This window comes from Pseudomonas sp. 51_B (genome assembly GCF_017491595.1).
GTDB lineage: Bacteria > Pseudomonadota > Gammaproteobacteria > Pseudomonadales > Pseudomonadaceae > Aquipseudomonas > Aquipseudomonas promysalinigenes.
The window spans coordinates 171490-215941 of record NZ_JAFGYW010000007.1 but is presented as its reverse complement, the minus strand read 5'-3'; the positions used below and the strand labels follow the sequence as shown (position 1 = coordinate 215941).

The following is a 44452-nucleotide window of genomic DNA, read 5'->3' as shown; positions in this document are numbered from 1 at the left end:
GGTGCATTGCGCGGGGGCGGTGGGCAACTGGGGGCGCTACCAGGACTTCTACCAGGGCAACGTGACAGTCACGGAAAACATCGTCGAAGGCTGCCTCAAGGAACATGTTCGACGGCTGGTGCACTTGTCATCGCCATCGATCTACTTCAATGGCAAGGCGCGCCAGGGTATCCGCGAGGACCAGGTACCGCGCCGGTTCCATGATCACTATGCGCAGACCAAGCACATCGCCGAGCAGAAAGTATTCGGTGCCCAGGAGTTCGGCCTGGAAGTGCTGGCGCTGCGTCCACGGTTCGTCACCGGCGCAGGTGATGCGAGCATTTTCCCGCGGTTGATGCAGATGCAGCGCAAGGGCCGGCTGGCAATCATCGGCAATGGCCTGAACAAAGTCGACTTTACCAGCGTGCACAACCTCAACGAGGCGTTGCTCAGTGCGCTATTCGCCCAAGACCGTGCCCTGGGCCAGGCGTACAACATCAGCAACGGGCAGCCGCTGCCTTTGTGGGACGTGGTCAACTATGTGATGCGCCAGATGCAGTTGCCGCAGGTGACGCGCTATCGCGCCTACGGGCTGGCCTATAGCCTGGCGGCTTTGAACGAGGCGGCTTGCCTGCTCTGGCCAGGGCGCCCGCAGCCGACGTTGACGCGCCTGGGCATGCAGGTGATGAGCCGCGATTTCACCCTGGATATCAGCCGCGCCCGGCAGTATCTGGATTATCAACCCAACGTCAGCCTGTGGACGGCGCTGGATGAATTCTGCGCCTGGTGGAAGCATCAACCCTTGGGGCAATGAACCGGATCGGTAGATGATGGTCATCAGAGCGCCGCTTGAGCGGTTTATACTTATGTCTCTTTGCTACTACCGCGGTTGAAGCCACCTATGCGTAACGATGCCCACGACGATTTCGATGACGTACCCACTTTGCGTGCCGGTACCCCCGATGACGACGAACTGCTGCCTGCGCATGTTTCGCGCAGCCGTCAGAAGGCAGCCCGGCCAGCCAGCAGCGGAGCGCTGTGGGCGTTGCTGATCGCAGCGTTCATCGCCCTCGCCGGGCTGGGCTGGTGGAGCTTTCAGCAAATCTCGCTGATGGAGCAGCAGTTGGTGGCCACCCAGGAGAGCTTTGCGCGTATCAGCGAAGAGGCCGCCGGGCGCTTGCAGGCAATCAGCGGCAAGGTCGCTGCCAGCGAATCTTCAAGTACCAGCGGTAGTGAGGCCTTGAAGCTGCAGATCCGTCAGTTGCAGGCCAGCCTGGCCGAGCAGGGCAAGCAACAGCAAGGTGTGGCCGGGCAGGCAGGAGACCTGGGCAAGCGTCTGGAACAGGTTCTGGCCGATACTCGCGAGCAGCAAAAGGCGGTGACTGAGCTTCAGAACCAATTGCAAGCTCAACTGAAGGCGGTGAATGCCGAGTTGGCGGCGTTGAAGTCGGGGCAGGTGGACGGCGGCAAGCTTGATGGCCAGTTGAAGAGTCTGAGTGACGAAGTGGCGGCGCTGAAGAAACAGGGCAACCAGAAAGCTGCAGTGGAAAGCCTGGAGCAAGATGTTTTGGTGCTCAAGACCCAGATGGAAAGCCGCTCAGCGTCTTCAAATGGGGCGACCGTGCAGGAATTCGATGCATTCCGCGGGCAGACCACGCGCAACCTCAATACCCTGCAGAGTCAGATTCAAAACCTGCAGCAGCAGATCAACGCTCGGCGTTGAAGTTTATTGCAGCGGGCTTACCCTGAAATGGGCCGCCAAGCGGCCCATGTCCGGGTCACAGGCGTGGGTAATCGATGTACCCCACCGGCCCCTTTGCATAGAACGTCTCAGGATGCGCCTCGTTCAACGGCGCATCCGCTGCCAGCCGCGCCGGCAGGTCCGGGTTGGCGATAAATGGCACACCGAACGCTACCGCATCGGCTTTGCCCCCCGCCAGGGCGGCATTGGCGCTGGCCTTGTCGAAGCGCTCGTTGACGATATACGGGCCACCGAAGGCTTCCTTGATCAGCGGGCCAATGCTGTCGTCGGCTTCCTTCTCCCGCGAGCAGATGAAAGCGATGCCGCGCTTGCCCAGTTCACGTGCCACATAGGTGAAGGTCTCGGCGCGGTTGGCATCACCCATGTCATGGGCGTCGGCGCGTGGCGACAGGTGCACGCCCACGCGGCCAGCCCCCCACACGCCGATGGCTGCGTCGGTGACTTCCAGCAACAACCTCGCGCGGTTTTCCAAGGAGCCACCGTAACGGTCGGTGCGCTGGTTGGTGCTGGTTTGCAGGAACTGGTCAAGCAGGTAGCCGTTGGCGCCATGGATTTCCACACCGTCGAAGCCGGCGGCCTTGGCATTCTCGGCCGCGCTGCGGTAGGCCTCGACGATATCGGCGATTTCTTCGGTTTCCAGGGCGCGCGGGGTGGGGTAGTCGCTAAGTGGGCGCACCAGGCTTACGTGGCCCTTGGCCTGGATCGCGCTGGGTGCTACTGGCAGTTCGCCGTTGAGGTAGCTGGGGTGAGAGATACGGCCGACGTGCCACAGTTGCAGGAATATCCGCCCCCCTGCGCCATGGACGGCCGAGGTGACATTGTTCCAACCACGGACCTGCTCATCGTTCCAGATGCCAGGCGTGTCTGGATAACCTACGCCCATGGGTGTGACCGAGGTCGCTTCGCTGAGAATCAGCCCGGCGCTGGCGCGTTGAACATAGTATTCGGCCATCAAGGCGTTGGGAACGCGGCCGTCATCGGCCCGGCATCGAGTCAATGGCGCCATGATGATGCGGTTGGGCAACTGCACATCGCCCAGTTGGATCGGATCGAAAAGCGTTGTCATAACGGTTACCTGCCTTGTCAAAGCGCTTGGCGCAGTTGTTCGAGAAATGCCTCGATGGTGGCTTCGTTGCGTTTGAAAAAGTGCCATTGACCGACCTTCTGGCTGGTGATCAGACCCGCCCGTTGCAAGGTGGCCAAGTGGGCTGACACGGTGGACTGCGAGAGCCCGCAGCGTTGGTCGATCTGCCCGGCGCAAACACCGTTTTCGGTGCTGTGGTACTGGTCGGGAAATTGAGCAGCCGGGTCTTTCAGCCAGCTTAGGATTTCTCGCCTGACCGGATGGGCCAGCGCTTTTATGATTTCGTCGAGATCAAGTGGCATGGGGTGAGGCTCGTGCTGTAGCGGTATATCGCGATACAACGAAACGTACATCGGTATTTAGCGATATACAAATACGAAGAGGTTCTGAGCTGAGTGCAAATCGCTATATCGCGTTATAACGATATGCGAGATCAGGGTGCTAAACTGCCGGCATGAATTACTTGGCACATCTGCACCTTGGCGGCTCTGCTCCGCAGCAAATGCTCGGCAGCCTGTATGGCGACTTCGTCAAAGGCTCGCTCGAAGGGCGTTTTCCGCCTGCGCTAGAGGCAGCGATCAGGCTGCACCGGCGCATTGACAGCTTCACCGACCAGCACCCATTGGTATTGGCTGCGCTGGCGCGTTTTCCTTCATCGCGACGGCGCTTTGCCGGCATCGTGCTGGATGTGTTCTTCGACCATTGCCTGGCCCGACACTGGGGGGATTACGCTGAACAGCCGCTGGCGCAGTTCACTGGAGCGTTTTATCGAGTGTTGCTGGCTGAGCCTGAGTTGCCAGGGCGGCTGGCGCGGATCGCGCCCTCCATGGCGGCAGATGATTGGCTGGATGCCTATGGCGACTTTGCCACGCTGGAGCAGGTGTTCAAGGGTATTTCCCGGCGCCTGTCGCGGCCTGAAGGGATGGCTGGGGTGATGCATGAGCTGGAACGCCTGTACGAGCCGCTGCTGGCGGATTTTCGTGCGTTCTACCCTCAGCTGCAGGCGTTCGCTGCGACCGGTCGGCAGCCCGGCAGTTGAGCTTGTGTTGTCTTCGCCGGCCTTTTCGCAGGTCAAGCGCCCACAAAGCCAGTGCGGAATCTGAGGGCACCACTGCATGAATCAGGCAGCACGTGCCTGACGCCGAGGCACCGCCGGCATGTGTTCGACGCCGAACAACGCCATGTGAATCGCCTGTTGCGCCTGAAACGCCAGCGCCGCCCGTTCCTTCTGGGCACTGTCGATCGGCGTCAACAGGTGAATGCACACTTGCCCCCGAGGCTGGGCGAATAAGCGCATCAGGTGCGAAACCAGGTCGTCGTCACCAATGAAGGGTGCTATCAGGTCTGCCTTGCCGTCGCGCAGGTATTGAATGGCCACTGGCTGCACCGCCACGCCCTGGTCGATGGCACCGGCCAGCAGCCGGCCGTGGAAAGTGCGCAGCTGGCACCCATCGGTGGTAGTGCCCTCTGGGAAAATCAGCAGTGGCCGGGCCTGGCGCAATTGTTCGCTGATCTGTTCGCGCAGGCGCTGACTGTCGCCGCCACCGCGGCGAATGAACAGCGTGCCGGCTTTTTCTGCCAGCCAGCCGGCTACCGGCCACTGGCGGACTTCGGCCTTGGACAGAAACGAAAGTGGTAGCAGCATGCCTAGCAGTGGAATGTCGGTCCAGGACACATGATTGCTGACCCAGAGCATCGGCCGTTTTGGCCGCTCACCGGTTACCCGCACCTGGAACGGCAAAGCGCTGACCAGACGCTTCATGAACCAGCAGGACAAACGCTGGCGCAGCCCGAGAGACACCTTGAGCCCTGACCGGTCCCCCAGCGCGACGACAGTGGCCATGAGCAGGCCGAGCAACAATACCAGCAGCAGGCGGGACAGGCGGAGCAGTACCCGCACCCCACCCATCAGACGGCTGCCTTGAAGTGTCTGGCGTAGCGCGGGCACAGCTCGTCGCGCTTGAGCAGAATGAAGACGTCCGCCACCTGGAAGTCCTGGTCCCAGCAAGGCTCCCCACAGATCTTGGCCCCCAGGCGCATGTAGGCTTTGAGCAACGGGGGCATTTCGGCAATGACGTTGCTCGGCAACGCCAGGCTGGGCAGAGGTTTTTTTGGCTCGGCGCGCAGGTGCTCGTTGCACAGATAACGCTCGCGCAGCCGTTGCATGACCGCATGGGCTTGGACACCCCCGTCTTGCATGGGGATGCTGGCGCAGCCCATCAGGTAGCTGTAGCGGCCTTCGTTGAGCACCTCGGCCAATTCGCCCCAGAGCACGGCTATGGTGCCGCCGTTGCGGTAGTCCGGGGCGACGCAGGTGCGACCCAGTTCGAGGATCGGGCCCTGCAATTGACGCAGACCGTGCAAGCTGAATTCTTCTTCACTGTAGAAGCGCCCCAGGCTGCTGGCCGCCTGGTGATCGAGCAAGCGGGTGGTGGCCACCAGCTGGCCGGTGCTCAGGTCGCGTACGCCGATGTGCCGGCAGTGTTCATCGTAGTCATCCATGTCCAGACCCTGGTCAGCGCCTTTGAGCCTGGCCTTGAACTCTGCGCTGAACACCCTGAAACGCAGGGCTTGAGCCTCCTGAAGGGCTGCAGGCCCGACCAGGCGTTCGGCTTGCAGACGGCGTTCGGTGCTGTTGCCACCACGGTGAGCGATCCGAGTCATTGCGAGTCTCCATAAGCCAGCCATGAAGGGTTGCGGCCGGTCGGCTTTGTTGTGCACAGTCAGCCTAGGTAGGCGCGGTGTCACCCCGGTGAAGCTTTGGTGATGCTTGCATGACAGCCCCGTCAGCCTCTTGAAGGAGCGCCCTATGGCCTGGTTGCAACGACTCAACGACCCTTACCGCCAGCCATTGGCCGGCACCCTTGGCGAGGCCTATGCCGCGCAACTCGAGCGCCTTGGCGCGGTTGCCCCGTTCGAACTGGCGGTGCTGGGTGGGCGTGCCATGGCCACCCCGGGCCTGGCCTTTCTGATCGGTTACCAGGCCGCGCTGAGGGTGCTTTGGCCCAGTGCGCCGGCCAGCCTTGGTGCGTTGTGCGCCACCGAACAGCGCAGCGTGCGCCCGGCGGACATGCATACCCGGCTGGTCGGGTTGCGCCTGGACGGCACCAAGGACTTTGTTACCGCGGGCCTTGATGCAGAGTGGCTGTTGGTGGCTGCGCGCAGCGAAGCGTTGGGCGACGCGCCGCAGCTGAAGTTAGCGGTGGTGTATCCGGGTGAGGCCGGGGTGACGTTGGAAGCATTGCCCACCCTGCCGCTGATGCCAGAGGTAGGGCATGGACGCCTGCACTTGCAGGGTGCGTCCTGCGAATTATTGGCAGGGGACGGTTGGGACGCCTACGTCAAACCGTTCCGCTCGTTGGAAGACCTGTACGTGCTGACGGCTTTGACGGCTTGGTTATATGGGGTTGGACATGAGTGCGACTGGCCCCGGGACTTGCGTCTGCGCCTCCTTGGACTGTTGGCTGGGTGCGCCGAGGGCAGCCGGCAATGCGCTGACAGCGTTGCTTGCCACCTCTTGCTGGGGGGCTTGTTCTCGCAGTTCCAGGCGCTGCGCGCAGCGGTCGATGAGGCGCTGCTGGCGGGGCCGCAGCAATGGGCTCAGCTGTGGCAGCGTGATCAAGGGGTGCTGGGACTGGCCACGGCGGCGCGGGAACAGCGCCTGGCCAAAGCCTGGTCGGGCGCAGGGCTGTCATGAAAAGCGGGATCCTGTAGTTCTCTCAGCTCCTGGGCCGCTGATGCGCTTTTCCGACCATGAAAGCCTCCTGAGAATACCGTCGGCTTATTCCGCCAAAAAAGCACCCCTCCGGTCGCTTTGTAATGGGCTTGGCTCAAGCGTATTGCCCGGACTACGTGAAACCATGGCTGCCCTTGAGCGGCCTGGAAGAAGACCGCCGGCAGCGGCGGGAAAGCGCCCAGGGGCCAGGCCTGCGCAGCCCGGCTGCCTGGCAGGGTGCACAAGCAGGCTGGCGCTTGCTGCCATGAAAGCAGGCGGTTAAGGTTGGCGGTCAAGTTCTACGAGACCTGTCATGTTCAACTTCAGTCGCCTTCTGCCTGCTCTGCTGCTGGCCCTGTGCTTGCCCGCCCATGCCAATTGGCACCTTGATGGCGAGTCATCGCGCCTGTCATTCGTCACCGGCAAAAATGGTGATACCGCCGAGGTGCATCGCTTTTTAGTGTTGCACGGCAGTGTCGACCGAAAGGGCGCGGCTGCGCTGCGCATCGAGATGGACTCGGTCAGCAGCGGGGTGCCGCTGCGTGACGAGCAGATGCGCGACCATCTTTTCGAAGTGCAGCGCTTTGCCGAGGCCAGCGTGAAGGCGCAGATCGACCTGCGGCCGATCAACGACCTGGCCGATGGCGCGCAAATCGAGTTGCGCCTGCCGTTGACCGTCACCCTGCATGGGCAGTCCCACAGCTACAACGCGCTGCTGCTGGCCACCCGCCTGGATGAGCGGCGCTTCCAGGTAGTGACCCTCGAACCGTTGGTGCTGCGCGCTTCTGACTTCGGCCTGTTGCCCGGGCTGGAGAGCCTGCGCAAGTTTGCCAAGTTGAAATCCATCAACCCATTGGTACCGGTCAACGCGGTACTGATTTTCAACGCCCGCTGACATGCCAGGGCCCGTATTCCCCTGGCGCGATGGCAATCAATTCGAACTGCTGATCGACGGCCCTGCGTTCTTTCCCAGGATGCTTCAGGCGATTGCCGGTGCGCAGGCACAGGTGGACCTGGAGTTGTATCTGGTCGAGGCCGGTGCCTGCGCCGAGGCTGTGGTCCAGGCGCTGGAACAGGCGGCAGTACGCGGCGTGCGGGTGCGCTGCCTGTTCGATGACTATGGCTCTTTGGCCTTCACTGCAGCGTTGCGCCAGCGCCTGCTGGATGCCGGCGTCTATCTGCGCTGGTACAACCGCCTGCGCTGGAAGCGTGGTTTGCGCAACCTCTACCGTGACCATCGCAAACTGTTGCTGGTCGATGAGCGTTGGGCCGTGGTGGGTGGCACCGGGGTTACCGACGAATTCTGGGTGCCCGGTGAGTCAAGCAGCGCCTGGCATGAGGTGATGGTGCAAATGCATGGCCCTGTGGTGAGCGACTGGCAACAGCTGTTCGACCGCCAGTGGCAAGCTAACGAACGTCGTACCGCCTGGCGCCCGGCCGAAGGCTTTGGCCTGCCTCGCCTGCCCAAGTTGCCGGCGCAAGGGCAGGGCATGGGCCGAGTGGCCTATGCCGACGCCCGCCAGCATCAGGACATCCTGCATTCGCTGGTGCGGGCAATCAACAGTGGCAAGCAGCGAGTGTGGCTGGCCACGCCGTATTTCTTGCCGACTTGGAGCGTGCGCCGGTCCCTGCGCCGGGCTGCAGGGAAAGGGGTCGACGTGCGCTTGCTGCTGACTGGCCCGCGCACCGACCACCCTTCGGTACGCTATGCCGGGCACCGCTATTACCCGCGCTTGCTGCGAGCGGGTGTGCGTATCTACGAATACCAGCCCTGTTTCCTGCATTTGAAAATGGTGCTGATCGACGACTGGGTCAGCATTGGCTCATGCAACTTCGATCACTGGAACCTGCGCTTTAACTTGGAGGCCAACATCGAGGCGCTCGATCCGCCTTTGACGGCCGCTGTACACGCCAGCTTCGAGCGTGACTTCGCCTTGAGCCAGGCTGTCGACCTGGACCACTGGCATGCCCGGCCGCTGTGGCGCCGGGTGAAACAGCGCATATGGGGTTGGCTGGACAGGCTGGTGGTCAACCTGCTCGACCGACGGGACTGAGAGCAGCTATCGTGCACTGACGGTTTCCAGGCAATCGAAGGAGTGGGTGTGATGACGGCGAAGAAGATTCTCATGCTGGTTGGCGACTATGTGGAAGATTACGAGGCGATGGTGCCTTTCCAGGCGCTGAGCATGGTCGGCCACACCGTTCACGCGGTGTGCCCGGAGAAGGTCGCTGGGCAGACGGTGCGCACAGCGATTCATGACTTCGAAGGCGAACAGACCTACAGCGAAAAGCCGGGGCATAATTTTGCACTGAACTACGACTTCGTGCGGGCTCGGGCCGAGGGTTACGACGCGCTGCTGATTCCTGGCGGCCGCGCCCCGGAGTATCTGCGCCTGGATGAGCGGGTTCTGGAGCTGGTGCGGGCCTTCGACCAGGCCGGCAAGCCGATTGCAGCGGTGTGCCATGGTGCGCAGTTGTTGGCAGCCGCAGGTGTGCTGCAAGGGCGCGAGTGCAGTGCGTATCCGGCGTGTGCGCCGGAAGTGCGGCTGGCCGGCGGCACCTTCATCGATATCGCGGTGGACCAGGCACATGTGGATGGCAACCTGGTCACTGCGCCAGCCTGGCCCGCCCACCCGGCCTGGCTGGCGGCGTTCCTCAAAGTGCTTGGCACCCATATCGCCTGATCGGGCCGCTCGGCAGGTTCACTCTACCTGCTCGACCCAATCGTTGAGGTTGTAGTAATTGGTGATCCGGGCAATCTTGCCGCAGTGAATGTAGAAGAATGCCCCCGCTGGCAGCACGTAAGTCTGGCCCGTGGCCGCCGGCAAGCCTTCGTCGTCGGCCAGGTATTGGCCGTGGACGGTGAACTCGGCTGCTGCGCGGCTGCCGTCGGCGTTCTGCATGACCACGATGTCGGCCAGGCGCTCGCGGTAGCAGCGGTTCATCTTGTCCATGAACGCGGCGAACTTCGCTTTGCCCATTTGCCGCTCGCCCTGGTTGATGTCGTGAATCACATCTTCGCTGAGCAGTGCCAAGAACGTTGGCATGTCACCGGCGTTGAAGGCGGCATAGTAAGCGTGGACCAGTTCGGTAGCGGTCATGGAACAGTTCCTGTCGTGTAGGGAAAAGGCGATGTGCTGGCTTGGATGATAGGGTTTCCCCTCAAGCCCGGCTTAGCCGAGCGCGTCATCCACATCGACAAAACGACCGCCAAGCATGCAAATACGCCTGTTGCACGGCGCCGCTATCGCGCCTTACATCGATGACCTCGCTCGCCTGCGCCTGACCGTGTTTCGCGAGTTTCCCTATCTTTATGACGGCACTGCCCAGGACGAGGCCGACTACCTGGCCAGCTACACCCGTTCCGGGCGCAGCCTTATGGTGCTGGCCCTGGACGAAGGCAAGGTGGTAGGTGTTTCGACCGGCCTGCCGCTGGTGGATGTAGCCCCTGAGTTCCAAGAGCCGTTTCTGGCGTTGGGGCGCGACCCGGCAAGCGTCTACTACTTCGGTGAGTCGTTGGTGCTGCCGGAGTACCGTGGCCGTGGCCTGGGAGTGCGCTTTTTCATTGAGCGCGAATCCTATGCCCATAAACTGGCCGAATTCGACTTTTGCGCGTTTTGCGCCGTGGAGCGTCCAGGAACGCACCCGCGCCGGCCGGCGGACTATAAGCCGCTGAACGGGTTCTGGCGCAATCGCGGCTTCCTCCATGACCCAGCGCTGCGGACCCACTACGCCTGGCGCGACCTGGACGAAACCCACAGTTCGGAAAAAATCATGTCCTTCTGGACCAAGGAGCTACCGGCTTGATCCGCCTCGCGGCGTGCCAGTACGCCATCGAACTGCATGAAACCTGGGATGCGTATGCCGAGCACCTGCAAGGGCTGTGCGCCGAGGTCGTGGAGGCCGGCGCCCAACTGCTGCTATTGCCTGAATATGCCGGGTTGGTGCTTAGCGGGCAGTTGCCGGTTGAGCAGCGGGGCGACCTGAAGGCCTCGATCGCCGGCATTCAGCCGCTGGTCGAGCCCTGGCTGGCTTTGTGCGAGGGCATTGCGCGGCGTTGGGGCATCTACCTACAACCAGGCAGCCTGCCGGTGCTCGACCTTGATGGGCAGTACCGTAACCGAGCCTGGCTGTTCGGCCCCAAGGGAGTGCTGGGCTATCAGGACAAACTCATCATGACCCGCTTTGAGCGAGAGCAGTGGGGCATTGCTGCCGGTGATGGGCTGCAGGTGTTCGACACCGCGCTTGGCCGTTTGGGCATCCTGATTTGCTATGACAATGAGTTCCCAATGTTGGCGCGCTACTTGGCTGAGGGCGGCGCTGACCTGATCCTGGCGCCGAGCTGCACCGATACCGAAGCGGGCTATCACAGAGTGCGCATAGGCGCGCAGGCTCGGGCGCTGGAAAACCAGATAGCGGTGTTACAAAGCCCGACCGTGGGCCTGGCACCGTGGTCGCCAGCACTGGATGAGAATATCGGCCGGGCTGGGCTGTTCGTTCCGCCAGATTACGGGATGCCGCAGGACGGGGTGATTGCGCTGAGTGAGGCGTTGAGCCCGGTGGGCAGCCAGTGGCTGATGTGTGAAGTGAGCCTTGAGCACGTGCGGCGGGTGCGGCAGCAAGGGCAGGTATTTACCCGCAGGGACTGGCCGGAGCAGTTCGAACGTCTGCTCTGAAACAGCAGCGGCCCCGGTTTGGGGCCGCCACCGTGATATCGGGCTTACTTCACTTCAACTGCCAGGCTCTGGGCAATCTTGCTCTGCCACAGGGCAGGGCCAGTGATGTGTACCGATTCGCCGTTGCTGTCGACGGCTACGGTCACCGGCATGTCCTTGACCTCGAACTCATAGATCGCTTCCATGCCCAGCTCGGCGAAGGCCAGAACCTTCGACTTGCGAATGGCCTGAGCCACCAGGTAAGCAGCGCCACCCACGGCCATCAGGTATACGGCCTTGTTGTCCTTGATCGCCTCGATTGCGGTCGGGCCACGCTCGGACTTGCCGATCATGCCCAGCAGGCCGGTCTGCTCGAGGATCTGGCGGGTGAACTTGTCCATGCGCGTGGCAGTGGTCGGGCCGGCAGGGCCCACCACTTCGTCACCCACTGGGTCGACCGGGCCGACGTAGTAGATGAAGCGGCCTTTGAGGTCGACTGGCAGTTCTTCACCGCGGTTGAGCATCTCGACCATGCGCTTGTGGGCAGCGTCGCGGCCAGTGAGCATCTTGCCGTTGAGCAGGATGGTCTCGCCTGGTTTCCAGCTGGCGACTTCTTCGGGGGTGATGTCGTCGAGGTTGACGCGACGGGCACTTGGGCCGGCTTCCCAGACGATTTCCGGGTAAGCGTCCAGCGACGGCGCTTCAAGCTCGGCCGGGCCGTTGCCGTCGAGCACGAAGTGGGCGTGACGAGTGGCGGCGCAGTTGGGGATCATGCACACCGGCAGCGAGGCGGCGTGAGTCGGATAGTCCATGATCTTGACGTCGAGCACGGTGGTCAGGCCACCGAGGCCCTGTGCGCCGATACCCAACTGGTTGACCTTGTCGAACAGCTCCAGACGGATCTCTTCAAGGCGGTTCTGCGGGCCACGGGCTTTGAGTTCGTGGATGTCGATGGACTCCATCAACACTTCCTTGGCCATGACCGCGGCCTTCTCGGCGGTACCGCCGATGCCGATGCCCAGCATGCCTGGCGGGCACCAGCCAGCGCCCATGGTCGGCACGGTCTTGAGCACCCAGTCGACGATCGAGTCGGACGGGTTGAGCATGGCCATCTTCGACTTGTTCTCCGAGCCGCCGCCTTTGGCGGCAACGTCCACTTCGACCTTGTCGCCTGGAACGATCGAGTAGTGGATGACGGCTGGAGTGTTGTCCTTGGTGTTCTTGCGCGCACCGGCCGGGTCGGCCAGGATCGAGGCGCGAAGCACGTTTTCAGGCAGATTGTAGGCGCGACGCACACCTTCGTTGATCATGTCGTCGACGCTCATGGTGGCGCCGTCCCAGCGCACATCCATGCCCACACGGATGAACACGGTGACGATACCGGTGTCCTGGCAGATCGGGCGGTGGCCAGTGGCGCACATGCGCGAGTTGATCAGGATCTGGGCGATCGAGTCCCGTGCGGCGGGGGATTCTTCACGCAGGTAGGCTTCGTGCATCGCCTGGATGAAATCGACGGGGTGGTAGTACGAGATGAATTGCAGGGCGTCGGCGACGCTCTGAATCAGGTCGTCTTGCTTGATCACGGTCATGCAGCGCGCTCCTCTTAAAGACGGGAACATTCAAAAAGACGTTCGACGGTGCCGACCAGCGTGTCGAAGCGCCTTGCAAGGCGCGCCGGCAGGCTGGCCGACGCAAAAGGGCGCGGCAGTATAGCGCGCCTCACTGCGCGAAACACCTGCGTGTGGTCTGGACCTTGGTCGGCTACTAGCGGGCATCGTTTTTGCTGCCACCTTGCGCTTGGCTTACAGTGACCCGGTGACCGTTGGAGAATGACTTACCATGCCTGAACTTAGCGTGGGCGCAAAGAGCTGGGCGGTGCCCACTGGCAGCAACCTGCTCGATGCCCTCAACGACGCGGGGCTGAACGTGCCCTACAGCTGCCGAGCCGGCAGTTGCCATGCGTGCCTGGTGCAGTGCCTGGCCGGGCAACCGCAGGATGCGTCGCCCCAGGCCCTGGCAGCGGACAAACATGCCCAGGGTTGGCGCCTGGCATGCCAGTGCCGGGTTGTCGAGAACTTGCACGTTGCGCTGTTCGACCCCCAGCAGGACGGGGTGCCAGCGCGGGTGTGCGGGCTGGACTGGTTCGGCGATGTGCTGCGTGTGCGCCTGATCCCTGAACGGGGGTTGCGGTATCAGGCTGGGCAGCATGTGGTGGTGTGGAACGGCCCTGTTGCAAGGCCTTACTCGTTGGCCAGCCTGCCGGGTGAGGACGGTTATCTGGAGTTTCATATCGACTGTCAGCGGCCAGGTGCCTTCTGCGACAAAGCCCGTGGGCTGCAACTAGGCGATAGCTTGCGCCTTGGCGAGGTTCGCGGTGGAGCACTGCACTATGACCCGGACTGGCAGGCGCGGCCGCTCTGGCTATTGGCAGCGGGCACTGGGCTGGCGCCGCTGTGGGGCATCTTGCGCGAGGCATTGCGCCAGGGGCATCAAGGTGAGATTCGGCTGCTGCACATAGCCCGCGATGGTGCCGCGCATTATCTGGCGCAGCCGCTGTTGCAATTGGAAGGTGTGAAGGTCGAGCTGGTGCTGGCACAGCAGATGGATGAGGCGTTGGCACGCCTGAGCCTGTCGTCGCGGCAAACTATAGCGCTGGTGTGTGGAGGGGCGGGGAGTGTCGAGCGGTTCGCCCGGCGGCTGTTCATTGCCGGGGTGCCGCGCGGGCAGGTGTTTGCCGATGTGTTCGTTGAGCATGCCTGAGGCAGTTGTGTGGCGAGTGCCGGCCTCATCGCGACCTGCGGTCGCTCCTACGGGGGAACGCAATTTTCCGTAGGAGCGAGCGAAGGTCGCGATAAGGCCGCAAAGGCTATCAGCCGACCAGCGGATCACCCACGTGCAGGATCTTCATGCCGTTGGTGCCGCCGATGGTGTGGTAGCTGTCACCTTTGGTCAGGATCACCCAGTCACCTTGTGCCACCAGGCCGCGCTTGAGCAGCTCGTCCACGGCCGCCTGGCTGACTTTGTCGGCCGGCAGCGATGCCGGGTCGAAGGCGATCGGGTAGACACCACGGAACATGTTGGCCCGAGCCTGAGTGGCGCGGTGCGGCGACAGCGCAAAGATCGGCACGTGCGAACGCAGGCGCGACATGATCAGTGGGGTGTAGCCGCTTTCGGTCAGCGCGATGATCGCCTTCACACCCGGGAAGTGGTTGGCGGTGTAAATGGCCGCCAGGGCGATGCTTTCGTCACAGCGCTCAAAGGTGGTGTGCAGGCGGTGGCTGGACTTCTGGCTAGTCGGATGCTTCTCGGCACCCAGGCAGATACGGGCCATGGCCTGTACGGCTTCGATCGGGTAGGCACCGGCGGCGCTCTCGGCCGACAGCATCACCGCATCGGTGTTGTCCAGCACGGCGTTGGCCACGTCCGATACTTCGGCACGAGTCGGCATCGGGTTCTGGATCATCGACTCCATCATCTGGGTCGCAACGATCACCGCCTTGTTGTTGCGGCGAGCGTGCTGGATGATCTTCTTCTGGATGGCGATCAGCTCGGCGTCGCCGATTTCCACACCCAGGTCGCCACGGGCAACCATGACCGCGTCAGAGGCTGCGATCAGCTTGTCCAGGGTTTCATCGTCGGCAACGGCTTCGGCGCGTTCGATCTTGGCGACCAGCCAGGCGCTGCCACCGGATTCGTCACGCAGCTTACGGGCGTACTCCATGTCGCTGGCGTCACGGGGGAAGGAAACCGCCAGGTAGTCCAGGTCCATTTCTGCGGCGAGCTTGATGTCGGCCTTGTCTTTTTCGGTCAGAGCCGGTGCGGTCAGGCCGCCACCTTTGCGGTTGATGCCTTTGTGGTCCGACAGCGGGCCGCCGATGATCACCACGCAGTGCAGGGCGTCCGCGGTGGCGGTTTCGACGCGCATGACCACACGCCCGTCGTCGAGCAGCAGTTCGTCACCAACGCCGCAGTCTTTGACCAGGTCGGGATAGTCGATACCGACGATGTCCTGGTTGCCTTCGGTCAGCGGGTGGGCGGTGGAGAAGGTGAATTTGTCACCGATCTTCAATTCGATGCGCTTGTTGGCGAATTTAGCGATGCGGATCTTCGGACCTTGCAGGTCACCCAGCAGCGCGACATGGCGGCCGTTCTTGGCGGCGATGTCACGGATCAGGCGCGCACGCGCCTTGTGCTCGTCCGGCGTGCCATGGGAGAAGTTCAGGCGTGCCACGTCCAGGCCGGCGAGGATCAGCTGTTCGATCACTTCCGGCGAGTTGCTGGCGGGGCCAAGGGTGGCGACGATTTTGGTACGGCGGATGCTCATGCACAGACTCCTATAGTGAAGCGCAGCGAAAGGCTACTCCTCAATTACGCTGTAGTCATTGTTCCGTTGCACTACCTGCCAGCGATGCAGGGTGGCATTTGAACGGCAGGCGTATGCTTGCAAAAGGCTGTGAAGATTTGCCGGCCATGGTCGATAAACTGGCATCAAAGGAGATACCCCATGCGCGCCCTGATCTTGATTGCCCTGGCTGCCAGCACCGTCGGCTGCACCCGCTGGTCCATGGACCACCATCTGAACAATGCCTACCGCGCCTATGACCGCGGCGATTGTCAGCGAGTCATGCTGGAACTGTCGCAGGTCGACCGCACCAGCCGTGCGCGGCCGTTCATCCACCCGGAAGCCACGCTGTTGCGGGGCCAGTGCCTTGAGCGCGACAAGCTTTACCTGGACGCGGCGCAAACCTATGAGTATCTGATTCAGCAATACCCAGGCAACGAATATGCGTTTCGGGCCAAGGCGCGCCTGCAAACCCTGGAAAAGCTCGGGCACTATCGCGGGCCAGAGGCTGCGGTGAGTCATCCCGTCGGCACCCCCACTTGGCGTTAATACCAAGGTGTGGTTTATTTCACAGGCTAGGCTTGGCGCACTGCGCTAATCTGTAACTCAGTTGTTACAACAACCGCCAGTACCTTGCATCCCTGGCACCTTTACGGGACTGCACTCGCGAACATGTTCAACAAGCGCCATATCGAACGCCATCAGTTGACCGGTGTGCTGACGGTCTACAACCGCCACACCGATCAACCCATCGGCCAGCTGGGCAATGCCTCGGAAGACGGCATCATGCTGATCAGCTCGCTGCCGGTTCTGGTCGGCCCGGATTTCGAACTGCAGTTGCGCCTGCCACTGCCCAACGGTGGGTTTCAGTTCATCAACTTGACTGCCAGTTGCCTGTGGTGCCGTGAAGACCAGACGCCAGGCCACTACGATTCGGGTTTCATGCTGCTGCAGGCGCCGCGCGAATACGAAGAATTCGTCCACTCACTGCGCGAGTATTTCAGTTTCCACCCTGCCAACGCTTCCGCCTGACCCTGGCTCCGTTAAAATCGGGTCGACCGCGAAACAGGACGACCCCGTGACAACCAGCATTTTCTGGCACGACTACGAAACCACTGGCATCAACCCGCGCTGCGATCGCCCGTTACAGGTGGCCGGCGTGCGTACCGATCTTGAGCTCAACGAGATCGACCAACCGATCAACCTCTACTGCCGCCCTTCGGACGATATCCTCCCGCACCCGGCCGCTTGCCTGGTCACTGGCATCACCCCCGAGCAACTTGCCAACCAGGGCTTGTGCGAAGCCGAGTTCATGACTCGGGTTCACCAGCAACTGATGCGTCCCGGCACCTGCAGTGCGGGTTACAACACACTTCGCTTCGACGACGAAGTGACCCGTTACAGTCTTTACCGCAATTTCTTCGACCCCTATGCCCGCGAATGGCAGGGCGGCAACAGCCGCTGGGACCTGATCGACGTGGTGCGCACCGCATATGCCCTGCGCCCGGAGGGGATTGTCTGGCCGCAACAGGATGGGCGTACCAGCCTGCGTCTGGAGTTGTTGAGCCAGGCAAACGGCATCGACCACGGCCATGCCCATGAGGCGCTTTCCGACGTACGGGCGACGATCGCTCTAGCGCGCTTGATAAGGCAGAAACAACCCAAGTTATATGAATGGCTGTTCCAGTTGCGCAGTAAGCAAAAAGTCATGGAGCAGGTTCAACTATTGCAGCCACTGGTACACATATCCGGGCGCTTTTCCGCAGCGCGACACTATCTGGGTGTGGTTCTGCCATTGGCATGGCACCCGCGTAATCGCAATGCACTGATTGTGTGCGACCTGCATCAGGAAACCCTACCGTTACTAAGGGAAAGTGCCGAAGTCCTACGCGAACGTTTGTACACCCGGCATGATCAATTGCTTGAAGGGCAATTACCGGTTCCGCTCAAGTTGGTGCAGATCAACCGCTGCCCGGTTGTCGCTCCGCTGTCGGTATTGCGCCCAACTGATCAGCAACGACTGGGCATCGATTTGGCCTTGCTGCAATCGCGTGCCGATCAGTTGATTAATCAACGCGCACACTGGGAAGGTAAGCTTGAGCCTATCTACGGCAGTGAACATTTTGCTGCGGTAGAAGATCCTGAGCAGCAGTTGTATGAGGGTTTCATCGGTGACCGCGACCGCCGTCTGTGCGAGCAAGTTCGCACCTTGGACCCTGCTCAATTAGGCCACGGGCATTGGATGTTCGATGATCAACGCCTGCCGGAGTTATTGTTCCGTTACCGTGCCAGAAACTTCCCTGAAACCTTGAACAGCGAAGAACGCCAGCGTTGGTATGGCTTCTGCCAGCAGCGTCTTAGCAACCCGCAGTGGGGCGCACCCAACACATTGGGCGATTTCGAAAAGGCCAGGCTGGCCGCTTGGGCCACCGCCGACGAGGCCGGCCGGCGGGTACTCGGCGCTTGGCAGGTGCACGCCGAACTTCTGCGGGAGCGGTTTGCTATCAATGCCTGAGTGCAAAACAAAAACGCCGGCAACATGCCGGCGTTCTTGTTTGTATAAGCAGTGGATGCTGTGGATTATCAGTCCAGCAGGCTAGCCCAGCTTTCAACCACGTCGCCACCCCATTTGGCTTTCCATTCTTTCAGGGTTTTGTGGTTGCCGCCTTTGGTTTCGATCACTTCACCATTGTGCGGGTTTTTGTATTGCTTGACTTTACGTGCACGCTTGGTGGCAGTAGGTTTAGCCGAGCCGCGTGGGCCTTTGCTCAGTTTGGCATCTGGGTCGAGCAGGGCAATGACGTCGCGCAGCGACTTGGAGTATTCACCCATCAGGTTGCGCAGTTTGCCTTCGAACTCCAGTTCTTTTTTCAGCTTGTCATCCTGAGACAGGTTGGCCAGGCGGGCCTGAAGTTCCTTGATGGCTTCTTCGGTAGCGCGGTACTCGTTGATCAGGGACATGGAGTGTTCCTTAATGCGTGTTCAGAAATGAGTGAGGCAATAATAGACAGCCCATAGTCTCAAGTAAACATAATATTCAACGCGCAGCAGCAATTAACGATGTGACAAAATATCTCAGGATTAAAAAAAATTTACATAGGTTGAGCAGTAACTCAACGCGGTTCGCAGTGTGAGCTCAAGCGAGGGCTTGCGGCATCTGTGCTCGGCTGTGCCGAAGGCCTGCGCAATGATTACTGCGTTTTTCCGGGCGTGCCGTTAGAATGAGCGCCTTTGCGAAGTTCTGGAGTCTTGATTCATGCGCACCTATCGTCTGGTGATCGCTTGCCCCGACCGTGTCGGCATCGTGGCGAAAGTCAGTAATTTCCTGGCCCTTTACAATGGCTGGATCAACGAAGCCAGCCATCACTCCGATGAGCAGAGCGGCTGGTTCTTCATGCGTCATGAAATTCGCGCCGAATCGCTGCCATTCGGTATCGAAGCTTTCCGCGAAGCTTTCACGCCAATTGCCGAAGAGTTCTCCATGACCTGGCGTATCACTGACTCGGCGCAAAAAAAGCGCGTCGTGCTGATGGCCAGCCGCGAATCGCACTGCCTGGCTGATCTGCTGCACCGCTGGCACACCGATGAGCTCGATTGCGATATCCCATGCGTGATCTCCAACCACAACGACCTGCGCAGCATGGTCGAGTGGCATGGAATCCCGTTCTTCCATGTGCCGGTCGACCCCAAGGACAAAGCCCCGGCTTTCGCCGAAGTGTCTCGCCTGGTGCAGGAGCACGCCGCTGACGTCGTGGTGCTGGCGCGCTACATGCAGATTCTGCCACCGCAGCTGTGCCAGGATTATGCCGAGAAGGTCATCAATATCCACCACAGTTTCTTGCCATCGTTCGTAGGTGCCAAACCCTACCATCAAGCGGCCCTGCGTGGTGTCAAGCTGATCGGCGCAACCTGCCACTACGTGACCGAAGAGCTGGATGCCGGCCCCATCATCGAGCAGGATGTGGTGCGGGTTAGCCATGCCGATAGCATCGAAGACATGGTCCGCTTCGGCCGCGACGTCGAGAAGATGGTGCTGGCCCGCGGCCTGCGTTATCACTTGGAAGACCGGGTGCTGGTCCACGGCAACAAGACTGTGGTATTCGACTGATTGGTATTGGGGGCCGCGCTGCGGCCCCTGTCAATTGGGAGCGATAAAGCAGTGGCAAGATCGCGTAATTCACCCACCGCTTCACCACCGCCTACTTTGGGCGAAGGCTGCCTGGCCCGTTATGACCCCCAGGCGCTGAGCGAAGAGGACGGCACCGAGTTCCCAGGTGCCGAGCAACTATGGCGCCAGCTCAACCCGCCTGACGCCTCCAGCGCTCCAGCAGAGGGCGTGCCACCAAGCAGACGAATACCGGCCCGCCCGCCAGCAGATAAAAGTAATACGTGATCGCTCGCCAGATCAGGATTGCCGCTGCCGCTGTCGAACTGCCAACCAGGGGTGCCAGCAGGCTGGCCGAGGTCAGCTCGGCGGCACCGGCCCCCCCTGGTAACAAGCTGAATTGCCCGGCACTGAGCGAGAGCATCTGGACGAGAAAGCTGGGTATCCATGACAGTTCAGCCCCCAGCCCCTGAAGCACCAGGTACAGCACGCTGTAGCGCAGGCTCCAGTGAACGCAGGTGAGGGCGAATACCAGCGCCAGGGTGCGCTTTGGCAATTGCCAGGTCTGCGCCAGCGCGGCTATGAAATGCAGCAGTTTACGAGCCCAGCGGCGCCTGCGTCTGCCTGCCACGCCCAGGCGCTTGAGCAGGCGCCCGTTCAGGCGCATCAGCGCGCGGCGATAGCGCAACAGCGCCACGATGATGGCCAGGGCGACGCATAGCAGTAGAGCGCTGCCCAACAACATGCTTTGCTGGCTTCGACCAAGGCGATTAAACAAGGCATAGCCAGCAATTGCCAGCATCGCGCAGAAGAAGAACAACAGGTCATTGAGTTGGTCGGCGGCGAACACTGCGCCGCTTCGGGCCGGGCCTATGCGGTTGCGGGCCAGCAGAGCCATGAGCGTGACCGGGCCGCCGCTGCCACCTGGGGTGGTGCAGATGGCGAACTCGGTTGCCATGATCACACCGAGGCTGCGGGCGTGGCTTAGCTGCTTGCGTTGCTGGCCGAGCAACAGCCGTAGGCGCATGGCATTGATGACCCAACACAGCAGAATCATCCCCAGCAGCGTCAGCAGCAAGCTCGGGTCGAAAGCCATCAGCCTGGGCCACAGCTCGCTGCCACCCAACAGCATCGGCACCAGCATGGCGCCGGCCAGTGCCAGTGCCAGCCAGCCGAAGCGGTTCATGCGACCACCTGGCGCTCCAGCCAGGTCGACTTGGTCAGCGGTTCACGGCCTTGCAGCAGTAGCTTGTCCAGGGTTCGCAACCAGTAGTCGCGGGATGAGCGGTGGCGCATGTCCACCGGGTGCAGCCCCAGACGCAAGGTGTCGGCACTGCGCCAGCGGCGGCATTGCCAATCGCTGACGATTTTCGAAAGCCCTCTGCGCCAGGCACTGCGCGCGCTCCATACCAGCCCCGGCGCCTCGTAGGCGGTAAAGTCTGGCAAGCGATACAGGTGCTGGGGGGTGCTGGTGTAGCGCAGCGGCAACTGGGTAAGTGCCTGGCGGGTACCTTGGCTCATCAGCCAGGCGGGGGCGACGAAGCCGGCAACCGGCCAGCCCTGGGCGTTGAACACCTCCAGGCCCTGCTCGAGGCGCTGTAACGCTTGCGCTTCATCCAAGCCATAGAACTCACCTTCGTGGGTATACACGCGACGCATGAAGTATTCGCCAAGGCTGCGGGGGGCGGGGCCTTCGTCGGCATGATAAAGGCCGTGCAGCGCCAGTTCGTCGCCCCGTGCCAGGCGCCGCTCGAGCAGGCGACAGAACGCGGGGGAGTGGGTAAGGAGGTTGCGGTGATGAAAATCCGGAACGACCAGCCAAGTCATTGGGACATTGCCCATCTCGTCCACGGCCTGCACGAAGGGCTGGTAGTCGGGCCAGGTTTCTGGCGCTACATCGTGCAGCACCAACATCACGCTGGTGGAATTGCTGCCGGCCTCAACCATGGGCGCGCACCTGCGGCTGGTGGCCAAGCACGGCTTGGTATTGTTCCAGCAGGCCATCAACCACGTGGTCCCACGAATAATGCTGCTCCACATGCTGGCGCGCCTGGGCGCCGAGCTTGCGCACGCCCGCTTCGAACACTTCGCGCACTGCCTGGGCCATGGCCTGGGCATCGTTAGCCCGGCACAGTTGCCCGCACTGATCATTGACGATTTCGCCGAAGGCTCCGGCGCGTACCGCGACCACCGGGGTGGCGCTGGCCATGGCCTCGAGTATCACCAGGCCAAAGGTTTCCTGGTCGCCGGCATGCACCAGCAGGTCGGCGCTGGCCATCAGCCGGGCTACCTCTTCTGGGGGGCGGAACTGGTCCATGACACTGACGTTGTCGGGCACATTGGCCGGCATGTTCGAGCCCACCAGCAGCAGGTGGTACGGGTGCCCCAAGTGCTGCATGCATTGCAGCAGGACGGGCAGGTTCTTTTCACGGGAGCCGCGCCCGGCGTAGATCAGCAGGCGGCTGGTATCGGCGATGCCCAGCTCGGCACGCAGTTGCGGGTCGCGACGGGTAGGGTGGAAGGTGTTCAAGTCTACGCCCAGGCGCTGAACGTGCACATCACGCACCCCCAGCCTGCGCAGCTTTTCGGCCATCACCAGGCTCGGCGCCAGTACCCGGTCGAAGTTGCCGTACAGTTTGCTGACATAAGCTTCGGCATTGGGTGTGAACCAATTACCCATGCGGTTGCTTACCAGCAGGGGTAAGTCTGAGTGGTAGAAACCGATCACCGGGACGTCCAGCTTGCGCCGGGCCTCGAGTGCCGCCCAGGCGGTCAGGTAGGGGTCGCCCACTTCGATCAGGTCTGGCTGCAGCTGGCGCAGCACATTGCACCAGGGCGCCAGGCGCACAGGAAACCGGTAGCCCTTGCCGAAAGGCAGGGGGGGCGCGGGGACCTGGTAAACGCCATCGGCATGAGTAGCACTGGCGCCGGGTATCAGAAGGCTGTGCTCCACGCCGGCAAGGGCGCCGAGACGGTGGTGTTTGGCATCGAGGTATGTCCGCACGCCGCCGCTGGCGGGAGCGTAGAACATGGTGATGTCGGCGATGTGCACGATCAGCATCCCTCCGGGATCGTATTCAGGTCTGTCATCTGCCATTAAGGCCGGTGATGACGCGCCTAAAGATTGACCTGACTGAAGGATAGTTTGTTCGATCGGAGTAGGGCACCGGCTTTGCCGGTGTTGGCGGGTAACCCCGCACCTGGGTGGGCCGCGCATGCTCCGGGATGAGCACAAACCAAGGCAGCGGCGCGAGCCGCGAAGCGTGCGACGCGAGAGGGTAGTGACAGTGCCCGCAAAGCAGGCACTGTGGGACACGGTCAGATGCGGAAGCTGCCGACCAGATGCTTGAGGCGAGTGGCTTGTTGTTCCAGATCAGAGCAGGCGCGCAGGGTGGCCTGCAAGTTCTCGACGCCTTCCTGATTGAGCAGGTTGATCTCATTGATATCCATGTTGATCGACTCGACCACCGCCGTCTGTTCCTCGGTGGCGGTGGCTACCGACTGGTTCATGCCGTCGATCTCACCGATACGCACCGTCACGCTGTCCAGGCGTTCACCAGCCTGGTTGGCGATCTGCATGCTGTCCTGGCTGTGGCGCTGGCTTTGGCCCATGGTTTCGACCGATTCGCGGGCACCAACCTGCAGCTCTTCGATCATGCTCTGCACCTGCTGCGCCGACTCCTGGGTGCGGTGGGCCAGGTTGCGCACCTCGTCGGCGACCACGGCGAACCCGCGTCCGGCCTCACCGGCGCGTGCAGCTTCGATGGCCGCGTTGAGCGCTAGCAGGTTGGTCTGCTGGGAAATGCTGGTGATCACCTCGAGAATCTGGCCGATGTTCACGGTCTTGCTATTGAGTGTTTCGATGTGCGCACTGGAGGTGACGATCAGGTCGGACAGCCGGTTCATCGCCGCGATGTTACGCTCCACCACCTGCTGACCTTCCTCAGCCAACAACCGTGCAGAGCTTGCATGCTGCGAGGCCTGAGCTGCATTGCCAGCGATTTCCTGAGCAGCCGCGCCCAGCTCATTGATGGCTGCGGCGACACTGTTGGTGCGGTTGGACTGTTCGTCGGAATTGGCCATCGACGAGTTGGATGCGCTGATCACCCGCAGGGCGACTTCGTTGACGTGCTCGGTAGCAGAGGACACTTCGCGGATCGAGCCGTGAATACGTTCGACGAAGCGGTTGAAAGCCTTGCCCAAGATGCCGAATTCATCATGGTTGTGGATGGTCAGGCGCTTGGTCAGGTCACCTTCGCCTTCGGCGATGTCTTCCATGGCGCGGGTCATGGTATGCAGCGGCTGCATCAGAACGCGGATCAGCAGGCCGAGCAGGCCAATGATGATCACCACGGCCACCACGGTTGCGATCACTGCCGAGGTGCGGAAGGTGCTGAGCATGGCAAAGGCTTTGTCCTTGTCCAGCGACAGGCCGATATACCAGTTGGCGGCAGGCAAGCCTTTGATCGGGGTGAAGGTCAACAGGCGTGCCTGGCCGTCGCTGACCACTTCTGTCAGTGCACCCGACAGTTGCGGTGTGTGCTGCGGGAACAGGTCCGACAGCGATTTCATCACCAGATCCTTATCGGGGTGAACCAGGATCTTGCCCTGGTCGTTGACCAGGAAGGCATAGCCCATGCCGCCGAAGTTGAGCGAGTTGATGATCTGCACCAGGCCATCGAGCGCCAGGTCCCCACCTACCACGCCGACGTTGCCAGCGACCTTGCTCAGAATGCCGATGACCATCTTGTTGGTAGTCAGGTCGATATAGGGCTCGGTCAGAATCGCCCCTTGGGCGTTCATGCCGTCCTTGTACCAGGGCCGGGTGCGCGGGTCGTAGCCATCAGGCATCTTGGCATCGGGGCGTACGCTGAAACCACCATCGACCTTGCCCAGGTAGACCGTGAGAAAACTTGAGGTCAACGCATTCTGACCCATCAGTGTTTCGGCATTGGCCGGCTGTTGAGCAATGTTCTGCGCCAGGTTTTCAACCAGCTTGATCCGGCCATCGAACAGGTTGCGGATGTTGGTTGAAGTGGACTCGCCCATTTCAGCCAGGTAGTTCTCGAGGTCTGCGCGGATTGCATTACGCTGAAGATAGTCGTTGTACAAAGTGAACAGGCTGAAGGCAAGTATCACGATCAAAGAGGCAGCCCACAGAATCTTGTGGCTGAAACGCAGGTTTTTGTTCATGGCGTAATCGGTTCCGCTAAGGTCTTTTATCGAGCGGTCGCGCGCTAGGCGCTGACGGTGCAACACCCCGAAAATTCCTTTTTCGAAAGCTCCGGTCCTATCTAGGCGAATATCAACTGAAGGTATCGGCTGAACTAAGCTAAAGCTTGAGCGAGGATTCAAAGAGATGTCGGAAATTTCTTCCATAGTTGTAGGCTCTGATCCGGGCGGTCAACCGGTTCAGCAACCCATGCGCCTTGCCAATCGTCACGGCCTGATCGCTGGCGCCACCGGGACTGGCAAGACGGTGACCCTGCAGCACCTGGCGGAAGTGTTCAGCGACGCGGGTGTAGCGGTGTTTGCGGCAGATATCAAAGGCGACCTGTGCGGTTTGGGGGTGGCAGGCACGCCCCACGGCAAAGTGGCCGAGCGAATTGCGGGCATGCCGTGGCTGGGCTACACGGCAAAAGCCTATCCAGTGTCGCTGTGGGATGTTGCCGGGCAGTCCGGCCACCCGTTGCGCACCACCCTCAGCGAGATGGGGCCATTGTTGCTGGGTAACCTGCTGGAGCTGACCGATAGCCAGCAGGCTGCGCTGTATGCTGCTTTCAAATTCGCAGACCGTGAAGGCTTGCTGCTGCTGGACTTGAAAGACCTTAAAGCCCTGTTGGCGCACCTCAAAGACGATCCGCAATTGCTCGGCGAAGACAGCGCGTTGATGACCACCGGCTCTACGCAGGCACTGCTGCGGCGGTTGGCCACCTTGGAGCAGCAAGGCGCTGAAGCATTGTTTGGCGAGCCGGCGCTGCAATTGGAAGACTTAATTCGGCCTGACACCGACGGCAGTGGACGCATCCATCTACTCGATGCTAGCCGATTGGTGCATGAGGCACCGAAAGTTTATGCCACCTTCCTCTTGTGGCTGCTGGCCGAGCTTTTCGAACAGCTGCCGGAGCGCGGTGATGCCGAAAAGCCGGTGCTGGCGCTGTTTTTCGATGAGGCGCACCTGTTGTTCAACGGCACGCCAAAAGCGTTGCAGGACCGCCTTGAGCAGGTGGTACGGCTAATTCGCTCGAAGGGCGTGGGGGTGTATTTCGTCACTCAGTCGCCCAGTGACCTGCCCGATAGCGTATTGGCGCAATTGGGCTTGCGCATCCAGCACGGCTTGCGCGCTTTTACCGCCAAAGAGCAGAAATCGCTCAGGGCTGTGGCTGATGGCTTTCGTCCTAACCCTGCATTCGACAGCCTGGCAGTGCTGACAGAGCTGGGGATTGGCGAGGCATTGGTCGGCACGCTGGAAGACAAAGGTACGCCGGCCGTGGTTCAGCGGGTGCTGATCGCGCCACCGCAATCGAGGATAGGGCCGTTGACGGCAGCCGAGCGCAGCGCGCTGATTGCGGCTTCACCCCTGCTTGGGCGGTATGACAAGGTCATTGATCGGGAGTCGGCCTACGAAATGCTCACCCAGCGTAAAGGTGAGCCGGTGGAGCCTGTGCCTGTGCCTAAGGCCGATGAAGAGAGCTTTGCCGACAAGGCGGGCGAGTTTCTGCAGAGTGCGGCGGGGCAGGCGATCAAGTCGGCGGTGCGCCAGGCGGCCAATCAACTGGGCCGGCAGTTGGTGCGCGGGCTTATGGGCTCGTTGCTGGGCAGCAAGAAACGTTAGGTTGCCCGGTGCAGGCACTGTGCAAGCAACGGTCTTTTCTAACCGCGCCTGCCTATTGGCGGGTAAAGCGGTGCCATGCACCGCTTTACATGCTTTACGGCTAAGGCCGCTCCCGCAGTGCCTTTTTTAGGCCAGCGCCTTCGATGCCAGCCAGAACAGACCAGCGGCCAGGCCCATCGAAGCAGGTAGGGTCAGGACCCAGGCCAGCAGGATGGTCTTCACCGTGCCGCCTTGCAGGCCGCTCTTGTTGGCGACCATGGTGCCAGCGACGCCGGACGACAGCACATGGGTGGTCGACACTGGCAGGGCGAACACGTTGGCCATGCCGATGGCGCACGCTGCGGTGATCTGCGCCGACATGCCCTGGGCGTAGGTCATGCCCTGCTTGCCGATCTTCTCTCCGACGGTGAGCACCACACGTTTCCAGCCGACCATGGTGCCCAGGCCCAAGGCCAGGGCGACGGCCACGATCACCCAGAAGGGAGCGTATTCGGTGGTCGCGGTAAGGTCTTTGCGCAGCTTCTCGAGGTCTGCCTTTTCGCGGGCATCCAGGCCAGGCAACTTGCCGACTTTTTTCGCGGTGTCATCCAGGCACAGCAGGTAGCGGCGCACTTCAACGCGCTTGTCGGCATCCAGGGCGTGGTAGTCGGTCACGCCTTGCAGCGAGGTCTGCAGCGCAGCAATGGTCGGTTCGGTCTGCTGCGGGTTGCAGCTGAACTGCTCGGGCAGGTCGGTCGACTTGGCCTTGCCCAGTGCCAGGAACTCACCCAAGGTGGCAGCGTTGCGCTCGTAGAACTGGCTCATGTGCAGCGTGGCGTCGCGGGTCCGTTCGATCTGATAGGTGGTGCTGTTCAGATCGAGAACGAACTTGGCCGGGACGATACCGATCAGTACCAGCATGATCAGGCCGATGCCTTTCTGGCCGTCGTTGGAGCCGTGTACGAAGCTCACGCCCATAGCCGAGATGACCAGGACCAGGCGGTTCCAGAACGGCGGATGCTTCTTGTCGTCGAGCTTGCGGCGTTGTTCTGGCGTCTTGTGCATTTTCGACTGCGGGCGCCACCACTTAAGGCCAATCAGCACCAGCGCAGCGACGGCAAAGCCTGCGATCGGCGACACCACCAGCGACATGGCGATGTCGATCGCCTTCTGCCAGTTCACGCCGTCGCCCAGCGGGATGTCGTTGATCAGCGCATTTGCCAGGCCCACGCCGAGGATCGAGCCGATCAACGTATGCGAGCTGGAGGCAGGAATGCCGAAGTACCAGGTGCCGAGGTTCCAGGTGATGGCGGCGGCCAGCAACGAGAAGACCATGGCCAAGCCATGCCCTGTATTCACGTTGATCAGCAGCTCGACCGGCAGCAGGTGCACGATGGCATAGGCCACCCCGACCCCTCCGAGCAAAACGCCGAAGAAGTTGAATATGCCGGAGAAGAACACGGCAAGGTGTGGGGGCATGGCTTTGGTATAAATGACAGTGGCTACCGCGTTGGCGGTGTCATGAAAGCCATTGATGAACTCGAATGCGAGCACGAAGGTCAAGGCGAGTAGCAAGCTCACCAACACCCAGGCATCCAGTCCGCTGAATAAATCGATCATGAAGGTTGTCTGGCGGTCATAGGGGGGGCGGATTATGCCAGAAAACCTTGGCAATCGATGCACCCGCTGAAGACCGGTGACAGCAGTCTGAGCGCTTTTTTACCCCGGAAGCTTCCTTGATCGAGCTTAGGAAAATCCTTTAAAACCCATCAAAAGGTGGAAAGATCGCCAATCTACCGGGAAAAACCATGCTTAAACAAAATTCAAACGAGCGTATGAAATTTGTGTAATTCCATTTCATGCTCAGCCTTTGGGTAATGATCGACCTTAGCCAGGGTGATCCGGTGCAATGCTGCTGTTAACACCTCAGCCATTCAGGGGTGTTCGCCACGCAGCTCCTTTTCCATTTTTTCGAGTTCCTGGCTGAAGGCCTGGTCCTGAACGGTAGCGCGTTTACGCCAGGGTTTGCGATCCGGCTCCGGTTGCGCCGCATAAGTGGTGACTTCACCACCATAAACTTCCGTGTAACGCTCAGCCTGGCGCTCGAGTTCCGCGCGCAGTTCTTCTTTCGTCACAGTAGTACCTTAATGAGTGATTGTGAGTGATATTGCAAGCAAGCGTAAGTTGCCCAGGCGTTCGCCGCATGTATAGGCAGACTAAGGGCTGACGCCAGTATTCAGTCACGCAGGGGCGCATCCCAGCCGGGATCCGAACATGACAACTACTGCTTTGCCAGTAAGGCTATTTACGCAAATGCGTGCAAACTTTCAAGGCCAGTTATCGGCCGTACAAACTTTGAGCAGGCAAGGCTGTGAGAGTTCGTAAAAGTTTTTTGCGACAACAGAAATAAAACGGCCCCGCACTAGGCGAGGCCGTTGCCTGGGACTTCGACGGTGGGTACCTGACCAGTCTCTCCAAAGAAGCCACATGTGGCAGGAGAAAGGTATAAGTAAATTTGTCAGCGGTCAATTGCGATTATCGGCCGTTCGTTCGATAATCGCACGAGCTAGCGATTTATTTGAGGTGCGCGATGAACGACGAAACCACCGCCTATGACCACGCCAACCCAGAGCCTGTGCGGCCGAGCCTTACGGCGCTGGCGCCGCCTATCGTGGCGTCACCTGCCAAGCGTATCCAGGCATTTACTGGTGACCCGGATTTCATGACCTCACTGGCCCGTGGGCTGGCGGTCATCCAGGCTTTTCAGGAGCGCAAGCGCCACCTGACCATCGCGCAGATCAGCCACCGCACCGAAATCCCCAGGGCGGCCGTGCGTCGCTGCCTGCACACGCTGATCAAATTGGGCTACGCCACCACGAATGGGCGGACTTATTCGCTTCTGCCCAAAGTGTTGACGTTGGGCCACGCCTACCTCTCGTCCACACCACTGGCGGTCTCGGCTCAGCCCTATCTGGACCGCATCAGTGATCAGTTGCACGAAGCAGCCAACATGGCCACTCTGGAAGGCGACGACATTCTTTATATAGCTCGTTCGGCCACGGTGGAGCGGTTGATTTCGGTGGACCTGTCGGTGGGCGGGCGGTTGCCGGCCTATTGCACATCCATGGGGCGGATTTTGCTGGCGGCGATGGACGACACCAGCCTGCGCGAATACCTCGAGCGTGCAGACCTCAAGGCCCGTACCAGCCGCACCCTGAACGACCCTGATTCATTGTTCGCCTGCATTCAGCAGGTGCGCGAGCAGGGCTGGTGTGTGGTGGATCAGGAACTCGAGCAGGGCCTGCGGTCGATCGCAGTGCCGATCTATGATGCCTCTGGCCAAGTGTTGGCGGCGCTGAATGTCAGCACACACGTCGGGCGAGTTACCCGTAGCGAACTGGAGCAGCGTTTCTTGCCCATTCTGTTGGCGGCCAGCCGTGACCTTTGCCATCAGTTGTTCGGTTGACGAAGCGATGTCGAGGTTTCCTGTTCGATAAACGCACAGTGTCGCTCCCGGTGAATTGCGCCTCCCCCAAACGCTGATTAATGTCTCTCGCAACGGTCGGCACAGCCGACCGATACAAGAAAAACATTCGAGGCGTATTCCATGACCACTGTCACTCAACTGCTGCGGCCGCACCCGTTTGCAGTTCCGTTGTATCCAGGCTGACTCAGGCCGCCCTGCATCGCTATTGAAGCCCTGTACTGTTTGCCAAGTGCACAGGCCCAACCGTGCCCAAATTCTGGATAACAACAATGAACCAACCCCATGCTGTCGGGAACAATCTCGACGTCCAGTCGTTCATCAATGAACAACCACTTTCACGCTATCAGTGGCGTGTGGTGATCCTCTGCTTCCTGATCGTTTTCCTCGATGGCCTCGATACTGCGGCCATGGGCTTCATTGCGCCCGCCTTGTCCCAGGAGTGGGGCATCGACCGCGCCAGCCTGGGCCCGGTGATGAGTGCCGCATTGATCGGCATGGTATTCGGCGCCCTGGGCTCGGGGCCGCTGGCCGACCGCTTCGGACGCAAGGGCGTGCTGGTAGGCGCGGTGCTGGTGTTCGGTGGTTTCAGCCTGGCTTCTGCCTATGCCAGCAACGTCGATCAACTGCTGGTATTGCGCTTTCTGACGGGCCTGGGCCTGGGCGCCGGCATGCCCAATGCCACCACGCTGCTGTCCGAATACACCCCAGAGCGTCTCAAGTCGCTGCTGGTGACCAGCATGTTCTGCGGCTTCAACCTTGGCATGGCCGGTGGCGGGTTCATCTCTGCGAAGATGATCCCAGTTTACGGCTGGCATAGCCTGCTGGTGGTCGGCGGCGTGCTGCCGCTGCTGCTGGTGGTAGTGCTGATGGTGTGGCTGCCGGAGTCGGCACGCTTTTTGGTAGTGCGCAATCGCGGTACCGACAAGGTGCGCAAGACCTTGGCGCCGATTGCCCCGTCGGTGATTGCGCAGGCCGCCAGTTTCAGCGTGCCTGAGCAGAAGGCCGTAGCTGCCCGCAACGTGTTCGCGGTGATCTTCTCCGGCACCTATGGCCTGGGCACCGTGTTGCTATGGCTGACCTACTTCATGGGGCTGGTGATCGTCTACCTGTTGACCAGCTGGTTGCCGACGCTGATGCGTGACAGCGGCGCAAGCATGGAGCAGGCCGCGTTCATCGGTGCGCTGTTCCAGTTCGGTGGCGTACTCAGCGCAGTAGCGGTGGGGTGGGCCATGGACCGATTCAACCCGCACAAGGTCATCGGCATTTTCTACCTGCTGGCGGGGGTGTTCGCCTACGCAGTGGGCCAAAGCTTGGGCAACATCACGGTGCTCGCAACCCTGGTGCTGGTTGCTGGCATGTGCGTTAACGGTGCGCAATCGGCCATGCCGTCGCTGGCAGCACGTTTCTACCCAACCCAGGCGCGCGCCACAGGCGTATCGTGGATGTTGGGGATCGGGCGGTTCGGGGCCATTCTGGGTGCCTGGAGCGGCGCCACGCTGTTGGGGCTGGGCTGGAACTTCGAGCAGGTGCTGACGGCCTTGTTGGTGCCCGCGGCACTGGCGACGGTCGGCGTGATCGTCAAAGGCTTGGTAAGCCACGCTGACGCCACTTGATCCGGCGGGGGCTGCTGATGCAGCCCCTTTGAAATACCGATAGCAGGGCAACATTTGGTTCGATAATCGCACCAATAGTCGATTATCGAATTGTAAGCGCACCCCCTGTCTCCTTAATCTGGACCCAACGTAGCACCCCTGGCAGGAGAAGCCTGATGCGTGAAGTATTTATCTGTGACGCCATCCGCACCCCGATCGGTCGCTTCGGCGGCGCCCTGGCCGGCGTGCGCGCCGACGACCTGGCGGCGATCCCGCTCAAGGCGCTGATCGATCGCAACCCATCGGTGCAGTGGGACCAGCTTGACGAGGTGTTCTTCGGCTGTGCCAACCAGGCCGGTGAAGACAACCGCAACGTCGCGCGTATGGCCCTGCTGCTGGCCGGCTTGCCGCAGAGCATTCCTGGGGTGACCTTGAACCGCCTATGCGCCTCTGGAATGGACGCCATCGGCACTGCCTTCCGTGCCATTGCCAGTGGCGAGATGGAGCTGGCAATCGCCGGCGGCGTCGAATCGATGTCGCGTGCTCCATTCGTCATGGGCAAAGCCGAAAGCGGCTACTCGCGCAACATGAAACTTGAGGACACCACCATCGGCTGGCGTTTTATCAACCCGTTGATGAAGAGCCAGTATGGTGTGGATTCCATGCCGCAAACCGCCGACAACGTGGCTGACGACTATCAGGTTTCCCGCGCCGACCAAGATGCGTTTGCCTTGCGCAGCCAGCAGAAAGCGGCTGCTGCCCAGGCTGCCGGCTTCTTCGACGAGGAAATCGTGCCTGTGCGTATCGCTCACAAGAAGGGCGAAACCGTCGTCGAACGCGACGAGCACCTGCGCCCTGAGACCACCTTGGAAGCACTGACCAAGCTCAAACCGGTCAATGGTCCGGACAAGACCGTCACCGCAGGCAACGCCTCGGGCGTGAACGATGGTGCCGCCGCTTTGATTCTGGCATCGGCTGAAGCCGTGAAAAAGCATGGCCTCACCCCACGTGCTCGGGTACTGGGCATGGCCAGCGCCGGTGTTGCCCCGCGGGTGATGGGCATTGGCCCGGTGCCAGCGGTGCGTAAACTGACTGAGCGCCTTGGTGTTGCGGTCAGCGACTTTGATGTGATCGAGCTCAATGAAGCGTTCGCCAGCCAGGGCCTGGCAGTGCTTCGTGAGCTGGGTGTGGCCGACGATGCGCCGCAGGTCAACCCCAATGGCGGCGCGATCGCCCTGGGCCACCCACTGGGCATGAGCGGTGCGCGCCTGGTGTTGACTGCGCTGCATCAGTTGGAGAAGAGCGGCGGCCGTAAAGGCCTGGCGACCATGTGCGTGGGCGTCGGCCAAGGGTTGGCGCTGGCCATCGAACGGGTTTGACCGGTAGCGGCCTTTTCGCGACGTTTCGATGTCCCGGTGAACACGCTTCGCAGAGGAACCACGCCTCCTGTTGTGGGGGCGTAATCATCGTGACCTCAAACCGGCGCGAAGAGGCCGGTACTTTTCGGGCAGGCCCAGGGCCATCCCACAGGCTGAACGAGGTGTTACCAGGTGTGTCTAGACTTACCTGCAACCTATCAGGAGTAAACACGCCATGACCTCAACTCATTACACCGGTGAAGAGCGCAGCAAGCGCATCTTCGCCATCGTCGGTGCCTCATCAGGCAACCTGGTGGAATGGTTCGACTTCTACGTCTATGCCTTCAGCGCAATCTACTTTGCCGCCTCGTTCTTCCCTTCCGGCGACCCGACCGTGCAACTGCTCAACACCGCCGGTGTATTCGCTGCAGGCTTTCTGATGCGCCCGATCGGCGGCTGGTTGTTCGGGCGGCTGGCCGACCGTCATGGGCGCAAGAACTCCCTGATGATCTCAGTGCTGATGATGTGCTTCGGCTCGCTCATGATCGCCTGCCTACCAACCTATGCCAGCATCGGTGCTTGGGCCCCGGCGCTGCTGTTGCTGGCGCGGTTGATCCAAGGGCTGTCGGTGGGGGGCGAGTATGGCACCACCGCCACTTACATGAGTGAGGTGGCTTTGCGTGGTCAGCGTGGCTTTTACGCATCGTTCCAGTACGTGACCCTGATTGGCGGCCAGTTGTTGGCCGTGCTGGTGGTGGTGGTCATGCAGCAGCTGCTGAGCGAAGAGGAACTGCGGGCGTGGGGCTGGCGTATCCCGTTCGTGGTCGGAGCCATCGCTGCGCTTATCTCGCTGATGCTGCGCCGCTCGCTGCATGAAACCAGCAGCGCCGAAACCCGCAAGGACAAGGACGCAGGTTCGATAAAGGGGTTGTTCCGCAACCACACTGCAGCCTTCATCACCGTACTGGGCTACACCGCAGGTGGTTCGCTGATCTTCTATACCTTCACTACCTACATGCAGAAGTACTTGGTCAACACGGCAGGGATGAACGCCAAGACCGCCAGTTTCGTGATGACCGGGGCGCTGTTCCTGTACATGGTGATGCAACCGTTCTTCGGCATGCTCTCCGACCGCATCGGCCGACGAAATTCGATGTTGCTTTTCGGTGCGCTGGGAACGCTCTTTACCGTCCCGCTGCTGATGGCGCTCAAAACCGTGAGCAGCCCATTCATGGCCTTCGTGCTGATCACCCTGGCGCTGTGCATTGTCAGCTTCTACACCTCGATCAGTGGCCTGGTAAAGGCCGAGATGTTCCCGCCTCAGGTGCGTGCGCTGGGCGTGGGCCTTGCTTACGCGGTGGCCAACGCAGTGTTCGGTGGCTCGGCCGAGTACGTCGCCCTGGGCCTGAAGACCATGGGCATGGAAAACGCCTTCTACTGGTATGTGACGGCCATGATGGCGATAGCCTTCCTGTTCAGCTTGCGCCTGCCGAAACAGGCGAAATACCTGCACCACGATGACTAAGGACGTTGCATGAGCAACCAACTGTTCGACGCCTATTTCACCGCCCCGGCCATGCGCGAGGTCTTCTCCGATCGCGGGCGCTTGCAGGGCATGCTCGATTTCGAGGCCGCACTGGCCCGTGCCGAAGCCGATGCCGGTTTGGTCCCGCACAGCGCCGTGGCGGCCATCGAGGCCGCCTGTCACGCTGAGCGCTATGATGTGCGTGCCCTGGCCGATGCCATTGCTACCGCTGGCAACTCGGCAATCCCGTTGGTCAAGGCACTGGGCAAGGTAATCGCCAGTGGTGTGCCGGAAGCCGAGCGTTACGTGCACTTGGGCGCCACTAGCCAGGATGCGATGGATACCGGGCTGGTTCTACAGTTGCGCGATGCCCTGGAGCTGATCGAAACCGATCTTGGCAAGCTGGCCGATACGCTGGCTCGACAGGCGTTGCTGCATGCCGATACACCGCTGGTGGGCCGTACCTGGCTGCAGCATGCCACGCCTGTCACTCTGGGTATGAAGCTGGCCGGGGTGCTCGGGGCCCTGACCCGACATCGCCAACGCCTGCAGCAATTGCGCCCGCGTTTACTGGTGCTGCAGTTCGGCGGCGCTTCCGGGAGCCTGGCCGCGCTGGGCAACAAAGCCCTGCCGGTAGCTGAAGGGCTCGCCGCGCAACTCAAACTGGCGTTGCCTGAACAGCCTTGGCACACCCAGCGTGATCGCCTGGTGGAGTTCGCGTCGGTATTGGGCCTGGTGGCCGGTAGCCTGGGCAAGTTCGGTCGCGATATCAGCCTGCTGATGCAGACCGAAGCCGGTGAGGTGTTCGAGCCTTCGGCGCCGGGCAAGGGCGGGTCGTCGACCATGCCACACAAGCGCAACCCAGTGGGCGCGGCGGTGCTGATCGGCGCCGCTACGCGGGTTCCTGGCCTGCTCTCGACTTTGTATGCCGCCATGCCCCAGGAGCACGAACGCAGCCTTGGCCTGTGGCATGCGGAATGGGAAACCCTGCCGGACATCTGCTGCCTGGTCTCTGGCGCTTTGCGCCAGGCCCAGGTAATTGCCGAGGGCATGGAGGTGGACGCCGAGCGTATGCGTCGCAACCTGGACCTGACACAAGGGCTAGTGCTGGCTGAAGCGGTCAGCATTGTCCTCGCGCAGCACCTGGGTCGTGACCGCGCCCACCATTTGCTGGAGCAGTGCTGTCAGCGGGCAGTGGCCGAACAACGTCACCTGCGCGCGGTACTGGGCGATGAGCCGCAGGTCAGTGCCGAGCTGAGCGCCGAGGAACTCGACCGCCTGCTCGATCCTGCTCATTATCTTGGCCAGGCCCGCGTCTGGGTGGCGCGCGCCGTGGCTGAACATCAACGTTTGACTGCCTGAAGGAGATCGCTGTGGCGCATGTGCAACTGGCCGATGGCGTACTGAACTACCAACTCGACGGCCCGGCCGATGCCCCGGTGCTGGTATTGTCCAACTCGCTGGGTACCGACCTTGGCATGTGGGACAGCCAGATCCCGCTGTGGAGCGAGCATTTCCGGGTGCTGCGCTACGACACCCGCGGCCACGGTGGCTCGCAAGTGACCGAAGGGCCTTACAGCATCGAGCAGTTGGGCAAGGATGTGCTGGCACTGCTCGATGCACTGGGCATCGAGCATGCGCATTTCGTAGGCCTGTCCATGGGCGGCCTGATCGGCCAGTGGCTGGGCATTCATGCCGGCGCCCGCCTGCATAGCCTGACGCTTTGCAACACCGCAGCGAAGATCGGCAACGACGAGGTCTGGAACACACGTATCGACACCGTGCTCAAAGGCGGTCAGCAAGCGATGGTCGATCTGCGCGATGCCTCCATCGCCCGCTGGTTCACCCCGGCATTCGCCCAGCAGCAGCCACAGCAGGCCCAGCGCATCTGCCAAATGCTCGCGCAGACCAGCCCCGAGGGTTATGCGGCCAACTGCGCGGCGGTTCGCGACGCTGATTTTCGTGAGCAATTGGGCCGTATCCAGGTCGCTACGTTGATCGTTGCCGGTACCGAGGACGTGGTCACCACCCCCGAACATGGCCGCTTCATGCAGGCCGGCATCATCGGTGCCACCTATGCTGAGTTCCCGGCTGCGCACCTTTCCAATGTCGAGATCGGCGAGGCGTTCAGCCGCCGGGTGCTCGACTTCCTGCTGGCTCGCTGAGGGATTGGCCATGGATGAGAAACAACGCTACGACGCCGGCATGCAGGTACGCCGTGCAGTGCTGGGTGACGCCCACGTCGACCGCAGCCTCGAGAAACTCAACGGCTTCAACGGCGAGTTTCAGGAAATGATCACCCGTCATGCCTGGGGTGATATCTGGACCCGCCCGGGCTTGCCACGGCATACCCGTAGCCTGATCACCATCGCCATGTTGATCGGCATGAACCGCAACGACGAGCTCAAGCTGCACTTGCGTGCAGCGGCCAACAACGGCGTGACCCGCGATGAGATCAAAGAAGTGCTGATGCAGAGTGCGATCTATTGCGGTATCCCGGCGGCCAACGCCACGTTCCACCTGGCCGAATCGGTGTGGGACGAGTTGGGCGTGGAATCGCGCGGCTAAACCCCGCGCATGGCCACCGGCCCGGCATTGGCTTCTACCGCTTGCTTCAACGCCGGGCACAGGCCCAGCATGAATGCTGCTTCAGCGACCACGAACAGCGGGCCTATGATCAGCCCGCTGATATCGTCGACGAATGCAGGTTTGCGGCCTTCGTAGTAATGCCCGACGAACTGAATGATCCAGCCCACCACGAAAGTCCCCAGCCCGGCGCTGAGCCACAGGGCTGTGGATTGCATGGCCAGTGCCTGGCCGATCCATAGGCACACCCCGAGCAGCAGGCCCATCACCAGGCCAAAGCGCACGTCCAGGCGCAGGTAGAACCACACCGAAGCCACCGCGCCAAGCAGGGCAGGGGACAACCATATCCCCGCCAGCTCCCAGCCGGGTCGCGAGAGCAGGACCGTGACCGCGACGACTATCAGCGGGATGCCGACGAAGTGGGTGGCGATGTTGCGCGGGTCGCGGTGGTAGTTGGCGTATTGGCTCAGGTGTTCGACGAGGTTTTTCATTGTTGTTCCTCCCTGTGTGGCCGATATCTCGATATAGCTGAGAATAGCCTGCAGCGGCACCATCATCAGCAGAGCGAATGGCAGCAGCGTGCTGGGAGCAATCGACGTCGCGCAATGTACCGAGCAAAAGTACAACGAACGCAGGGCCGGCAGGCCTCTGCGCGGGCAACCCGCGTAGAGACCTGGGGTTCAGAGAAGATTCAGCGGGTAGCTTACGATCAAGCGGTTCTCGTCGAACGAGTTGGTGCTGAAGTCGCGGCGCATGGTGGAGTTGCGCCATTTCACGGACAGGTCCTTGAAGGTGCCCGACTGGATCACATAGGCCAGCTCGCTCTCGCGCGCCCATTCCTTGCCATCGGTCACCACGCCGCTGGTGACGTTATCACCCTTGATGTAGCGGTTCATCAGCGTCAGGCCGGGGATACCTACGCTGACGAAGTTGAAGTCGTGGCGCACCTGCCAGGAACGTTCCTTGGCATTGTCGAAGCTTGAGTTGTAGCTGTCGTTGGCCAGGGTGCCGCCACTGGTGCCGTTGACACGCATCCAGGCGTTGTCGCCACTGACTTTTTGCAGGCCAACGTAGAAGGTGTTGCCCTTGTAGCGGGCTGAGAGCATCGCCGACGCCGTGCGGTTGTCCAGTTGCCCTGCGCGCTCGGAGCCATCTTCCTTACCCCAGAAGTAGCCGAGGTTGGCGCCCAAGGTCCAGTCGCCAAGCGGTTGGCTGTGCACCAGGTTCAGGTATTGCTGGCGGTAGATGTCTTTGAGTTGAGCGTCCCACAGGCCGACCATGGTGCGCTTGTCGTTGAAGGTGTATTCACCACCTGCGAAGTTGAAACGATCGGAGGTGACCGCCGCGCGCCCGGTCATCGACATGTCTTCCATGCTGGCGTCGTTACGCGGGCTGTTGGCGCGGAACTGGCCGCCATACAGGGTCAGCCCGTCGATCTCTTTCGAAGTGATCTGGCCACCGCGGAAGGTCTGAGGCAGCGAGCGGCCATCGTCCGAGCGCAGAATCGGCAGCACCGGCATCCATTCGCCGACCTTGAGCTCAGTTTGCGACAGCTTGGCTTTTAGGGCCACGCCCAGGCGGCCAAAGTCGTCAGCGGGACGGCCGTCATCGTGCACCGGCAGCAATTGGGTGTTGGTGGTGCCTTTGCCACCATCGAGCTTGACCGAGTACAGGCCCAGCACGTCGACCCCAAAACCGACGGTGCCCTGGGTGAAACCGGAACGTGCATCGAGGATGAAGCTCTGGGTCCATTCTTCGGCCTTGCCTTGCGGATGGGCTGGGTCGACGAAATTACGGTTGATGTAAAAATTGCGCAGGTTGAGGCTGGCCTTAGCGTCCTCCATGAACCCACCGGTGTCGGCGGCGTAGACGGGCAGGGCGCAGGAGATGGCCAACAGGCCGGGCAGCAGCTGGCGTGCGGGTTGGGAAGTGCTCATCTGTCGTGGATCTCTTGTTGTTATGGTCGAACCGTTCTCGTGCAGGGCTGGCTGCAGCTGCGGTCTTCTTGATGAACGGATACAGCATTGCGTGGAGAATGTTGCGGGGCACTGTGGGGGTGAGGCAATTCGCCGCAAACGGTTTGGGGCGATAATCGAACGCTATGTTCCAGCTGGTTAATTTCGCCCAATAAAAAGCCCAGCACTAGGCTGGGCTGGGGTGGTCTGCCAGAAGATCAGCCTTTGGGGGTAGTCGCCGAAGCCTGTTGGTTGGCTTGACCGGTTCGCTCGTACCAGCCACCGCCGAGGGCTTTGTACAGGTTGACCTCGCTGGTCAGCTGCGCAAGACGATCGGTGATCAACGCCTGCTGGGCGCTGAACAGGTTGCGCTGGGCGTCGAGGAAGGTCAGGTTGCTGTCGATACCAATACGGTAACGGCGCTCGGCCAGGCGGTAGTAGTCCTGGTTGGCCTGCACCAGATCGCGCTGAGCCTGTAACTGCTCTTCGAAGGTCTTGCGTGCCGCCAGGCCGTCGGACACTTCCTGGAAGGCAGTCTGAACGGTCTTTTCGTACTTGGCGACGTTGATGTCCTTCTGGATCTTCGAGTAGTCCAGGCTCGCTTTGAGACTGCCTGCGTTGAAGATCGGCAGGTTGATCTGCGGCTGGAACAGCCAAGTGCCCTGGCCGCCGGAGAACAGGTGGCCCAGGTCAGGGCTGAGGCTGCCGGCATTGGCGGTCAGGCTGATGCTGGGGAAGAATGCAGCACGGGCTGCGCCAATGTTGGCGTTGGCGGCCTTGAGCAAATGCTCGGCTTCCTGGATGTCCGGGCGACGCTGGAGCAGTTCGGACGGCAGGCCCGCCGGGACTTCTGCCAATTGATCGGCATCGAGTTTCAGCGGCTGTGGCAGGTTGGCCGGAATGCTGGTTCCCAGCAGTACCGCAAGGCTGTTTGTGTCCTGAGCGATCAGGCGCTGATACTGCGAAAACTTGACTCGGGCCCCTTCGACGGCGGTACGTGCCTGGCTCAGGTCGAGCGCCGACGCCACGCCGACCTCGTTGCTGCGGCGAGTCAGGTTGTAGCTTTCCTCGTAGGTTTTCAGCGTCTCCTGGGTCAGCTTGAACAGGGCCTGGTCGGCCTGCCAGGTGTAGTACGCATTGGCAACGCTGGCCACCAGGGCGATCTGCGTTGAGCGGCGTGCCTGTTCACTGGACAGGTAGGTTTCCAGGGCTTGCTCGGTCAGGCTGCGTACGCGGCCGAACAGGTCAAGCTCGTAGGCGCTGACACCGAGGGTGGCCGAGTACTGGCTGGTGATGTTCGACTCGCCAGTGGTCGACATGTTGGCCGGCACACGCTGGCGGGTACCACTGGCATTGGCCGACACCGCCGGGAACAAGTCAGCGCGCTGGATGCGGTACTGGGCTCGGTAAGCGTCGATGTTCAAGGCCGCCACACGCAGGTCGCGGTTGTTTTCCAGGGAGGTCTGGATCAACTGCTGCAAGGCCGGGTCATTGAAGAATTGACGCCAGCCTTGTTCTGCAGCGGCGACGTCGGCCGACTCGGCCGGCGAATACGCCGGGCCTTGCGGCCACTGCGCAGGCACCGGGGACTCAGGGGTCTGGTAGTCAGGGATCAGCGAGCAGCCGCCGAGAATGAAAGCGGTTACCGCCAGGGACAATAAAGACTTGGTCATTGCCCAGCCTCATAACGTGGAGTTTCAGGGGTGACGTCTTTTTCCGGCTCTTTGCTGCCGAACAGTGACGACACTGTGACGAAGAATAGCGGTACCCAGAAGATGGCCAGGAGGGTCGCACTGATCATGCCGCCGATCACACCGGTACCGATGGCATGCTGGCTGCCGGCGCCTGCGCCGCTGGCGATGGTCAACGGTACCACGCCAAGGATGAACGCCAGCGAGGTCATGATGATCGGGCGCAGACGCATGCGGCATGCTTCGATAGCCGCGTCGTACAGGCTGCGACCCTGCTCGTGCAGTTCTTTGGCGAATTCCACGATCAGGATCGCGTTCTTCGCCGCAAGGCCGATGGTGGTCAGCAGGCCGACCAGGAAGTACACATCGTTGGAGAGGCCGCGCAGGCTGGTAGCGATCAGCGCACCGATGATACCCAGTGGGACCACCAGCACGACGGCGATCGGAATGGACCAGCTTTCATACAGCGCTGCCAGGCAGAGGAACACGAACAGTAGCGAAAGGGCGAACAGCGCCGGCATCTGCGAGCCGGAGAGTTTTTCCTCGTAGGACATGCCGGTCCAGGAGTAGCCGACACCTGCTGGCAATTCACCGGCGATGCGTTCGACCTCGGCCATGGCTTCACCGGTGCTGTAACCCGGCGCCGGGGCACCGAGAATCTCCATCGCCTCGACGCCGTTGTAACGCGACAGTTTCGGCGAACCGTAGGTCCACTCACCCTTGGCAAAGGAGGAGAACGGCACCATCTCGCCTGCGCCGTTGCGCACGTACCACTTCTGCAGGTCTTCCGGGCTCATCCGCGAGTTGGCTTCACCCTGGATGTACACCTTCTTCACTCGGCCACGGTCGATGAAGTCGTTGACGTAACTGGCACCCAGGGCAATCGACAGGGTGTTGTTGATGTCGGAAATGGTCACGCCCAAGGCGCTGGCACGTTCGTCATCGATGATCAGCTGATACTGCGGCTCATCGTTCAAGCCGTTAGGCCGCACGCCACTCAGGACCTTGCTTTGCGAAGCTTTTGCCAGAAACTCGTTGCGCGCTTCCATCAGCTTGGCATGCCCGACACCACCACGGTCCTGAAGGAAAACGTCGAAGCCTGTCGCGTTACCCAGCTCCAGAACGGCAGGCGGGGCGAAGGCGAATACCATTGCATCACGGAAGGTGAAGAAGTGCTGCTGGGCGCGTTGGGCCAAGGCGAACACGCTGTTCTCCTGGGAACGTTCGCCCCAGGGCTTGAGCATGATGAAGGCCATGCCCGAGCTCTGCCCACGGCCGGCGAAGTTGAAACCGTTGACGGTAAATACCGAGGAAACGGTGTCGGCTTCGTCCTTGAGCAGGTATTCGCGCATCTGGTCGACCACCGCCTGAGTGCGTTCGGCACTGGAGCCTGCCGGTGTTTGCACCTGGGCAAACAGCACGCCCTGGTCTTCCTCTGGCAGGAAAGCGGTAGGGATGCGCGAAAACAGCCAGATCATACCGACCACAATCAACGCGTAGGCCAGCAGGAACGGCACCTTGTTGCGCAGGATACCGCCCACGCTGCGTTCGTAGCCGTTGACGCTGCGGTCGAAGTTGCGGTTGAACCAGCCGAAGAAACCGCCTTTGGCCGTGTGGTGCTCACCCTTCTTCAGCGGCTTGAGCATGGTGGCGCAAAGGGCTGGTGTGAAGATCAACGCCACCAGCACCGAAAGGCCCATGGCCGAGACGATGGTGATGGAGAACTGCCGGTAGATGACGCCAGTAGAGCCCCCGAAGAAGGCCATGGGCAGCAGTACCGCCGACAGCACCAAGGCGATACCCACCAGGGCGCCCTGGATCTGCTGCATCGAGCGCTTGGTCGCCTCCTTGGGCGGCAAGCCTTCCTCGGACATCACCCGCTCGACGTTCTCCACCACGACGATGGCGTCGTCCACCAACAAGCCGATGGCCAGAACCATGGCGAACATGGTCAGGGTGTTGATACTGAACCCCGCTGCGGCAAGGATGCCGAAGGTGCCCAGCAATACCACCGGGACCGTCATGGTGGTGATGATGGTGGCGCGGAAATTCTGCAGGAACAGGTACATCACCAAGAACACCAGGACCACGGCTTCGATCAGGGTGTGAATCACGCCGCTGATCGATTCGGTGACCACTGGGGTGGTGTCATAGGGGAATACGGCCTTCACCCCAGGCGGGAAGAACGGCTCCAGATCGGCGATGGTCTGGCGCAGGGCTTTGGCGGTGTCCAGCGCGTTGGCACCGGTTGCCAGCTTGACCGCCAGGCCCGAGGCAGGCTTGCCGTTGAACTGCGCACTGACCGCGTAGTTTTCGCCACCCAGGCCAACCTGGGCGACATCACCCAGGCGTACCTGGGAACCATCGCTGTTGACCTTGAGCAGAATCTTCTCGAACTGCTCGGCAGTCTGCAGGCGGGTCTTGCCGATGATCGTCGCGTTAAGCTGGGTACCTGGCACGGCCGGCAGGCCGCCGAGCTGGCCGGAGGATACTTGCACGTTCTGTGCGGCCACTGCGGTTTTGACATCCACCGGGGTGAGCTGGAATTTGTTCAGCTTGGCCGGATCGAGCCAGATCCGCATGGCGTATTGCGCGCCGAACACCTGGAAGTCGCCCACGCCGGCAGTCCGCGAAATCGGGTCCTGCATGTTGGAGACGATGTAGTTGGCCAGGTCGTCCTTGGTCATGCTGCCGTCTTCGGACACCAGGCCAATCACCATCAGGAAGTTCTTGACCGCCTTGGTGACCCGAATGCCTTGCTGCTGCACTTCCTGCGGCAGCAGTGGGGTGGCCAGGTTCAGCTTGTTCTGTACCTGCACCTGGGCGGTATCGGCGTTGGTGCCCTGCTCGAAGGTCGCGGTGATGGTCATGCTGCCGTCGGAGTTACTTTCCGACGATACATATCGCAGGTTGTCGATGCCGTTGAGCTGCTGTTCGATGACCTGCACCACGGTATCCTGCACCGTCTGCGCCGAGGCGCCCGGGTAGGTCACGGCGATGGCGATGGCCGGCGGTGCGATGCTTGGGTACTGATTGATCGGCAGCTTCAGAATTGACAGAGCGCCGACCAGCATGATCACCAAGGCGATCACCCAGGCGAAGATCGGGCGATCGATAAAGAACTTCGACATGGTTTACTCCGCTTTGGCGTCTGCTTTCGCCGCGTTGGCCTGATCAGGGCTTTGCGGCTTCTTGACGTTGGTGGCATCGCTGACCTTGACCTCGACGCCTGGGCGTACATATTGCAGGCCTTCGGTGATCAGGCGGTCGCCGGGATTCAAGCCTTCCTCGATCAGCCAGTCGCTACCCAACGTACGGCTAGCCTTGAGCTGGCGCAGTTCCACCTTGTTTTCCTGATTGACAACCAGTGCGGTCGGCGCGCCTTTGAGGTCACGCGTTACGCCCTGTTGTGGGGCCAGGATGGCATTGGCGTTGACCCCGGCCTTGAGCCGTGCATGCACGAACATACCTGGCAGCAGAGTGTGATCAGGGTTGGGGAACAGCGCACGCAGGGTCACCGAGCCGGTGGTCTCATCGACTGCGACTTCAGAGAACTCCAAGCGGCCTTCCTGCTTGTAGAGGCTGCCGTCTTCAAGCACCAACTGCACCGAGGCAGCGTTGTTGCCGGCCTTTTGCAGCTGGCCGCTTTCCAGGTCGCGGCGCAGCTTGAGCAGCTCGGCGGTAGACTGGGTGACGTCGACGTAGATCGGGTCCAGCTGCTGGATGGTGGCCATGGCGTTTGTCTGGCCATTGTTCACCAGTGCGCCTTCGGTGACCGAGGACCGGCCGATCCGACCGCTTA

General features: G+C 61.3%; 41 protein-coding genes and 1 pseudogene (1 of these 42 cut by a window edge). 23 read left to right on the top strand and 19 right to left on the bottom strand.

The window, feature by feature from the left end; translation table 11 throughout:
* Together J5M56_RS11395 and J5M56_RS11390 are read left to right on the top strand one after the other, a co-directional pair.
* Positions 1–793 (top strand): NAD-dependent epimerase/dehydratase family protein (locus tag J5M56_RS11395; RefSeq protein WP_207936889.1); only part of this gene is annotated, 793 nt, incomplete at its 5' end.
* A gap of 87 nt (positions 794–880) precedes the next feature.
* The gene (locus J5M56_RS11390) at positions 881–1702 is read left to right on the top strand and encodes an ATPase (RefSeq protein WP_207936887.1); all 822 of its coding nucleotides are present in this window, start codon (positions 881–883) and stop codon (positions 1700–1702) included.
* Between the two features lie 55 nt (positions 1703–1757).
* On the opposite strand, the gene J5M56_RS11385 is transcribed toward J5M56_RS11390, so the two are convergent.
* Positions 1758–2807, bottom strand: coding sequence for an alkene reductase (locus J5M56_RS11385; protein WP_060478093.1), 1050 nt, complete (start codon positions 2805–2807; stop codon positions 1758–1760).
* Between the two features lie 17 nt (positions 2808–2824).
* Positions 2825–3127, bottom strand: a complete 303-nt coding sequence (locus J5M56_RS11380; protein ID WP_060478092.1) for a helix-turn-helix transcriptional regulator — start codon at positions 3125–3127, stop codon at positions 2825–2827.
* 152 nt (positions 3128–3279) lie between these two features.
* On the opposite strand from J5M56_RS11380, the gene J5M56_RS11375 reads away from it, so the two are divergent.
* On the top strand, positions 3280–3864 hold the full coding sequence (locus tag J5M56_RS11375; RefSeq protein ID WP_186477515.1) for an ACP phosphodiesterase: 585 nt from the start codon (positions 3280–3282) through the stop codon (positions 3862–3864).
* An 81-nt stretch (positions 3865–3945) separates the two neighbouring features.
* Here J5M56_RS11375 and J5M56_RS11370 read toward each other — a convergent pair whose 3' ends face one another.
* Both J5M56_RS11370 and olsB read right to left on the bottom strand, forming a co-directional pair.
* Positions 3946–4734, bottom strand: a complete 789-nt coding sequence (locus J5M56_RS11370) for a lysophospholipid acyltransferase family protein (RefSeq protein ID WP_186477634.1) — start codon at positions 4732–4734, stop codon at positions 3946–3948.
* The gene (olsB, locus tag J5M56_RS11365) at positions 4734–5489 is read right to left on the bottom strand and encodes an L-ornithine N(alpha)-acyltransferase (RefSeq protein WP_060478089.1); all 756 of its coding nucleotides are present in this window, start codon (positions 5487–5489) and stop codon (positions 4734–4736) included. Before olsB ends, J5M56_RS11370 begins: the two co-directional genes overlap by 1 nt.
* Positions 5490–5634: 145 nt before the next feature.
* Between olsB and J5M56_RS11360 the strand changes: the two genes are divergently transcribed.
* The 5 genes and pseudogenes from J5M56_RS11360 to J5M56_RS11340 all read left to right on the top strand — a co-directional run bounded on the left by J5M56_RS11360 (position 5635) and on the right by J5M56_RS11340 (position 9224).
* Positions 5635–6522 carry an acyl-CoA dehydrogenase gene (locus J5M56_RS11360; protein ID WP_186477516.1) on the top strand — a complete coding sequence of 296 codons (888 nt, stop codon included), beginning with the start codon at positions 5635–5637 and terminating at the stop codon, positions 6520–6522.
* Positions 6523–6601: 79 nt separating this feature from the next.
* Positions 6602–6809 (top strand): annotated as a pseudogene (locus J5M56_RS11355) (amidase); the annotation flags it as partial.
* A 44-nt stretch (positions 6810–6853) separates the two neighbouring features.
* Positions 6854–7435 carry a YceI family protein gene (locus J5M56_RS11350; RefSeq protein WP_186477518.1) on the top strand — a complete coding sequence of 194 codons (582 nt, stop codon included), beginning with the start codon at positions 6854–6856 and terminating at the stop codon, positions 7433–7435.
* Position 7436: 1 nt separating this feature from the next.
* Entirely contained in the window at positions 7437–8594 is a 1158-nt protein-coding gene (locus J5M56_RS11345) for a phosphatidylserine/phosphatidylglycerophosphate/cardiolipin synthase family protein (RefSeq protein ID WP_060478085.1), read from the top strand.
* A gap of 48 nt (positions 8595–8642) precedes the next feature.
* Positions 8643–9224, top strand: coding sequence for a DJ-1/PfpI family protein (locus J5M56_RS11340; RefSeq protein WP_186477519.1), 582 nt, complete (start codon positions 8643–8645; stop codon positions 9222–9224).
* Between the two features lie 18 nt (positions 9225–9242).
* Here J5M56_RS11340 and J5M56_RS11335 read toward each other — a convergent pair whose 3' ends face one another.
* Entirely contained in the window at positions 9243–9641 is a 399-nt protein-coding gene (locus J5M56_RS11335) for a nuclear transport factor 2 family protein (protein ID WP_060478083.1), read from the bottom strand.
* Between the two features lie 115 nt (positions 9642–9756).
* Here J5M56_RS11335 and J5M56_RS11330 point away from each other — a divergent pair, with 115 nt between their 5' ends.
* Positions 9757–10347 (top strand): GNAT family N-acetyltransferase, encoded by a 591-nt coding sequence (locus tag J5M56_RS11330; protein WP_186477520.1) that lies wholly within the window; start codon positions 9757–9759, stop codon positions 10345–10347.
* Positions 10344–11216, top strand: a complete 873-nt coding sequence (locus tag J5M56_RS11325) for a carbon-nitrogen hydrolase family protein (RefSeq protein ID WP_186477521.1) — start codon at positions 10344–10346, stop codon at positions 11214–11216. Before J5M56_RS11330 ends, J5M56_RS11325 begins: the two co-directional genes overlap by 4 nt.
* A gap of 44 nt (positions 11217–11260) precedes the next feature.
* Here J5M56_RS11325 and J5M56_RS11320 read toward each other — a convergent pair whose 3' ends face one another.
* Positions 11261–12784: a fumarate hydratase gene (locus J5M56_RS11320; RefSeq protein ID WP_060508498.1), complete on the bottom strand. Its 1524-nt coding sequence runs from the start codon at positions 12782–12784 to the stop codon at positions 11261–11263.
* Positions 12785–13034: 250 nt separating this feature from the next.
* On the opposite strand from J5M56_RS11320, the gene J5M56_RS11315 reads away from it, so the two are divergent.
* The gene (locus J5M56_RS11315) at positions 13035–13955 is read left to right on the top strand and encodes an iron-sulfur-binding ferredoxin reductase (RefSeq protein ID WP_186477522.1); all 921 of its coding nucleotides are present in this window, start codon (positions 13035–13037) and stop codon (positions 13953–13955) included.
* A 109-nt stretch (positions 13956–14064) separates the two neighbouring features.
* Here the strand turns inward: J5M56_RS11315 and pyk are convergent, their stop codons facing one another.
* Positions 14065–15519: a pyruvate kinase gene (gene pyk / locus J5M56_RS11310; RefSeq protein WP_207936885.1), complete on the bottom strand. Its 1455-nt coding sequence runs from the start codon at positions 15517–15519 to the stop codon at positions 14065–14067.
* A 180-nt stretch (positions 15520–15699) separates the two neighbouring features.
* Here pyk and J5M56_RS11305 point away from each other — a divergent pair, with 180 nt between their 5' ends.
* The 3 genes from J5M56_RS11305 (at position 15700) to sbcB (ending at position 18052) form a co-directional block, all read left to right on the top strand.
* On the top strand, positions 15700–16086 hold the full coding sequence (locus tag J5M56_RS11305) for a hypothetical protein (protein WP_060478077.1): 387 nt from the start codon (positions 15700–15702) through the stop codon (positions 16084–16086).
* A gap of 123 nt (positions 16087–16209) precedes the next feature.
* Positions 16210–16569: a PilZ domain-containing protein gene (locus J5M56_RS11300; protein ID WP_060478076.1), complete on the top strand. Its 360-nt coding sequence runs from the start codon at positions 16210–16212 to the stop codon at positions 16567–16569.
* Positions 16570–16615: 46 nt separating this feature from the next.
* Positions 16616–18052 (top strand): exodeoxyribonuclease I, encoded by a 1437-nt coding sequence (gene sbcB / locus J5M56_RS11295; protein WP_207936883.1) that lies wholly within the window; start codon positions 16616–16618, stop codon positions 18050–18052.
* A gap of 68 nt (positions 18053–18120) precedes the next feature.
* On the opposite strand, the gene mvaT is transcribed toward sbcB, so the two are convergent.
* Positions 18121–18498 carry a histone-like nucleoid-structuring protein MvaT gene (gene mvaT, locus J5M56_RS11290; protein WP_060478074.1) on the bottom strand — a complete coding sequence of 126 codons (378 nt, stop codon included), beginning with the start codon at positions 18496–18498 and terminating at the stop codon, positions 18121–18123.
* Between the two features lie 295 nt (positions 18499–18793).
* Here mvaT and purU point away from each other — a divergent pair, with 295 nt between their 5' ends.
* On the top strand, positions 18794–19645 hold the full coding sequence (gene purU, locus J5M56_RS11285; protein WP_060478073.1) for a formyltetrahydrofolate deformylase: 852 nt from the start codon (positions 18794–18796) through the stop codon (positions 19643–19645).
* A 190-nt stretch (positions 19646–19835) separates the two neighbouring features.
* Here the strand turns inward: purU and J5M56_RS11280 are convergent, their stop codons facing one another.
* The 4 genes from J5M56_RS11280 to J5M56_RS11265 all read right to left on the bottom strand — a co-directional run bounded on the left by J5M56_RS11280 (position 19836) and on the right by J5M56_RS11265 (position 24835).
* On the bottom strand, positions 19836–20828 hold the full coding sequence (locus tag J5M56_RS11280; protein WP_186477525.1) for a lysylphosphatidylglycerol synthase transmembrane domain-containing protein: 993 nt from the start codon (positions 20826–20828) through the stop codon (positions 19836–19838).
* Positions 20825–21589 (bottom strand): DUF2334 domain-containing protein, encoded by a 765-nt coding sequence (locus J5M56_RS11275; protein ID WP_186477526.1) that lies wholly within the window; start codon positions 21587–21589, stop codon positions 20825–20827. The genes J5M56_RS11280 and J5M56_RS11275 overlap by 4 nt, the downstream gene beginning before the upstream one ends.
* On the bottom strand, positions 21582–22703 hold the full coding sequence (locus tag J5M56_RS11270; protein WP_060478070.1) for a glycosyltransferase family 1 protein: 1122 nt from the start codon (positions 22701–22703) through the stop codon (positions 21582–21584). Before J5M56_RS11270 ends, J5M56_RS11275 begins: the two co-directional genes overlap by 8 nt.
* Before the next feature lie 257 nt (positions 22704–22960).
* Positions 22961–24835, bottom strand: a complete 1875-nt coding sequence (locus J5M56_RS11265) for a methyl-accepting chemotaxis protein (RefSeq protein WP_186477527.1) — start codon at positions 24833–24835, stop codon at positions 22961–22963.
* Positions 24836–25001: 166 nt separating this feature from the next.
* Here J5M56_RS11265 and J5M56_RS11260 point away from each other — a divergent pair, with 166 nt between their 5' ends.
* The gene (locus J5M56_RS11260) at positions 25002–26477 is read left to right on the top strand and encodes a helicase HerA-like domain-containing protein (RefSeq protein ID WP_207936881.1); all 1476 of its coding nucleotides are present in this window, start codon (positions 25002–25004) and stop codon (positions 26475–26477) included.
* Positions 26478–26603: 126 nt separating this feature from the next.
* Here J5M56_RS11260 and J5M56_RS11255 read toward each other — a convergent pair whose 3' ends face one another.
* The gene (locus J5M56_RS11255) at positions 26604–28076 is read right to left on the bottom strand and encodes an inorganic phosphate transporter (protein ID WP_060478068.1); all 1473 of its coding nucleotides are present in this window, start codon (positions 28074–28076) and stop codon (positions 26604–26606) included.
* A gap of 314 nt (positions 28077–28390) precedes the next feature.
* Positions 28391–28591 (bottom strand): hypothetical protein, encoded by a 201-nt coding sequence (locus J5M56_RS11250; protein WP_060478067.1) that lies wholly within the window; start codon positions 28589–28591, stop codon positions 28391–28393.
* 455 nt (positions 28592–29046) lie between these two features.
* On the opposite strand from J5M56_RS11250, the gene pcaR reads away from it, so the two are divergent.
* The 7 genes from pcaR to pcaC all read left to right on the top strand — a co-directional run bounded on the left by pcaR (position 29047) and on the right by pcaC (position 36986).
* Complete coding sequence (gene pcaR, locus J5M56_RS11245) at positions 29047–29922, top strand: pca regulon transcriptional regulator PcaR (RefSeq protein WP_060478066.1); 876 nt, start codon at positions 29047–29049, stop codon at positions 29920–29922.
* Positions 29923–30212: 290 nt separating this feature from the next.
* Complete coding sequence (locus J5M56_RS11240; RefSeq protein ID WP_060478065.1) at positions 30213–31556, top strand: MFS transporter; 1344 nt, start codon at positions 30213–30215, stop codon at positions 31554–31556.
* A gap of 152 nt (positions 31557–31708) precedes the next feature.
* The gene (gene pcaF, locus J5M56_RS11235; protein WP_186477635.1) at positions 31709–32914 is read left to right on the top strand and encodes a 3-oxoadipyl-CoA thiolase; all 1206 of its coding nucleotides are present in this window, start codon (positions 31709–31711) and stop codon (positions 32912–32914) included.
* A gap of 214 nt (positions 32915–33128) precedes the next feature.
* A complete protein-coding gene (locus J5M56_RS11230; protein WP_207936879.1) occupies positions 33129–34418 on the top strand; it encodes an MFS family transporter in 1290 nt (429 codons plus the stop codon).
* A gap of 9 nt (positions 34419–34427) precedes the next feature.
* Complete coding sequence (locus J5M56_RS11225) at positions 34428–35780, top strand: 3-carboxy-cis,cis-muconate cycloisomerase (protein ID WP_207936877.1); 1353 nt, start codon at positions 34428–34430, stop codon at positions 35778–35780.
* Between the two features lie 11 nt (positions 35781–35791).
* Positions 35792–36583: a 3-oxoadipate enol-lactonase gene (gene pcaD, locus J5M56_RS11220; protein WP_186477530.1), complete on the top strand. Its 792-nt coding sequence runs from the start codon at positions 35792–35794 to the stop codon at positions 36581–36583.
* Positions 36584–36593: 10 nt separating this feature from the next.
* Entirely contained in the window at positions 36594–36986 is a 393-nt protein-coding gene (gene pcaC, locus J5M56_RS11215) for a 4-carboxymuconolactone decarboxylase (protein WP_060478060.1), read from the top strand.
* Here pcaC and J5M56_RS11210 read toward each other — a convergent pair.
* The 5 genes from J5M56_RS11210 to ttgA all read right to left on the bottom strand — a co-directional run.
* Positions 36983–37495: an Mpo1-like protein gene (locus tag J5M56_RS11210; protein WP_207936875.1), complete on the bottom strand. Its 513-nt coding sequence runs from the start codon at positions 37493–37495 to the stop codon at positions 36983–36985. The two genes, pcaC and J5M56_RS11210, sit on opposite strands and share 4 nt — an antisense overlap.
* A gap of 189 nt (positions 37496–37684) precedes the next feature.
* Positions 37685–38941, bottom strand: coding sequence for an OprD family porin (locus tag J5M56_RS11205; RefSeq protein ID WP_207936873.1), 1257 nt, complete (start codon positions 38939–38941; stop codon positions 37685–37687).
* Positions 38942–39177: 236 nt separating this feature from the next.
* Positions 39178–40632: an AdeC/AdeK/OprM family multidrug efflux complex outer membrane factor gene (locus J5M56_RS11200; RefSeq protein WP_207936871.1), complete on the bottom strand. Its 1455-nt coding sequence runs from the start codon at positions 40630–40632 to the stop codon at positions 39178–39180.
* Positions 40629–43781, bottom strand: a complete 3153-nt coding sequence (ttgB, locus tag J5M56_RS11195; protein WP_207936868.1) for a multidrug efflux RND transporter permease subunit TtgB — start codon at positions 43779–43781, stop codon at positions 40629–40631. Before ttgB ends, J5M56_RS11200 begins: the two co-directional genes overlap by 4 nt.
* Before the next feature lie 3 nt (positions 43782–43784).
* Positions 43785–44452: the 3' portion of a toluene efflux RND transporter periplasmic adaptor subunit TtgA gene (gene ttgA / locus J5M56_RS11190; RefSeq protein ID WP_060478055.1), read on the bottom strand. The gene runs 487 nt beyond the window's last position; only the last 668 of its 1155 coding nucleotides appear in the window; its start codon lies beyond the right edge, outside the window; it ends in the stop codon at positions 43785–43787.

Coding starts and splice junctions, on each gene's coding strand:
- J5M56_RS11370 (WP_186477634.1), bottom strand. CDS start 4,734: ATGGGTGGGGTGCGGGTACTGCTCCGCCTGTCCCGCCTGCTGCTGGTA.
- J5M56_RS11330 (WP_186477520.1), top strand. CDS start 9,757: ATGCAAATACGCCTGTTGCACGGCGCCGCTATCGCGCCTTACATCGAT.
- J5M56_RS11225 (WP_207936877.1), top strand. CDS start 34,428: ATGAGCAACCAACTGTTCGACGCCTATTTCACCGCCCCGGCCATGCGC.
- J5M56_RS11205 (WP_207936873.1), bottom strand. CDS start 38,941: ATGAGCACTTCCCAACCCGCACGCCAGCTGCTGCCCGGCCTGTTGGCC.
- J5M56_RS11315 (WP_186477522.1), top strand. CDS start 13,035: ATGCCTGAACTTAGCGTGGGCGCAAAGAGCTGGGCGGTGCCCACTGGC.
- purU (WP_060478073.1), top strand. CDS start 18,794: ATGCGCACCTATCGTCTGGTGATCGCTTGCCCCGACCGTGTCGGCATC.
- pyk (WP_207936885.1), bottom strand. CDS start 15,519: ATGAGCATCCGCCGTACCAAAATCGTCGCCACCCTTGGCCCCGCCAGC.
- J5M56_RS11240 (WP_060478065.1), top strand. CDS start 30,213: ATGAACCAACCCCATGCTGTCGGGAACAATCTCGACGTCCAGTCGTTC.
- J5M56_RS11270 (WP_060478070.1), bottom strand. CDS start 22,703: ATGCTGATCGTGCACATCGCCGACATCACCATGTTCTACGCTCCCGCC.
- pcaC (WP_060478060.1), top strand. CDS start 36,594: ATGGATGAGAAACAACGCTACGACGCCGGCATGCAGGTACGCCGTGCA.
- J5M56_RS11255 (WP_060478068.1), bottom strand. CDS start 28,076: ATGATCGATTTATTCAGCGGACTGGATGCCTGGGTGTTGGTGAGCTTG.
- J5M56_RS11320 (WP_060508498.1), bottom strand. CDS start 12,784: ATGACCGTGATCAAGCAAGACGACCTGATTCAGAGCGTCGCCGACGCC.
- J5M56_RS11380 (WP_060478092.1), bottom strand. CDS start 3,127: ATGCCACTTGATCTCGACGAAATCATAAAAGCGCTGGCCCATCCGGTC.
- J5M56_RS11280 (WP_186477525.1), bottom strand. CDS start 20,828: ATGAACCGCTTCGGCTGGCTGGCACTGGCACTGGCCGGCGCCATGCTG.
- J5M56_RS11390 (WP_207936887.1), top strand. CDS start 881: ATGCGTAACGATGCCCACGACGATTTCGATGACGTACCCACTTTGCGT.
- J5M56_RS11375 (WP_186477515.1), top strand. CDS start 3,280: ATGAATTACTTGGCACATCTGCACCTTGGCGGCTCTGCTCCGCAGCAA.
- J5M56_RS11300 (WP_060478076.1), top strand. CDS start 16,210: ATGTTCAACAAGCGCCATATCGAACGCCATCAGTTGACCGGTGTGCTG.
- J5M56_RS11345 (WP_060478085.1), top strand. CDS start 7,437: ATGCCAGGGCCCGTATTCCCCTGGCGCGATGGCAATCAATTCGAACTG.
- J5M56_RS11260 (WP_207936881.1), top strand. CDS start 25,002: ATGTCGGAAATTTCTTCCATAGTTGTAGGCTCTGATCCGGGCGGTCAA.
- pcaR (WP_060478066.1), top strand. CDS start 29,047: ATGAACGACGAAACCACCGCCTATGACCACGCCAACCCAGAGCCTGTG.
- J5M56_RS11230 (WP_207936879.1), top strand. CDS start 33,129: ATGACCTCAACTCATTACACCGGTGAAGAGCGCAGCAAGCGCATCTTC.
- J5M56_RS11360 (WP_186477516.1), top strand. CDS start 5,635: ATGGCCTGGTTGCAACGACTCAACGACCCTTACCGCCAGCCATTGGCC.
- mvaT (WP_060478074.1), bottom strand. CDS start 18,498: ATGTCCCTGATCAACGAGTACCGCGCTACCGAAGAAGCCATCAAGGAA.
- J5M56_RS11275 (WP_186477526.1), bottom strand. CDS start 21,589: ATGGTTGAGGCCGGCAGCAATTCCACCAGCGTGATGTTGGTGCTGCAC.
- J5M56_RS11305 (WP_060478077.1), top strand. CDS start 15,700: ATGCGCGCCCTGATCTTGATTGCCCTGGCTGCCAGCACCGTCGGCTGC.
- J5M56_RS11385 (WP_060478093.1), bottom strand. CDS start 2,807: ATGACAACGCTTTTCGATCCGATCCAACTGGGCGATGTGCAGTTGCCC.
- J5M56_RS11335 (WP_060478083.1), bottom strand. CDS start 9,641: ATGACCGCTACCGAACTGGTCCACGCTTACTATGCCGCCTTCAACGCC.
- ttgB (WP_207936868.1), bottom strand. CDS start 43,781: ATGTCGAAGTTCTTTATCGATCGCCCGATCTTCGCCTGGGTGATCGCC.
- olsB (WP_060478089.1), bottom strand. CDS start 5,489: ATGACTCGGATCGCTCACCGTGGTGGCAACAGCACCGAACGCCGTCTG.
- J5M56_RS11265 (WP_186477527.1), bottom strand. CDS start 24,835: ATGAACAAAAACCTGCGTTTCAGCCACAAGATTCTGTGGGCTGCCTCT.
- J5M56_RS11200 (WP_207936871.1), bottom strand. CDS start 40,632: ATGACCAAGTCTTTATTGTCCCTGGCGGTAACCGCTTTCATTCTCGGC.
- J5M56_RS11350 (WP_186477518.1), top strand. CDS start 6,854: ATGTTCAACTTCAGTCGCCTTCTGCCTGCTCTGCTGCTGGCCCTGTGC.
- J5M56_RS11210 (WP_207936875.1), bottom strand. CDS start 37,495: ATGAAAAACCTCGTCGAACACCTGAGCCAATACGCCAACTACCACCGC.